Origin of the sequence: Rahnella sp. Larv3_ips (genome assembly GCF_003697865.1) — a bacterium.
In the GTDB taxonomy this organism is placed as follows: Bacteria; Pseudomonadota; Gammaproteobacteria; order Enterobacterales; family Enterobacteriaceae; genus Rahnella; species Rahnella rivi.
The window spans coordinates 401015-449638 of record NZ_MJIB01000014.1; the positions used below are offsets into that span (position 1 = coordinate 401015).

Sequence of the window (48624 nt, forward strand, 5' to 3'; positions counted from 1 at the left end):
GACAAAATCACCAAAGTGACCGCCGCTGGCGTGCAGATGTCCACACAGCAACTGCGCCACGACGGGCTTGGACGCGTGCGTGAACACGTTGATCCGCAGAATAATGTGACGCATTACACCTGGGATGTCTTTGGCCGCATGCTCACCCAAACATTGCCGGATGGCACCGTGGTGACAAAAACCTACGATCCGAACTCGACCGACAAACTGATCACCTCGGTGAGCGTCACACCGAAAGGTGGCAATGCCCTGCTGCTGGGCACCCAAACCTTTGATGGTCTGGGCCGTCTGACCACCAGCGTCAGCGGTGGCCGCACCCAGACTTACACCTACTCAGGGGCATGCGCCTCCCCTGCGACCGTGCGCGACAACATGAAAAATCAGCTCAATTATGCCTACATTTCCGAGCTTGACGATGCCGTGGCGTCGGTGAAAAGCAGCAGCGGCGATATCGATCAGCGCTTTATCTACGCCACGCAGACGGGAAAAATGCTCGAGGCGCATGAAGCCAATGGCCGCAGCAAAACCATGAGCTGGTGGCCAACCGGTGAATTGCAGCAGGAAACGTTCTTTATGCCGGGCAAACAGACCCGCACGGCAGGCTACGCCTGGACCCTGCAAGGTCAGCCGCTCAAATACATTGATGTGGCAGGCAACGAACAAACGCTGGATTACGACGATTATGGCCGGGTGATCACCATCAGCGATCCGCAAGTGACCGTGAGTATCGCTTATGACACCGCTGGCCGCGTCAGTTCGCAGAATGCACTCGCGAAAGACGGCACCCGTCTGCTGACCACACTGACCTGGGATGATTTTAACCGTGAAGTTAAACGGGTGATTTCGCCTTCCGGTGCCAGCGCGCTGAGCATCGTGCAAACCTTTACCGCCAGTGATCTGATCGCGACGCGTCAGGTTTCTGACGCCAGCACCGTCATCCGCTCGGAGACGTTCACTTATGATGCCCGTAACCGGTTGATTAAATACGAATGTAGTGGCAGTGAGCCGACGGTTGACGGCTATGGCCAGCCGGTAAAATCACAGACCTTCACCCTCGATGCACTGAGCAACATCACCCGGTGCGTGACGGTGATTGCGGGCGGCGGTACCGATACTGCCACCTTCCTCTTTACCAATTCTCAGGACCCTACCCAGCTGACAGAAGTGAAGCATTCACTGACGGCCTGTTATCCGGCGCACATTGTTCTGCAATACGACGCCAACGGCCGCATGACCCGCGACGAAGCGGGCCGGATGCTCAGTTACGACGCCCTTGGGCGTCTGACCCGCATCTGTGATGCCAGTAACAAGCCGCTCAGCACTTACCACTACGATGCGCTGAATAAGCTGGTCATGCAGTCGCTGACCGGTGATGACCGCCAGTTGTTCTATACCGGCGAACGTCTGGTCAATGAGGCATGCAGCAAAACCCAGAAAATCACCCGATTTATTCCGGGAAACAGTGGCAGCGCGGCAGTCAGCGAAGACGGCTTCGCCAGTTAAGAGCACGGCCAGCGGGGTTCCCGCAGGCTTTTCTGAGTGTTTCTCACGCACCCGGCACATGACGGGTGCGCCACACAGATTTTATTAAGGAAGAACACAATGTTGAAATTAACAGGTAATTTCCTCAGCGGTACGCCCTTATGCGCGTTACAGCAGGGGAAAACCACCCGCTTTAATTATTCACCCTGGGGCACGGCCAGCCAAAAAGACGCGGAGCTGCCGGGTTTTAACGGTCAGCGTCATGATCCTCTCACCGCCGTGAATCATCTGGGAAACGGCTACCGCGCGTACAGTCCTGCGCTGATGCGTTTTACCTGCCCGGACAGTCTGAGCCCCTTTGGGAAAGGCGGGATCAACCCTTATGTGTATTGCGGATCCGATCCCATTAACCACACTGACCCGTCAGGGCACTTTTTCCTGATCACCTTCTTCGCGTCTTTATTCTCCTCGCTTGCTGCCTCTGCCATTCAAACCGTAGGCGCTGCCATCACAGGCGCGGCAGCAGGATTGACGGCCGGTGCTGAAGCCGGTGCGGCGGCGGGTGCAGCCGTCGGGACAGGTGCGGCCATGACGACAGCAGAATTCGCAGCCGCCACGGCAACGGCCTCAACCTCAGCGGCTTTCGCGGGAGTGGGTACTGCCGTAGGAGCGGGTGCAGAAGTGGCCAGTGCCGTCGCCGTAGCCGGAAGCACCGCGGGATTATCAGGATTGCCGGGCGCGGCAACGCTGGGGGTTGTCAATGCCGCGATAGGTACGGCAATTCAAACATCGTCGGTTACGGTGGCCGAAGTGGCGATAGGGCTGGGTGTGGAATACGGAGGCATCGCCGCCTCTTTCTACACCAAACTAGGCAGAAAACTGGCCGAAAATGCCAAAACCGTCACGGCGGAAATGTCCGTCTCTACCCATTATGCGCTGGAACAGGCCATGGCTGCGCAGAATGCCTATTCGCCAGCCGTGGAGCCTTCCCTTTATCTCACGGACATGAATGTGAGTGGTTCACGACTGATGCTCAACACTAACCGGGCCTCCCGTTCAGTTCAGACACCCGATGTACGTAAATCGACCGGCATACAGGGCACGCCTGCGCGGAACACTTATCTTCAGTCCATGGGATACCACCCTTCCCGTTTGCAGACGAAGACTGACGCACAGGGAATTAATCAGACGGCATCATCTGAAAGTTCAGCCGAAAATGACAGCCAAAACGGGATGATTAAGGCGGCGGGAATTTTTGGCATGAATAACCGCGACCTGCATCAGAAATCCTACAAATCAGCTCACTTTAAAAATGCACCGCAGGCGCAATGATCCTGCGTCACCCCTGGGCTATGACCCCAGCCTGGTGGCAGGAGGAGTAGCCCGTACATTTTCTTTAAAGGAATATCGACATGTCATTAAAACTTACAGGCACCAGCCCGACCGGATGCACGTTATTAACGACTGACGGAAAAGCCCGACAGACTTTCCATTATGGCCCCTCAGGCAGCACCAATAATCTGCACGAGACTATTCCGGGCTTTAATGGTGAACGTCATGACCCGCTGACCGGCAGCAGTCATTTGGGGAATGGTTATCGTGCCTACAGCCCGGTATTAATGCGCTTTACCTGCCCCGACAGCCTCAGCCCCTTTGGTAAAGGCGGGATCAATGCCTATGTCTATTGCGAAGCGGATCCGGTCAATAACGTGGATCCGAGCGGGCATGCACTCTTCAGGAAAATACTCACGGCTGTGAATACGGTTCTCGATTCCGTAGAGGAACTCAACGCCGTCCCTAAAGTCGTCCGCCAGGAAGCCAGCATGAGTGCCCTGGAGGCGGAATCTGCCAGTACCAGTGCCACTCAGGTTTCGGAAAGTATACTCAAGAAAACCAAGTCCTCAGCCCTGCGGTCCTTCCAGGAAGCAGCACCGGAAGCGGGTTCTGCGCAAAGCATCGCACCGGCTGAAATTCAACTCCCCTCAGGCGCTCAGGAGATTATGCCTCTTCCTGATCCGGCGATGGCCGAAAATCCGGGCATGGTGCGCAGAAAGCTTTTAGGGTCACGTATCCCGAAAAACTATAGTGAGGATTCCATTTATCCTAAGGGCGTGGAATTCGTGAACACGTTCCTGCAAAACCACAATATCGGGCTGAGTGAACACTCACTGGAGAGTATTTCGGAGAATCTCGCACGCGTGCATGCGGGTGAAAGAACCCAGTCAGCGGCGTCGCTTCGTGAATTCAGAGGCTTTGCCAAAGACACAGTGGACTATCTCAGGGCAGGAGACGTCATGAATGCCAGCATCACGGCGGCCGGTTCGGCCATTAATCTGGCCGGCAGCACCCTATTCCTGCCCATTCTTGACCGCACAACATTCCCTGTATGGCAACGTGCCCTTTACGATGCCATGGATTTCGTTCAGTAATATTTTCGCATCGGCTTTCATTTATGAAAGCCGTCATCACTCATAAGGAAATGCAGTATGAGCGTAGCTGAAGGTGCTAATAATATATTGCAGATGAACCATGAAATCATATTCGCTATTCTGCTGATGTCTGGCTGTGGCGGTATTGTTCGGTACATCATGTTAAGGGTGAATCGTGGTTTAATGCAGGACATTATTAACTGTTTGTTGCAGATTATCGTTTCATGTTTTTGCGGGGCGATGCTGAGTATTATCCTGATTAACAAAAATATCAGCGATAACCGGGTATTAGTATTTGCCGGATTAGGCGGTGTGTTCTCTGGCCCTATTCTGAATATATTAGGAAAGAAAATTGCTGACTGGGTTGATCACTTCCCTCCAGGGTCAAAATAACCTCCTCAACAGATTAAATGACACGCTTGTGTCTTCATCGAACAATAGTCTTCATCGAACAATAAAGATATGACATATCAGAAGAACCGGAAATCCTGCTAGTATGTCATATTCAAAAAACCACAGATAGTCACGCACTCGGCAAGGCTAATGATGTCTTTTAAAAACGTTAACCATCGGGTTTACTTTAATAGCATCAGACAGGATATTTAATGAGTTCACTGATATCCACCCCCCTGTCTTCATCGAACAAATAGTTCACATAAAGAGGAGGGCAAATAATCTTTACTTCGTCTGGAAGATTAAATTCAACAAGAGGGCACTGGCGATCATGGATAAAATGACGTGCAATTTTCCGGGGCAAGACAGCCAGCATATTGCTGTGTTCCAGCGCATGAATGACCCCGCTAATAGAGGACGACATATAGGCTGTTCTGATGTTTCCGGAATAAGGTGCATCAATATACACTTTACCGCCAAACGGGGCTTTCTCAGGCCCCAGCAATCTGTGGCAATAACATACATGTGGCAGCGTATAATACTGTGTCAGGGTGAAATTATCCTGGCTGGCTAAAATACTGTTTGCGCTGCACACAATGACAAAATCATCGAACACAGCCAGTTTTCTCGTGATCACCCTTTCATGGTGTAAAACAATATTTCCCGCAAGGATATCGATATTTTTATGCAAGAAATGTTGAATCACATCATCATGATCGCTATAGCCATGATCTGCGAATTCAATGTTGTCATTTTTGTCAGCCCCAAAGTAATTTTCCAGTACATCCGGGCATATCACCTTCAACGTCGAATAGCCGGACTGTATCAATTCTTTATTCTTTACCGCACTTTCAATAATGAAAATCGCCTTCGAAAAGGAATCATTTATCTCCAGCGCTGCGCGGGTCGGTTTAAGGCCATTGACAGTGCGATAGAAGAGTTCTCCACCAAAATGCTGTCTGAGTTTTTTTAGCGATGAACTTACCGCAGACACCGAAAGATTCAGATTAGTCGCTGCCCTGGATAAATTTCCTGAGACAATCACTTCGTTCATTGTTTTGATCAGATTATAATCAAATTCATCTGTTTTACCGCTCACCATTTCTTACCTCATTATACAAATCAACCTCAGTATAATTAGAAAAAATGCATCATGATCCTCATAAATTCAATACCCTGTTTGTACGGAAATGCTTTAAGCAGCGTCATAACTTACACTATTACAAAACCCGTAGGTTAAATTACCCCTTCGGGAAAACCATTCAGGAAAAATTAAATGCAACAAGTGCCGAGATCATTAAAATACACGCAGAAACAAAAAGAAGAACACGTTTTTCTTTCACTACACTCATTTTCATTGAACCGTTCCCTAAATCTTCGATGATCAGCGTCTTGTTAAAGGCCACCCCTTTTTTTGGCACGGTAATAAATAAATCATCGATGCCGATAGTTTTAAGATCTCGCCTGATCAGATACAAGGCCTGGGTCAAACTGGCTTCACTGGTAAACTGACTTCTGTCTCCCCAAATCGCCTGAGACATTTCATTCTTAGTAATAACCTCATCATTAGCATGTAAGAGTATATAGGCGAGGCATTGTGAACGCATACACGTCAGTTTCAGTTTTTTATTGGTATATAATTTTCTTATTTCTTTTGCTGACTCATTGAAGATGTATTTATTATCGATCCTGTAATTTGCCATTGAGTTCCCATCCTTGTGTATTAATGCGTAGTGAATAACTCCCCTATACGCGATGCTATTACATTACCTGTTTTCATTACTATATAAATTTATTTATTATTATATAACATGTGAGCTACCCACTCTAAATACGAGGTATTTAAATCTGACAGGAAGTGATCTTCACTTTCATCTAAATAAGCATATCACTTAGAGATATTCACCTATACAAATAAAAGAACGATAAGTATATATATATTACAAATTTAAATATATCGCATATTTATAAATAAGACATTAATACATTACAGACTTAATATTAATTGCAGAAATAATCAACACGGCCCTTCATGAACAATACCCCGCATTCTTTACCTTCTCCCGGCAAACACTCAGCGCCAGCAGTCGCAGCCAGCGGTGTGCCGGATCCACTTCTGAACGCGGATGCCACATTTGGGAAATGGTGATTTCGCGGGTTTTCACCGGTAACTCAAAGGCATACAGCGGGTCAGATCCGGCGATCAGGAATGACGCGGGGATCAGCGCCACCAGGTCGGAGTGTTGGGCAATCGCCAGCGCGGCGGAAAAGCCTGGCACGACGGCTGCGATGTTCCGTTTCAGCCCGACTTCCGCCAGCGCGTCATCTACCGGGCCATAGGTGTTGTTACGACGTGAAACCACAACGTGCCCGAATGACACATAATCTTCCGCGCTGATCTGCCTGAGCGCCAGCGGATGATCTTTTCTCACCACTCCCATAAACCTGTCGCGGAACAAGGTCTGTAAGCGAATCTCCGGCCCCATATCGCCTGGCACACCAATCTCAAGATCAACCCGCCCTTCGCGCAACGCGCTTGAGGTTTTTTCCGGTTTTGGCATAAACCGCAAACACACGTCAGGCGCAGCGCTCGCCGCGGCGGCAATCATCGCGGCACCAAACGCCACCACAAAACCATCGTTGGAACGGATCAGAAACGTGCGTTCAAGTCTGGCGATGTTGAAATCTGCGGAGGAAGGTCGCAACAAGGCGCGTGCTTCAAAGCTGGCGTTTTGGGCACGCTGGCGTATCTCCTGGGCGTAGGGTGTCAGCACCATAATTCGCCCGGCGCGCACCAGCAGCGGATCGCCGGTGGTGGCGCGCAGCCGGCTGAGCGTGCGGCTCATCGCCGATGCACTTAATCCCAGACGTAGGGCAGCACCGGCTACACTTTCTTCAGCCAGAAGCACATCAAGCGCAATGAGTAAGTTCAGATCGGGTTCATTCATTCCGCCATACTAACGCAGCCGTAAAAAGGAGAGAAGGCGTTTGGTGCAGGTATTAAGTGCAGATGCTGCGTCTTCCGCACTCTGTCGCCGGTGGCTATAGTGACCCGACTACACATAACTGAGAGCACAAGCATGATGGAATTATTCTCCGACAAACCGGGCGACGAAGGATTACCGGGCCGCGAACGCGGGCTGGCGATGGCCGCCGTGATGACCATGGCGACCATGGCGGTGTTTGACGGCTCAATGGTGAATATCGCACTGCCGCAGATTGCCAGAGAGATGGGTATCTCAGCGGGGGCGGCGGTGTGGGTGTCGAACGGTTATCTGTTGTCGGCATCCATGACGCTGGCGATTTTCGCCGCGCTCGCCAGCCACATCGGGTACCGGTCGCTGTTTGCCGCGGGCCTGTGCGTGTTTACGCTGGCGTCGGCGGGCTGTGCGCTCTCCGGCTCTCTGGACATGCTGATTATCATGCGCGTGCTTCAGGGTATCGGCGCGGCAGCCACGCTGAGTATCGGCCCGGCGATTTTACGCTCTGTTTTTCCTAATCGCCTGCTCGGACGGGTTCTCGGGCTGAACGCCCTGATGATCGCCACCAGTACCGCCGTCGCACCGGTGCTTGGCGGCACTATTTTGTCTACCCTGAGCTGGCAATGGCTTTTCGCGATCAACATACCGCTGGGCATTATTGCGGTGATCCTGACCCTGCGCGTTGTCCCCTCTAACCCGGCGTTGACCCGTCAGCCTTTTGATGTGGCGGGCGCGATATTATCGGCCATTGCGCTGGGGTCGCTTATCATGGCTGCAGACGTCTTCTCGCGTCCGGATAAAGATGACCTGATCATTGCCCTTCTCTATGGCGCGACCGCCATCGTTTCCGGTGTGGCTTTTATCTGGCGTCAGCGCCGTGCGCCAAAACCGCTGCTGCCGCTTGGCATGTTTGCTTCCGGCCCGTTCACGCTGGCGGCCTTCACGTCGCTGGCCTCGTTCATCAGCCAGGGGATCACTTTTGTCGCGCTGCCGTTCCTGTTTCAGAGCGTTTACGGTTACAGCGCGTTTGTTTCAGCCTTACTTTTCACGCCGTGGCCGCTGGGGATTATTCTGGCCGCGCCGCACGCCGGACGCCTCGCCGACCGCTATCCGGCCGCGATTATTTCAACCGTCGGGCTGGCCATCTTTGCCGCGGGATTACTGTTACTGGCCCGGCTTCCTGCGCAACCAGAGGTCTGGGATATCGGCCTGCGCAGCTTCGTTTGCGGCATTGGTTTCGGCTGCTTCCAGAGCCCGAACAACCGTGAAATGCTCTCCAATGCCTCGCGGGAAAACAGCGGTTATGCCTCCGGCGTGCTGGCGATCATGCGGACCTTCGGTCAGTGTCTCGGTGCCGCCTGCGTCGGGGTCATTCTGTCAGTCTATGCCGCCACTAACCTGAGCCAGGAAGCCCATGCGGTACAGCTAAGTTTGTGGGTGGCGGTGATCGCCACGGTGCTGGCGATGGCGATTAGCGTAACTCGCTTGCGGAAAACCGCTTCTCACCTGCAAAATGGCTGAAAACCGCCACCCGTAAAAGGATAAATTCTATGCTGGAACTCAGACCTAACTGTGAATGCTGCAATACCGATCTGCCCCCTGCCGCTGACGCGAGAATTTGTTCGTTTGAATGCACGTTCTGCGTGCCCTGCGCCGGAGAGAAACTTCACGGGATCTGCCCTAACTGTGGCGGGGAGTTGGTGGCCCGCCCGCGCAGACCCGCCAATAAACTGGCAAATAATCCGGCGTCAACCACGCGGGTTTATAAACCGGCAGGGTGTGCTTCGTAAGAAGAGTAAGAATGAGGGGATGAGTGACGCCGGGCACGTGATGCCAGGCGTTGACTGAAGCGATCAGTATTCAATGTTTCGCTGCCTGAGCAAAAATTTCAATCTCTTCACTTCAGTTTCTAAATCAATAATGGCATCCAGCGCAACGTTAATCACCGAACTGATCGGTTTCCCTTTATAGAGGTCTGCTGAGCAAAGTTTTCCATGAGAAGCTTCCAGTAAAATCGAATATGCGTCTTTCTCTGCCATATCAACCTCCCTATTTGAGCAAGCATTAATATTAGCAAGCTAATGATAACCCTGAAATAGGAATGTTCGGAACGTTCGCAATCCCTGAGAAAGCATGTCATAAACGGTATTCTTACCTCGCGCCCGTCTGCCAAAGGGCGGCTGAGAAATCTATAACATGATAATTAAAAGGGATTTTTTATGCCTTGCCTCTCGTCTCTGCTTTTGCGATCAGCACTGGTCGGCTCGGTGTTTATGCTTACCGGCTGCCCGCCGCCACCGGATTTAACCCAGTGGCAGCGCCCCCACTCCACGATCGATGACGCGCGCGTGGCAATGGGGCAATGCGGGGTGCCGCTGCCGGGGCCGGAACCTGATTTTACCGATAACGAATCAGTGCTGTATTACCAGTGCATGGAAGCCAAAGGATTTACCTATAAACACGGTTTTCACATTTGTGATGTCTACCAGGACACACCCGCCTGCCGGGCCAAACAGCTGGGGCGTCCTTTGACGAACCAGGAAATCGAATCGCTGCCTTTTGTCGCAGACAGCGGATTACACCCGATCAAACCCGATTCAGGCACGCGGGAATACGAGCTCATCAGCTGGCGTAAAGCCGGTGCCTCGCTGCATTTTTCCCACTCATCGGAAAATGATGCAATTGCGTTACCGGTGATGTACCAGTGTGGCTATCCGAAACCGCTGGGTTCCCGGCTGGCGATGCCTAACATCGGACACACCAAACAACTGCAGGCATGCATGCTGAAAAATGGCTTCGAACCGAAAAAGAAACTCATGCTGGTGTGCCGCAATTACCCGCAACTGGACGGTTGCAGCAAATAACCGTTCGCAACACATAAAAAAGCCGGGGCATTCGCTCCCGGCTTTTTTTCTGCTCAGCGGTTTACCACTGGTATTTCACACCCACCATCCCCTGATAGCCCTGATAGTTGTTGTCGCCCCAGGTGCTGCTGACTTGTCCCCAGGTCTGCCATTTCTGGCTGATGGAACCGGTCACCCCGGCTTTTACTTCGTAGCGGTTAACCGACGTGGCATTTTCAAAGCGAACCTGATTGAAGTCCACGCTGTCTGATGCCGGTTTGCCGTTGTACCAGTTCACCTCGATGAACGGTTGTGCGCTGTTGAGTTTCACCGTGTTCTGGCGGCTCAGGCGCACACCCATACGGGTTCTGATGCCGTCGTCGCTGTTGGCGTTGATGCGGGTGCCGTTTTGTTCGGTATGCCCGTCAGTTTCGTAGTGGCTGTAGACCAGCTGCGCCTGAGGCGTGACCACCCAGCGGACTTCATCGGATTGTTTCAGCGCGAAGCCGTAACCGGTTTCGAGCGAGACATCCGTCCCCTGACTGTCGTAAGACTCCTGCGGCAGGCTGTCGCCGTTGACGTCATTTTTGTACCAGGCGTGCTGGATCCAGCTGTCTACATACGCGCCGCTGACGCGGTCGGCCTGCGCGTACCAGGTGCCGTAAGCGCCGATGCTGTAACCGTTAACCTGCCCTTTGGCCTCGTAGCTGCTGTTTTTCACGCTGGCGTTGCTGCTGGAATGCCCGTACCCCGCCATCAGACCGGCATTGATCTGATCGCCGTTGACGCCGTCGAGCTGATACAAATCGCTGCCGAGCTGCACCAGCGTGGTGTGGGTTTTCTCATCGTACAACCCGCCGTTGCTCTTCTGTTTGGTGTAATCGCCTCCCAGACGGACCCAGCCTTTGGCCGTGTCGGTATCCTGGCTGCTGCGCGCCGCGCCCGAACGGTCATAGAGCGTGTGCAGGAACATGTTCTGTGCCGCCCGCTGGTTAGCCAGATAGGCACCCGGCTCAGGACGATAGGTGTTGGAAGACGGTGTTGGCGTTGGCGGTTCCGGCGTCGGTGGCTCTGGCGGCTGCGGTCCGGTAGTCCCGGATTGCAGATACCAGTCGCCGTTGGCGCTGTTTTTCACCAGCTGATATTCATACGCACCCGCGACCGCACGGCCATTCAGGCTGAACACCCCGTTCGATTGCCCGCCGACATCCACCACCTGGATCCCGGTAGTGGTCTGCGCGCCGCTGCCTCCGGCATTTTTCACCGTCACCTGCGTGGTGCCGGACGTATCGCCCGCCACCACCAGTTTATCCGTCACCGAGTTATCGCCGCCGAGCACGGTTTGCAATGCCAGCACGCCGCCCCCGATGTAATTGCCGCCGACCGTTAAGGTATTGCCGACCGCGCCGCCTGCCAGTTGCAGCAGCCCGCTGTTGGTCAGATTACCGCTAAGGTTCAGCACGCTGGCTGCCGCCGAGCCGTAAGCCGAGAGGCTGTTAAGCGCGGCAACGGTTCCGCTGTTGGTGACATTGCCGCTCACGGTGCCGTCGCCGGAAAGCGTTGCGCCCGAAGCCACGCTGACCTCACCGGCCCCGTCCGCCCCCAGTTTTGCCCCGGCCTGCGTGCCGTTACCGACGATCAGCGCTCCGCTGTTGATCGCCGTGGTACCGGAATAGGCAGGCTGGTAAACCGTCAGAGCGCCTGCGCCCGTTTTCAGCAATCCGCCGCTGCCGGTCACGCTGTTGGCAAGCGTCATGTCGGCGGCATTGTCGATCTGCAACAAACCGTTGTCGGTGATGGCCGCCGTGCCGAGATTCGCCGCCTGCGAGGCGATCAGCGTGGCGTCATTGCCGACGGTGAAATTACCGTTAAAGGCGCTGTTATCCGCCCCGAGGCTGATCACTTCACTGCTGAGAAGCCGTACGGAACCCGCACCCGTCAGCACATTATCCAGCGAGCCGCTGGCGGTCTGGCCGTTGAAGGTGTCGAACGTCAGCAGGTCGTTGGCGGCATCCATGGTGATGCTGCCGGTGCCCAGACCCTGCACGTTGTTAAGGCGCACTTCCGAGCCGCCGGTGATAAGCGTGGCCGCCGACAGGTTCGGATTCGCGCCGTCAACGGTCAGCACGCTCGGGTCAACGATCAGCTGGCCGCTGCCGGTCAGACGCCCGGTGACGGTGCCGCCGTTGGTATCGCCCGCCGTACGCTGGCTGTCCGTGATGGTCAGGGTACCGCCGTTGAGATTCACCGTGGTACCGGCCGCGCTGTTCAGTGCGCCGATGCTCTGCGTTCTGCCGTTCAGATCCAGCTGACTGGTGCCCAGCAGATCCACCGCAGAGGTGTTGCCCAGCGTGTGATTAAAGCCCAGACGCAGGGTGCCGTTGGTGACCGTGGTCTTGCCGGTGTAATCGTTACGCGGGTTGTTGAGCGTGGCCGTTGTCACCACGTCTACGTTCAGCCCACCCGCGCCGGTGATCAGCGCGTGCATCTCGTTACCGCCCAGCGGCGCGCTGGCATCCTGCACCAGAGAAACCTGCTGGCCTGCCAGCAAATCGAGTTTCACCAGGCCGGAGTACAGGAACAGGCCGGTCTGCCCTTGCAGATTGCTGCCGGTGAGGCCGTAGTTATAGGTACCGATCCCCACCACGTTGCCGAACTGCGACACATCGGCGGTGGTCGGTGCCAGCACATTACCCAGGGCATCGGTCAGCGTCAGATTGGCAGAAGAGCCGGTATTGCCCTGCGAGAGGATCAGCGGATCGCCAATGATGTCATCTTGCTGAAGCAGAGGTTCGCCGATGGCGTTGGCCGGATCGGGCTGCGTTTCCAGCCCGGCAACGCGAATTTCACCGCCGTTCAGCGCCAGCTGGTTGGTGGTGATCAGCGTGCTGGTGAGCACGTCAAACGCAGCAGTACCGCCGTTCAGCGCCAGATTACCGATGGCCTGCGTCCCCGCGCCGACCACGATATTGGCCGACTGGTTTTGCAGCGTGGCGCTGGTCAGCGCCTGCGTGTCCGTGCCGGACAAGGTAAATGCGCCCTGCCCGAGATTCACCAGCCCGGCGAAGGCCGTGCCGCTGTCCGCGCCGAAGGAGAAGCGGTCAACCGCTGTCGCCATCGCCACGTTCATCGCGCCCTGCCCGGTCAGCGCATTATCAAATACAAAATCGCCGCTTGCCGGTGCCACGTTTAGCGTGCCGTTAAGCAGCACACTGCCCGCACCAAGATTTTGTTCAGCGGCGACGGTGGAAGTGCTGCCGGAGGCCAGATCCCACACGCCGGTAAATCCGCTGTTATCGCCGCTGATGACGAGATCGGTGGCTGAAATCTGGTTGGTGCCGCTGCCGGTGATCGCGCTGCTCAGGGTGTTACCTGCACCGCTGAGGGTCAGTAACCCACTGTTATCGATGGCATTGCTGAAATTACCGCCGGTCAGACTGACCGCCAGCGTACCCGGTGCAGCGATGGTCGCCGTGCCCGTGCCTGCACCCTGTACGTCGGTCAGCGTCAGTGTGCCCGCGCTGACGGTAGTGCCGCCGGTGTAGGTGTTGCTGCTGCCAATGGACAGGTTACCGGTGCCCGATTTCTCGAGCGTACCGCCGCCGCTGACCACGTTGTTGAATGTCCAGTCGGTGGCGGTGTCGAGCACCAGCGCGCCGTCGTTGCTGATGGCGGCGGTGCCCAGATGTTGCGCCGTGCCTGCCGTCAGGCTGCTGTTGATATCGGTCGTAAAGGTGCCGCCAAACCCGCTGTTATCGCCGGAAAGCGTCACCGCCGATGCGCCCTGAATCCCCACCACACCGTTACCGCTGAGCGAATTCGCCAGCGTACCGGTTGCGCCGTCAAGCTGAACGCCGGTGGTGGCGCCGTTGAGATTGATACTGCCGGTACCGAGCGCCGCCACGTCGCTGAGCAGCGCCTGTGCGGTATTATTGAGGATCACCGCCGCACTCAGGCCGCTGTTCGCGCCGTTCACGGTCAGGGTGCCGTCGTTGACCGTCAGATTACCGGCGCCGGACAGCGTGCCGTCACTCTGGCCGCCCTGGCTTAGGGTCAGGTTGCCGCCGTTAACGTTCAGCGTGGAGCCGCTCGCCCCGCTCAGGCTGCCGATTGTCTGGGTTTTGCCGTTGAGATCGAACCCGGTGGTGCCCTGCAATAACAGCTCAGAGGTCGCGCCGAGGGCATTATCACTGCCCGCCACCAGCGTACCGCCGCTGACCGTGGTGGTGCCGGTATAGCTGTTGCCGGCGTTGCTGAGGGTCAGCGTCTGGCCGGCAGAGGCGCTGCCGTTGACGTCGAGATTACCGCTGCCGGTCAGCTGTGCGTTGAGCACCGCGCCGGTAGACGCCGAGCCGCTGTCCGTTGCCAGATGCAACGTCTGGCCGCTCAGCAGATCCAGCCCTTTCAGGCCGTAACCGAGATACAGGCCGTCGTTGTTCGCCCCGGTAGAAAGCATGAAATCATAGCTGCCGTTGGCAACCGTGGTGCCGCCTTCGGTGATCGCCAGCGTCTGCGGATTATTCACCACCTGCCCGGCGCTGTCGGTCAGCGTCAGCGAGGAGGCATCGCCGGTCACGGTGCCACCGGCGGCGATCAGCTGAGACTGGATCTCACCGTCATCCTGCGCCAGCAGGTTGACGCCCGGCGAAGGCACCGGATTAGGCAGCCCGCTGGTCACCGGCACATCCACCTGCACGTTGCCGCTGGTGAGCGTCAGGTCGGTGACATTCACGATGCCGAGAGGCGATCCCGGCGGTGTCTGGCCGCTCCAGGCCAGGGTGCCGCCGTTAAGGGTTAAATTACCGATGGATTGATCTGTTGGGGCCACGGTGGTGACGTTGCCCGCATCAAGCTGCAATGTCGCCTGTGTCAGCGCCGTGGTGTTATCACCGGAGAGTGAGAACTGGCCCTGACCTAATTCGACCGTGCCGGTAAAGGCGCTGCCGGTCGCTGCGCCGAACGCGAAGGTGTCGGTGGCAGCAGCCAGATTTGCCAGCAGCGTACCGTTACCGGTCAGCGCCTGAGTGAAGGTGTAACTGCCGCCGTTCGGCGCATCAATATGTAAAGAGCCTGGCGAGGCGACAGACACCCCGCCGGTGCCGAGCGCGCCGTCACCGGTCAGACGCAGCGCACCAAACACGTTGGTGCCGCCGGTGTAGGTGTTCGCACCGGTTAAGGTCGCGGTGCCCGCGCCGAGCGCATCCACCCTGCCGCTGCCGCTGATCAGACCCGCGACGGTGAAATCATTGCTGCGGGTCAGTGCCAGGATGCCGTTGTTAGTGATATTCCCCACAATGCTGCCGGTGGTGGTGCCACGGCCCAGGGAGAGCGTTGACGCGTTGTTAATGGTGGTGCCGCCGGTATAAGTGTTCTCTGCGGTGACGTCGATGATGCCCTGCGTAGTCAGGTGGCCGGTGCCGTCAATCACACCGGCGAGATTCGCCCCTGCCGTAGCAATAATGGTGCCGCCATCGGTGCCCAGCGTGATGCTGTGGTCAAATTCCCCCGGTACAGCGATATCAAATATCGCGTTGTTGTTGATGGTCACACCGCCGGAAGACGCGCCAAGTGAGCCTTCGTTGAAGATACTGAGTCGCCCGGCATTGATCACCGTTCCGCCTTCATAGGTATTCACCCCGGCCAGCGTCAGCGTGCCGGTGCCTTCTTTCACCAGACCGCCGGTGCCGCTGATGACCCCGCTCAGCCCGAAATCGCTATTGTTCTGCATGGTGAGTGTGGCGCTGCCGAGCGTGATATCGCCGCTGCCGCCGATGTTCTGAACCTGTTGATCAAAATCATTGAGATCGAACGTCGTTCCGCTGCTGAGCGCTAACGCACTGCTGTCAGCCAGCGCGTTGGCGATGCCGGTTTGTAACGTGCCGCCGGTTAAATGCGTGGCACCGGTGTAGGTATTCACCGCCGAAAGTGTCAGCGTGCCGGTGCCCGCTTTGGTCAGCGATTTTCCGTCCCACAGCGTGCCATTCGCCGCCTGATCGGCCAGCACCACGTCAACGTCAAAGGTATTGGCGTCGGTCAGGGTAAAAGTCCCGGAGGAAAGCGGTGCGACAGCATTCCATGCCAGCGAGCTGCCGATGCTGTAATCCAGACCGTCGGTGGATTTTTTTGCGTCGTTGATGATGTAATCCGCGCTGCCCGCCCCCACGCCCACCACCGAACCGAAATCACCAGTGATGCCATCGGTGGTGTGAATGACCACGGTGCGAGCACCGTCCAGATCGCTGGCTTTCGCCACCGGACCGCTGGTGTAGCCGGAGATATTCAGCACCGAACTGGTGGCGTTGAGCGTGGCATCGGCGGCAGTCAGCAACGGTGCCGTGCCGCCCAGCGTCACATCCAGCGTGCCGTCGATGACCGCACTGCCGCTGGCCGTCGTCTGAGCATTCGCATCCAGCTGTAAGGTTGCGCCGCTGTCAATATTCAGACCTGCCGCGTTAAACATGCCGTTTTGGGTCAGATGCAGCGTGCCGGCGCTGACGCTGGTGTCCCCGACCGAGTTGGTCAGGCCGGACAGCGTCAATACGCCGGTACCGGTTTTGGTCAGCCCGCCGGTGCCGGTGATTTGCCCGTCAAACGTCGTATCGGTATTGTTTTGCGCCGAGAGCGTGCCGGTGCCCAGCGTGATAATCCCCGCGCCGCTCAGATCCTGAACCAGCTGATTGAAATTATTCAGTGCCAGCGTGGCACCGGAAGCAACGGTGACAGTGTCACTGGTGGCAATCGCGTTCTCAATGCCCGTGGTCAGCGTACCGGCCTGAACAGTCGTCCCGCCGGTGTATGTGTTGGCGGCAGACAGCGTGAGGTTGCCTGCACCGAGTTTGGTCAGCGATGTGCCGTCCCAGCCGGTGCTGCTGGCGCTCTGATCGGCCAGAACGACGTCTGCGTCAAAGGTGTCGCTGGCGTCTGTCAGCGTAAAATTGCCGGAAGCGAGCGTCGGCCCGGCATTCCAGGTCAGCTCGCTGCCCACACTGTAGCTGTTGCCGTCGGCGGATTTGCGCGCGCTGTTGATGATGTAGTCGACATCGCTCGCCGTGATACCGCTGACCGTGGCGAAATCACCGGTGATGCCGCTGGTGGTCTGAATGATCACCGTGCGCGCCCCGTTCAGATCACTGGCTTTGGTGGCCGCCACCGGCGTAAAGCCGGTGACCGTCAGCGCGGCGTTGCTGCCCAGAGTGGCGTCTGCGGCGGTGAGCATCGGTGCGCTGCCGCCGAGGGTGACATCCAGCGTCCCATTCACGGTCGAGGTGCCGGTGGTGGCGATAAGTGCATTGCTGTCGAGCTGCGCCGTGGCACCGGTATCGACCAGCAAACTGGCCGCACTGAACGTACCGGTTTGTGTCAGATGCAAAATACCGGCGGCGATGTCCGCCGCACCCACGCTGTTGCCGCTGTTGCTGAGCGTCAGCGTACCGGTGCCGGTTTTGGTGATGCCACCGGTGCCGGTGAGAGTGCCGTCAAACGTGGTGTCGTTATTGTTTTGCGCGGTCAGGGTGCCGGTGCCGAGCGTGACAGCGCCCGCGCCGGTCAGATCCTGTGCCGTCTGGTTAAAATTGTTGAGGGCCAGCGTGGCACCGGTGGCCACATTCACCGAACTGCTGGTGGCAAAAGCGTTGTCGATGCCGGTGGTCACCGTGCCCGCCTGAATGTCAGTGCTGCCGGTGTAGGTATTCGCCGCCGACAAGGTCAGGTTACCCGCCCCCAGTTTGGTGAGCGATTTGCCGTCCCAGGTTGCACCGTTGGCGGTTTCATCACCCAGCGCCACGTCAACGTTAAATGCGTCGCCCGCACCGGTCAGGGTGAAATTGCCGGTCGCCTGTGCGGTGCCGGAGGTCCAGGCCAGCTCGCTGCCCAGGCTGTAGGTTTTGCTGTCTGCAGAGAGTTTGGCGTCATTGAAGTAATAATCTACGCCGCTCGGCGTCAGGCCGGTGACCGTGGCGAAATCCCCGGTAATGCCGTTTGTGGTCTGGATGATCACGGTGCGCGCCGCGCTCAGATCGCTGGCTTTGGTGGCGGCGACCGGGTTAAAACCGGTGACACTGAGCGCCGAGCCGCTGCCCAGCGTGGCGGTATCCGAATTGATTTTGGCCGTTGAGCCACCGAGCGTCACATCCAGCGTGCCTTCAATATCTGTTGCGCCCGTGGAAACCACCTGCGCCGTGCTGGCAAGCTGCGCCGTCGCGCCGGTGTTCACCGTCAGGCCGGTCGTGGCGAAATCACCAATTTGGGCAAAATGCAGCGTGCCCGCGTTGACCGAGGTCGCGCCGACCGAGTTCGTCAGGCCGGACAGCGTCAGCACGCCGGTACCGGTTTTGATGAGATCGCCGGTGCCGCTGATTTTACCGGTGAACAGGGTGTCCGCCGTGTTTTGCGCCGTCAGGTCACCCGACCCCATGGTGATGGTGCCCGCCCCGGTCAGATCCTGTAAGACCTGATCGAAACTCTTCATGCCGAGCGTGGTATTCACGTCAACTTCAACCGATTTGCTGGCGGCAATGGCGTCAGCCACGCCCAGGTTGATCGTCCCGCCGGAGATTTTTGTACTGCCGAGGTATGTGTTTACGCCATCAAGCGCCAGAATGCCGGTACTGGTTTTCAGCAGGTTGCCCGAGCCGCCAATCGCGCCGTTGACCGTCCCCGCGCCCACTTGCAGCGTGGTGCCCGCGTCGGTGATATTGACGATACTGTTGGCGGCGGAGCTGAGCGCCGTGATCACATGGGTATTGGCACCGTTGAAATTGAGCGTTTGCGGCCCGGTCACCGACCAGGAGGCCTGCCCCAGTGGCGTATTGACGTCCACAATGTAAGCATCACCGTTGAGGCTCATCGTGCCGGTGTAATTATTTGCGGTGCCATTAAACGAGAGGCCGAGCGACTCCGGCGTGTTGTTCTCGGACATGTTGATACTGAAAGTACCTAAACCGGTCAGGTTGCCGTTCATCGCCAGCGTATGGGCACCATTATCCGCGACATAATTCAGCGAACTGGTGTTAGAGGCGTTGATGTCGCCGTCGAAAATAATGTTCGCCGCAGCAAATTGATCAAATTGCAACGTCGAGTTTGAAAGAGAGATGGGCGCGGTCAGGTTGCCGAAGAGATAACTCACCTCCGCTGGCAGCGCCGTGGCCTGCGAGCCGTACATGCGCAAGGTGGACGCTTCCAGCGACAGCCCGCTGGCGGAGAAATTGTAGTTGGTAAACGTCGAGGTATCGCCCAGCTGGAGGATCGCGCCGTTGGTGACGCTGATGGCGCCGCTGCCGAGCGCATCAGTAGCGCCCATACCGTTAAGCGTGCCGGAAGTGACCTGGGTACCGCCGCTCCAGGTGCCGATACTGGCAAGATTTGTTATGCCCGAGCCTGCCTGAACCACGCTACCGTTACCGTTGATATTTCCACTGAAGGTGCTGGCAATAGCGCGGTTAAACGTCAGGGTGCCGTCGTTGATGACGTCGTCGTCCAGGCTGCCCGTCAGACCACCGTTACCGATCTGCAGGGAGGCGCCGTTGGCAATGGTTGTTCCGCCGAGCCCCGTGTTGCTTAAGCTGCCGGTCACCACCACGTTGCCGCTTTGCAGCTGGATCGCACCGGCGACCGGTAAGGTGCCGGAGATATCCCAGGTTTTACCCGGCGCATTGATATTCAGTAAATTAACCGTATTGTTATTCACGTAATTACTGAAGGTACCGGTATCCTGGCTTCCGCCCAGCAGGTTGATGGAGTTATTGACCTGATTCACATCAAACTGAATATCACCGGTAATGGCCGAGCTGGTATTAAGATTAAGAATATTATTGCTGCCGTAGAGTTTTATCGCCACTCCACCGGTACCCAGAGAGGGGGTTATTGCCCCGGCATTATTGATGGTGACACCATTACCGGTGGCCGAACCCTGAATAACGGTATGATAGCCCGAAATCGTCGCACCTTCATTGTTGGTGAGGGTAAATCCGCTGCCGAAGTTTGTCAGAGCATAATCAGTGTTACTAATGCTGTTACTGGTAATCAGACCATTATTGATAACGGTGAAATTGCTCCCCTCGTTAAAATTAATACCAAAATCGCCCTGGATCGTCCCGTTGTTGGTCACCGTGTTGTTGTTGCTGCCGGTGGCAAAATTGAACCCGGCACCTCCTGCACCCCCGATCACACTGATGCCGTTATTGACGGTGAACGTACTGCCCGTCACCGTGGCATCAGCGTCAATCGCGTCACCTGTCGAGGTGATATCGCTGGTTACCGTAAAATCCGTCCCCACTGCGCTGGTCACCGTACAGGTGACTGTACCGGTGTCGCAGCCTGCATCCGCCGAAGGCAAATCGACAGCGTAGGCGTTTGGCATGCCTATCGTGGACGAGATGATGATGATCTTCAGGGCGATATAGAGTTTGTTTAAGGAATAATCTTTTAGCTCACGTTTTCTCTTATTGGATATAACGGCATGTTGTGTGCTTAGCATAATTCTCTCGCCCTGTTTAAGTTCAGTTGTTATCCATGAGGTTTTAATTTTTTCACGTAATAAAATATATCCCCGCACCCTGCACAGCCCGGCGCGGAATAGATCTGCAACAATTCAGATGCCTGAACGGCATGCGGACATGTCACTAAAAATGATGAGCATCTAAGAAGATTCTTAAGTAATTTGCCTTAAGAGTTATAGCTAAACCGTGAAAGATTGCCAGTCTAAAATACGCATACTGTTCAGTGGGCGTGAATAAATTGATATCAGGAAAATATAATTAGGCGGGAAATGATTTTTATAGATTAAATTTATTAATATCACCTTTATAAAAAACTTATATAAAACTGACACAAACCCGCATCCGCCGCCTCATGTTGCGCGGCAGTGCGCGCGCAGAGCGAAAATGTCTCCATGCAAAGGGCGACCGGGTGATTGTTAAGCGGTGTAACTCTTTCAGAAAGTCGGCGGTGCTGACGGGATTCACTCAGGAATACTCTGCGAATCATCCCTTATTTTATGCCTGACCGCCCATAAAAAAAGGCCGCTTTCGCGGCCTTTCACATTTCAAAGCGTATGACGGCTGATTATTTCGCGTCAGCGTCCGGCAGTGCGTAAGCGATGATGTAATCGCCCAGTTTGGTGCCGAACGAACCGTGACCGCCTGCGGCGATAACAACGTACTGTTTACCGTTCACAGAATATGTCATCGGCGTCGCCTGGCCGCCTGCTGGCAGACGGGCTTCCCACAGTTTGTCACCGTTGCTCATATCGAATGCGCGCAGGTAGTTATCTGCGGTCGCGGCGATGAAGAACACGTTACCGGCGGTAGAAATCGGTGCGCCAAGCATCGGCATACCCATTTTGAACGGCAGCGGTAACGGTGAGCTGTCGCGCACGGTACCGATACGTTTTTTCCACACGATTTCGTTGGTTTTCAGGTCAACGCCGGAGATGTAACCCCATGAAGGCTGTTTACAAGGGAAGCCCAGCGGAGACAGGAACGGGTTCAGCGTCACGCCAAACGGCACGCCGTACTGTGGCTGAATGCCCGTTTCAGTACCGGAACCGCCCTTATCGTTCGCATCTGGCTCGATAGGGTTGCCCGGACCGCGTGGGATCAGTTTAGACACGAAAGGCAGTGCAATCGGGTTAGCGATAGCCACCTGACGGTCAGTGTCCACAGAGATACCGCCCCACTCGAACATACCGAGGTTACCCGGGAACACCAGAGTGCCCTGCTCGGATGGCGGTGTGAAGGTGCCTTCATAACGCAGTTTGTGGAAGATCACACGACACATCAGCTGGTCGTAGATCGTTGCGCCCCACATGTCTTTACCGGTCAGTTTCGCTTCCGGACGGAAGGTCAGTTTGGAGAACGGCTGAGTCGGAGAAACGTGGTCACCTTTCGCTGCGCCTTGCGGAACAGGTTTTTCAGGGGCATCAACAATCAGCTTACCGTCACGGCGATCCAGCACGAAGATGTTACCGGTTTTGGTCGGTACATAAATCGCAGGAACTTTGTTGCCGCTCTTGTCAGTGATATCTGCCAGCGTTGGCTGGGCAGGCACGTCCATATCCCACAGATCATGGTGAACAGTCTGGTAGAACCACGCCAGTTTACCGGTGGTCGCATTCAGCGCCAGCAGGCCGCTCGCGTAACGTTCCATTTCCGGCGTACGGTTGCCGCCCCAGATGTCCGGTGTTGCCACGCCGATAGGCAGGTAAACCAGATCCAGTTTGTCATCATAAGACGCAGGCGCCCATGAGTTCGGGGAGTTCGGCGTGAAGTGCTGACCATCCGCAGGGATTTTGTTCGGTTCAGCCGCGCCCGGATCGAAGGCCCACAGCAGTTTGCCGGTTTCCACATCAAAGCCACGGATAACGCCTGAAGGCTCGCGATTTGAGTAGTTATCGGTAACCGCACCGGCCACGATGATCACAGATTTTGTGATGATTGGCGGTGAGGTTGGCTCGTAGTGACCTGGGGTTGCGTAAGGCATGTTGCCTTGCAGGTTCAGCTCACCGTTGTTACCGAATGCCGGGCAACGTGCGCCGGTTTCAGCGTCCAGCGCAAACAGACGGCCATCGTTGACCGGCAGAATGATACGACGTGAACAGACAGCAGGCGCTGCGCCATTCGCGGCGTTACCTTCCGCCGCTGGCGTCGTCTCATGATAAGACACACCACGGCAGGTCACGTGCTGGAACGTCGGGTTGGAGTTGAGCTGTGGATCGAATTTCCACTTCTCTTTACCGGTCGCGGCATCCAGAGCAAACAGCTTCTGGTGCGGCGTACACAGGTACAACATGTCGCCGATTTTGATTGGCGTGACTTCGTCGGTGATTTCGCCCGGATCGTTCGGGGTCTTCAGGTCACCGGTACGGAAAGTCCAGGCCACGTCGAGCTTGCTGACGTTTTTATCGTTGATCTGGCTCAGTGGCGAGTAACGGGTACCGCCCTGAGTACGGCCATAAGCAGGCCAGTCACCATCAGGAATGCCGGATTCAGATTTTGCCGGCGCAGAATCCGCCGCTTTAAGGGTGCCGTTGATCACCTGCGGGTCGTTGAAGATGGAGTAACCCAACACGATCACGGTGAACAGCAGGGATACCGCCAGCGCACCGCGTGCGAAAGCGTTTTTCGCCAGCATCTGGTTGTAAACCACCGGCAGCAGGATCCACAGACCTAAGAAGAAGGTGACGTCTAAACGCGGCGTCAGTGCCCAGAAGTCTGTGCCCACTTCCCATACGGCCCACACGGTGGTGCCGAACAGGAAAATCGCGTAGAGCAATAAGGCGGAAGAGCGGCGGCGGTACAACAGCCACGCTGTTACCAGCGAGATAACACCGGCAATAATGTAATAAAGAGAACCACCTAATTTTGCCAGCCAGATACCGCCGACAAGAAGATAAATCCCGCTTAACGCGGCGAACAAAGCGGTAATTATGACGACGATGCGTGATAACGAGGCTTTCGTTTCCATAGTTGATGACCTTACTGATTTTTTATAATCGTCGATTCAGGCGTAAGCCGAATCTTCAAGAACATCCGGTTCTCACCGGGTGTCATTCCTTGCGTGTGCTGCCCGACTTCAAAAAGTGCAGGTCACGGGCAGCACTGCGTGGTTCTACAAACTGAATTTATTCGAAACTGTAAGAAAGCGTCGCTCCGCCACCGTAATTACGGCCAGGTGCCGGTTCGAAGTAACGGCCATTGCCCTCGTTGACGATCACCGAACCGACATAGTTTCTGTCGAACAGGTTATCGACGCGGGTAAACAGGTCGAGGGTTACTTTGTCCCAGTTGAAGCGGTAACCCGCATTCACGCTGGCGACGGTGTAAGCCGGTGCCTGCTCGCTGTTTTCGTCATTCACTTCAATGTCACTCATGTAGCGCACATCGGCGCCGGCGTGCCAGCCATCAACCGGTGCCCACTCCAGTGAAGCGTAGCCCATGTTGCGGGCAATACCCGGAAGTCGGTTGCCCGCTGGCGTACAGTCACCGGATCCGCAGGTTTCATTACGGAAGGTGGCATCGAGCAGCGTCCAGGCCATCTTGACGCGCCAGTTTTCTTCAAACTGCTGATCTAAAGACAATTCCAGACCGCGACGACGGGTTTTACCGGCGTTGGTGTAACTTGAACGGCCCCCGACGCTTTGCGCCACGATCAGCTCATCATCAGTATCCGTCTGGAAGACTGCCGCGGTGACTAAACCGTTGCCCACGCGCCATTTGCTGCCCAGCTCCACGGTGTTGCTGGTGGAAGGTTCCAGCCCCAGGTTCAGGCCAGAGTTGCCGTCGGTGCGGTAGGAGAGTTCGTTGATGGTCGGCGTTTCAAAACCACGACCGGCTGAAATATAGGTGTTCAGCGCAGGGGTCACGGCATAGTTCAGGGACGCCATCGGCAGCAGTTTGTGATAACGGCGCGAACCGCTGTCATCCGGATTGCTGCCGGTAATGTAGTAATCCTGCGAATCAAAACTGACCGTGCTGTAACGCGCGCCGACGTCCAGCGTCCAGCGCGGCGTCAGGTTCCACGTCGTTTGCAGGTACGGGTCGAGGTTCCACATGACGTTCTTTTCATTACGGCGCTCGTTGCCCTTCACGCCCAGATCGCCCTGACTGTCGAAATTCTCATAACCGAAGCGACGCTCGGTCATGGTTTCATAATCCAGCCCGCCGGTGACCGAGAACGGCACCGAACCAATTTGATCGTCATGCTTCCAGCGGGTATCCACGCCGGAGTATTTACGTTCAAGAACAATCACCCCGCCCGCATTCAGCGGATTTTTCTGCGAGGCGGCCGGAATGGTCTGGTATTGCGTGGTGTGGCGCTCGCCGTGATAGGTCATCAGGCTGAATTCGTCGTTCTCACCCATCTGACGCTGATAGCGCAACCCGACCTGTGTCTGGTCCAGCGATTTACGTGCGTTGTACTGATCGGCACGTTTGGCCTGCTTCGGGTCATCATGCCATTCAGATTCTGTCAGGCCGCCCGGATCGTTGGCATCGACGGAGACGCTGTTAAACATCAGCGTCAGGGTGCTGTCATCATCAATGCGCACGCCCAGTTTGCCGTTGCCGAGATTTTTCTGTGTACCGCTGTGGTCACGGTAACCGTCAGTGGTGAAACGGGAGCCGGAGATCAGGTAATTCACATCGCCTGCGTGGGTGCCGTCGCCGGTCGCGCCGCTGGCTTTCACGCTGTTACGAAAAGATCCGTAACTGCCGAAATACGTGCCTGCTTCCAGTTTCGCGGGCTGTGAACCGGTCTGGGTATCCACGTTCACCACGCCGCCGGAGGCATTGCCGTACAGCGCCGAGAAAGGCCCGCGCAACACTTCAACGCGCTCAACGGAATTGAGATCGATATTCGACGTCTGACCCTGCCCGTCCGGCATGGTGGCCGGAATACCATCCACGTAAATCCGCACGCCGCGCACGCCGTACATGGAACGGCTGCCGAACCCGCGCACGGAAAGTTGCAGGTCCTGCGCATAGTTCTGGCGGTTCTGCACCTGTAAACCCGGCACGCTGCCGAGGCTTTCGGAGAGATTGACCTGCGCTTTGCTGTTTCTGAAATCGTCGCCGTCGATCACGCTGACCGCTGCCGGGGTGTCCAGCTCGGACAGGCCACCGGTGCCCTGTTTTTTGATGATCATCAGTGAAGATGAGTCGGAGGCGTCGTCAGTGTCACTTTTCGGTGTATCGGTAGCAGAGAGTGCGTAACTGACTGAAACCGGGCTACAAAATGACAAAAAGGTGATGATAAAAGCAGAGGTTTTGGCGTTCACTTTAGGCGTTCTTTTTCTGTTAGCTAAAAGTGCGAGCGGAGAGCCGCGTTAAAATACGATGCACATCTCACTTTTAGACTTTAGGAGTAGACAAAAAACCATCAATCTGATGGAGAATCAGGAAGGCGCTAACTATAGTTATTTTCTTCCTGTTAGTACATACGCAACTTTACAAATATAACTTTTTAACAAAATTCCGCACGCAAGGTACATGGCGGGCGATCTTTGCGCGCGCGGCAGCCTGTTATCTGCGCGGATGGAAACAACCGGCAATCAATGTCGTTTTTGTCATCCGCCCGTCACTCCCCTGACAGAGCCAGACGCCCACAGTGGCACCTCACCCCCCGGTTTCAGAAACTCCATGAGGTATTGCCATGCGTTTTCGTTTAGCTTCAACATTAATAGTAGCCGCTGCGGCGGCATTCGCTTCTCAGGCGGCGATGGCGGCTCCGGTAAAAAATATCGTGCTGGTGCACGGCGCATTTGTGGGCGGCTCGGGATGGCGTCCGGTGTATGACATCCTGACGCACGATGGCTATAACGTGACGCTGGTGCAGGAACCGCTGACTTCCTTCCCGGAAGACGTGGCGGCCACCAGACGCATTCTGGATCAGCAAAATGGCCCGGCGATCCTTGTGGGCCACAGCTACGGCGGCGCGATCATTACGGAAGCAGGAAATGACCCGCACGTGGCGGGGCTGGTGTATATCGCGGCACACGCGCTGGATAACGGTGAAACGGAAGCGACCAACGGTAAGAAATTCCCCAACTCGGCGCACCCGTTTGTCAAAACGCCGGACGGATTCCTCTACATCAACCCGGCGGTGTTCCCGTCCGACTTTGCGGCCGACCTGCCACGTAAACAAGCGGAATTCGAAGCTAAGGCGCAGATGCTGACCTCCGCCAGCGTCTTCACCGCCAACATTCCTGACCCGGCATGGAAAGTGAAACCCAGCTGGTACATGGTGGCCATGTCCGACAAAATCATTAACCCGGATTTAGAGCGGATGTACGCCAAACGCGCACACAGCCACACCGTCGAAATCGCCGGTGCCAGCCATTCAGTGTATGAATCACATCCGAAAGAAGTGGCCGCCCTGATTGAGCAGGCGGCAATGGGGGTGAAGTAAGGTTTCCCCCGCTCTACGCCCTGCGGGTGAAAGCAATCATGAGCGAAAGCGCATAGACCACGCACCCCAAAAATGCAGCCGGGGTGAGGCTGTCTGACAGATGCCCGGTGTGGTCATCGGTGTACATCACCAGGCCGACCACGGCGAGGCCCATGATGGCGCTGGGAATGTGGATCCAGCGGGTGAAACGTCCTTTTTGTGCTTTACAGGCGGCGAGCTCTTTTTGAGTTCGCCCGAGGGCGCTGTTCAGGCTTTCGCACTGCGCTTCATGATGCTGAGATTGCGCCGCTAAGCGGCTGTTTTCGCTGATCAGTTCGGCGATCTGCTTATTCAGTTTTGCCGCCTCGCTCTTCGCCGATTGCCCTTCGTACTCTTGCGATTTCAGATTCACCCGCAGTTGGGTGATTTTACGGTTAGCTTCGGCGGTCAGCTCTTTTTGCTGGCCCAGCAGTGCGTAATTGCCGTCTGCACGACGGTTGGCGGCATGGCGTTTATCTTCTTCGGCACGCAGGCGGCGTTCAGACTCCGTTTCCAGCGCGGTTAACCGCTGTTGCAGGCTGTCGCGTGCCGCCGCCATGGCGGACATCTGGCTGCCGGTATAGGCAATCAGGCTGTTGGCGGCGTCAAGTTCTGCCGAGGTGGAATTGCCCGCCGCGCGCTGGCGTGAGCGCATGAGCGCCAGTTCATCGGCGTGCTGTTTTTTCTGGCGTTCAGACTGGTTAAGAAGTTCACTGACCCGCGTGTTGAGGCGGTACAACTCCCCTTGCAGCCGGGCCAGCTCTTCAGGGTTGCCGCCGTCGGTTTTATTGCGCGCCACTGCCAGTTCATGCGTCAGGCTGCGCACCTGTTTTTCCAGCGCGGCGAGCCTTTCGACGGTGACAGCCGTATCTTTAAAAACGGTTTTGACTTTAGCTTTATCGGCCTCGGCACGGCTGAAACTGACGCCTCTGAGCGCGCTTTCCACTTCACGGGCGATGGATATTTTATCCATCGCCTTCATGCGGTTGCAGGCGCTGGCGAGGAAAGTGGCCGCTTCGTGACCGTTGCCGGTGCCAAAGGCTTGTTTGATAAGGCTTTGTATCACGCTCATGGTTGTCGCGCTCACTCACAGGAAATATTCAGGACATGCCCGATGTACATCGATTTACTGATTGTATCAGATAGGATTTCTTTTATTTAGGGGAGTTATTTTGAGCGGGGCAGTACAGGTGATGTTGCGGTTTTTTTTGAGGTCAGATCCCGATCACCCGCAGATTCGTCACCCCTTTTGCTCCCAGCATCAGCGCACTTTCACTGTCGGCTGTCGCGGCGGAGCCGGTGATCATAATGGCGTAGCGGGCATTAAAGGGCTGCGGCTGACGGTGGGCAAGGTGCAGATGCGCGACGATATGTTTGACGTCGAGCAGTACCACCAGGTTTTTCGCCATTGCGCTGAGGGTGTTTACGGCAAGCGCAGGGTCGCTGAGAAAAATCGCACCGGTGTCCGCGACGCCAAAACAGGCGCGCACCACGCCGACATCCGCGTCTTTCAACGAGGTCGCTGGGGTACGTGCGTCAAAATCAATGTCCGCGATAATCTCCGGTGTCGCGGAACAAAACAGAGAATCTGCCGGGTACAGTTCGCGCAGGTAAGCGTTCAGCGTGGTATAGCCCGTCAGCGGTGTCTGCAAAAAATGGTCATCCCAGATGCCGCCGCTCAGGGTCAACGCGCGCGCAAAAGCCTGCACAGGATCGGGCTGCGAATCTTCCGCCGGGAACAGCGCGTGAATGAATTTATGCTGGCGGATGGCGGTCAGAAAATCGCTGCGGCGCATGGCGTGTCCTTGTCTGGTAGAGGTCACCTCACGCCGGAAACAGGCGATCCTGTTCCGGCGGAGAGGGTTAAATGATCAATGGAATTGCAGATAGGCCACGTGGGTTTGCAGATATTCCTGCAAGCCGTGTTTACCGTCCGCGCCGCCGACACCCGATTTACGCCAGCCCGCATGGAAGCCCTGCATCGCTTCAAAGTTTTCACGGTTGATGTAAGTCTCACCGAATTTCAGCTGTTTCAGCGCTTTCATCGCCGTATTGATGTTGCTGGTGTAAATCGACGACGTCAGGCCGTATTCGCTGTCGTTCGCCATCGCGATGGCTTCTTCCAGCGTGTTGAACGTCGCGACCGGCAGCACCGGGCCGAACACTTCCTCGTGCATGATCGGCATCTCCTGCTTCACATCCACCAGCAACGTTGGCGGGTAGAAGAAGCCGGTGCCGCCCTCGCGCTTACCGCCCAGCAGCACTTTCGCGCCCTGTGAGACAGCTTTCGCCACTTTGTCTTCCACGCGCTGTAATGCTGCAGCGCTGATAAGCGGCCCCATATCCAGCTCTTTTTTCTCCGCCGTGTTGCCGAAGGTCACTTCTTTCATGGCAGCGCTGAGGCGCGAAATGAACTCGTCGTAAACGCCTTGCTGCACATAGACCCGTTCGGCGCAGTTACACACCTGCCCGGTATTGATGACGCGCGAGCTGACGATGGCTTTTACCGCCAGATCTAAATCGGCGTCGTTCATCACGATGGCGGGCGCTTTGCCGCCCAGCTCCAGCGAAACTTTGGTGACGTTCTGCGCCGCAGCGGTCATGGTGGCGATACCCGCCGCCACGCTGCCGGTCAGGCTGACCATACCAACTTTCGGGTTGGCCGCCAGTTCCTGTCCGATGGTCGGGCCGTAGCCGGTGACAATGTTCAGCACGCCTTTTGGCAGGCCGATGTGGTGAATGATTTCAGCAAAGATCACCGCATTGTTCGGGGTGATTTCACTCGGTTTAATCACGATGGTGTTACCGGTGATCAGCGCCGGTGCCGCTTTGCGGGCGATCAGGAAGAACGGGAAGTTCCACGGCAAAATACCGGTGGTCACACCGATGGCTTTGCGGAACACAAAGATGTTTTCGTTTGGCCGGTCGCTCTGAATGATTTCGCCTTCATAGCGGCGCGCCCATTCCGCCATGTAATCCAGGTAATCCGCCGTGAACAAGACTTCGGTTTGCGCCAGGCCGTAGGTTTTACCGCCTTCGGCAATGATGGTTTGCGTCAGTTCGGCTTCGCGTTCGCGGATACCGGCGGCGATTTTGTGCAGCCACACGCCGCGTTCCACCGCAGGCAGCGCTTCCCAGCCCGGCTGCGCCGCTTCGGCGGCATCAATGGCTCTTTTGGCATCTTCTGCCGAGCCTTCAGGGATTTGCGAAATCACCTGTTCTGTCGCCGGATTCACTACGTCAATCCACTTTCCGCCGGTGTTTTCAACAAATTCGCCATTGATGTACATACGTTTCTGAACTGTGCCCATAGCTGGAGTCTCCAAAGTACGGATAGAGGTGATGAACGAGTTGTTAAAAAATAAGTTCTTTTTTGTGAAGTTTTAACAGCCTGTTCTATCCGACCGGGTTTTACCTTTCCGTCACTGCCAGCCCGGCGTGGGAAATGGCAAAAATGTCATGGTCGGACTGCCCGACGTAACATTTTTGCAAATTGGAGATAACGAATGAGGATCACAAACGCGCGTTGCGGGGAGCGTAGCCGAATTCACGTTTGAAGAGAGTGGAGAAGTAGTTGCTGTCGCAGAAGCCGCACTGATGCGCAATGTCAGTGATCGAGCTGTCGGTGAATCGCAGCAGGTTGCGGGCATTGAGCAGGCGCAGACGGTTGAGATAGTTGAGCGGCGTGCAGCCGGTTTGCTGCTTCATCTGCCGGTGCAGGGTACGCAGCGACATCGAAAACTTTTCTGCCAGCACCGGCCAGTCGATCTCTTCGTCGTAATGCTCATTCATCCAGTCGAGTAAATTATTCAGGTCACCGCCCTGCCCGCTGTATCCCACCTCACGGCTGCCTTTTCGCAGCAGCAGTAAGAGTTGCATAAAATACAGTTCCTGCTGCGCCTGAGACTCCGGTGACGTTCGGACCGGTTTGCGCGCCAGCAGGTCGATCAGCGTTTTTGCCTGCGCTATCTGGCCGGGATTGATACGCCAGTGCGCCGGATAAATGCCATCGACTTCCTGCGGCAGCAGATCGCCAAGCCCATTCAGAAAGCGGAAAGCCTCCGGGCTGCGGTACAGCACGTTGGTCAGGTGCAGGTTGTCGGTGTCTTCGTAGAGATGATGATCGCGGTGGCGCACAAAACAGACGCTGCCCGCACTTAGCAGCAGCGGCTGATCGTTAAAAACGTGGGTGCCGGTGCCCTGTTCGACCAGCACTATTTCATTGAAATCCTGATGATGATGTTCAGGAAACGTCTCCTGCGGATAACGGGGTTCAATGGCGACCGGGAAATCTCCTGAGGCAAAATATTCGCTACTGCGTAACACGGTCATTTGCGACTCCTTATTAACATTATCGTAATATCTTAGTCGTCGCTGCCCCCTCGCATCAGGCTGAAACTGTGACCCATCAGCCGCTTTTGAACAAAACCTTTCTTTCTGCCTCTGATCCTGTGAAATCCGCTGTGTGACGCAGGTTTACGCCTGATTTTAGTGCGGGTTTTCTGCATCCAAAACCTGTGTTTTTCTGACCGTTTGCGTTGCCCGCCACAACATTGTTATCAATTTGTGAGGTTGTTCTCTTAAACCTTTGCACCTTTGCCATAGTTGGCTTAGAACTGGCACTCGCGGAAAGGTCAGTTTATCAGCAACCTCCTAGAGTCGTGATCATGCGCCTGGCGCGTCGGCAACTTTTGGTCGTTAAACTCTATGCGGAGTACAAACAATGAAATTAAAACACGTACTGAGCCTTACCCTGATGGCGAGCAGTATCCTGCTGGCAGGCGCGGCATCGGCAGAAGTGAAAATTGCACTGGTCGCGAAATCACTGGGCAACGGATTTTTTGAAGCGGCCAACGTGGGCGCACAGCAGGCCGCGAAAGAACTGGGCGACGTGAAAGTGATTTACACCGGCCCGACGACAACCACCGCCGAGGCGCAGATCGAAGTGCTGAACGGGTTGATCGCACAGGGCGTTGATGCCATCGCAGTTTCCGCCAATGACCCGGATGCGTTAGTGCCGGTGCTGAAAAAAGCCATGCAGCGCGGCATTAAAGTGGTGTCGTGGGATTCCGGTGTCGCCAAAGACGGCCGTCAGATCCACCTGAATCCGTCTAACAATGCGCTGATTGGCGAAACCAACGTCAAACTGGCCGCCGACGCGCTGAAAGCCCTGAACGTCGAAAAAGGCGACGTGGCGATCCTGAGCGCCACCCCAACCTCCACTAACCAGAATCTGTGGATTGCGGAGATGAAAAAGGTGCTGCCGAAATACCCTTCGGTGAATCTGGTGACCGTCGCGTATGGCGATGATCTGTCAGATAAAAGTTACCGTGAAACCATCGGCCTGCTGAAATCCTATCCGGATCTGAAAGTGATTATTTCTCCGTCTTCCGTGGGTATCGTGGCGGCGGCGCAGGCGGTGAAAGATCAGGGCAAAATCGGCAAGGTATACGTGACCGGCCTGGGGCTGCCGTCTGAAATGGCCGGTGCCGTGAAATCCGGCGCGACCAAAAGCTTCGCCATCTGGAATCCGATCGATCTGGGTTACGCCGCCACCTATCTGGCTGACGATTTAGTCAAAGGCACCGCCACCAAAACCGAAGCCAGCATGGGCCGTTTAGGCAAAGTCAAACTGGACGCTGACGGCAGCGGCGCAATGGCAGAACCGTTCGTTTACGACGCCAGCAACATCGACAAATTCTCTAAAATTTTCTGATCCTGAATGCGGCTGACCGGTCTGCGGTCAGCCGTTTTGTTGTGCTTCGTCAGGGGACATCTATGACCGATACCACACCGCTTTTATCACTAAAAGGCATCAGCAAAGTCTTTCCGGGCGTCAGGGCACTGAACAATGTGCATGTGGATTTATATCCGGGAAAAGTCACCGCCCTGATTGGCGAAAACGGCGCGGGGAAATCGACGCTGGTGAAAGTCATGACCGGGATTTATCAGCCGGAAGAGGGTGAACTGCGTTACAAAGCCATTCCGATCAAACTGCCGACGCCGGAATCCGCGCACAAAGTCGGGATTACCGCCATTCATCAGGAAACCGTGTTGTTTGACGAGCTTTCCGTTACCGAAAATATCTTCGTCGGCCACTACGTTTACGGCGGGCTGTTCAAACGCCTGAACTGGCCGGCGATGCATCAGCAGGCGCGCGACATTCTGACCCGCCTGGAAGTGAACATCGATCCGCACGCCACGCTGAAAGACCTGAGCATTGCGCAGCGCCATATGGTGGCGATCGCCCGCGCACTGTCGTTTGATGCGCAGGTGGTGATCCTCGATGAACCGACCGCCGCACTTTCTCAGCATGAAATCGTTGAGTTTTATCAGATTGTGGAACGCCTGAAACACGAAGGCAAAGCCATCCTGTTTATCTCGCACAAATTCGACGAGATCTTCTCTATTTCCGATTACTACACCGTATTACGCGATGGCAGCTATGTCGGTTCCGGCAAAATCAGCGACATCAGCGAACAGCAGATGGTCACCATGATGGTTGGCCGCGAAGTCAGTCAGGCTTACCCGAAAGTGAACTGCGCGCCGGGCGAAACAGTGCTTGAGGTGCAAAACCTCAGCCATCCGACCGAATTTTCAGGCATTAATTTCTCGCTGCGCAAAGGCGAAATCCTCGGCTTTTACGGGCTGGTGGGCGCCGGGCGCACCGAGCTGATGCAGGCGCTGTTTGGCGTTACACAGCCGGGCGGCGGCAAGATCCTGATCAACGGCAAAGAGCAGCATTTCTCCCGCCCTTCTCAGGCCATCCGGGCGGGGATTGTGTACGTGCCGGAAGAGCGCCAGAAACAGGGCGCGATCATTGATTTACCCATAAGCCAGAACATCAGCCTGCCGCAGCTCAGCCAGCTCAATCCGCGTGGCGTACTCAATGACAAAAAAGAGTGGGCGCTGGCAGATGATTACGCCCGGCGGTTGCAGGTCAAGGCATCGAGCTGGAAACAGGCGGTGGGCACGCTTTCTGGCGGGAATCAGCAAAAAGTGGTCATTGCCAAATGGCTGGCCACGAAACCGGACATCATCATTCTCGATGAGCCGACAAAGGGCATTGATATCGGCTCCAAAGCGGCGGTGCATCAGTTTATGTCTGAACTGGTCGGGCGCGGGCTGGCGGTGATTATGGTGTCATCCGAATTACCGGAAGTGATGGGCATGGCAGATCGCATCATCGTGATGCATGAAGGGCTGATGGTGGCGGAATTCAGGGCCGGTGAAGCCAGCGCAGAAATGATTGTCAGCGCCGCCAGTGGCGCGGGCGAGGAGGCAGCATGATCAGAAACCTGCTGAAATACCGCGAGCTGCTGCTGGCGGTGGTGATTGTCCTGATGGTGCTCGCCGTGGGCGCGCGTTCGCCGGAGTTTATCGGCATCGGTAATCTGCTGGAGATGTTTAACGATACCTCGATTCTGATCATCCTCGCCCTCGGGCAGATGATGGTTTTGCTGACCAAAGGCATCGATTTATCGATGGCGGCGAATCTGGCGCTGACCGGGATGATCGTCGCGCTGATTAACTTCCATCACCCGGATATTCCGGTGTGGTCGCTGGTGGTGCTGGCGACGCTGCTCGGGCTGGTGATGGGCGCGGTTAACGGCCTGCTGGTGTGGAAAGTCGGTATTCCGCCGATTGTGGTCACGCTCGGCACCATGAGCATTTATCGCGGCATCATTTTTCTGCTCTCCAACGGTGGCTGGATCAATGCCCATCAGATGAGCCCGGATTTTCTCAGCCTGCCACGTGCGACCTTTATCGGCCTGCCGCTGCTCGGCTGGTGCGCGATTGCCGCGCTGATTCTGGTGGCGTACTTCCTGCGTTACAGCCGCACCGGTCGCGCTTTATATACCGCTGGCGGCAACGCGACGGCGGCGTATTACACCGGCATCAATGCGGGCAAAATGCAGTTCGTCAGCTTCTGCCTTTCCGGCGCGCTGGCCGGATTCTGCGGCTATCTGTGGATTTCACGCTTCGCGGTGGCTTATGTCGATGTCGCCAACGGCTTTGAATTGCAGATTGTTGCGGCGTGCGTTATCGGCGGCATCAGCACCATGGGCGGCATCGGCTCAGTGGTCGGTTGTCTGCTCGGCGCGCTGTTCCTCGGCGTTATCAACAATGCCCTGCCGGTGATTGAAGTGTCGCCGTTCTGGCAGATGGCGATTTCCGGCGGCGTGATTGTGATCGCGGTGATCCTTAATGAACGCGCCAATAAACGTAAAGGACGGCTGATCCTGCGTCACTCTCCTGCTGTCCAGCCTGTGCGAACTGAAACCGGGGTAAGATCATGAACAAGACCTTAGCATCGCGCACCGCGCCGCATTCCGCCGCCGGAGAAAAAACCACCCTGGCCGCCACGCCGTTTTTCCGCCGCCTGATGTGCTGGGAAGGTTTTTTGCTGGTTGTCACGCTGCTGGTATTTGGCGTGAATGCCCTCGCTTCGCCCTACTTCCTCAATATCTGGAATCTGTCGGACGCGACCTTTAACTTCACCGAAAAAGCCATCATTGTGCTGCCGATGGCGATGCTGATCATCGCCCGCGAAATCGATTTGTCAGTCGCCTCAACCATGGCGCTGAGTTCAACGGTGATGGGGTTCTGCGCGCAGGCCGGTTTACCCACGCCGGCGCTGGTCGGCGTCGGGCTGAGCGTAGGATTGCTGTGCGGGCTGGTCAACGGGCTGCTGGTTACGCGGCTGAATCTGTCGTCTATCGTCATCACCATCGGCACCATGAGTCTGTTCCGTGGCATCACTTATGTACTGCTCGGTGACCAGTCGCTCAACCAGTATCCGGCCAGTTTTGCATGGTTTGGTCAGGGCTACGTCTGGGGGCCGCTGTCGTTTGAATTCGCGCTGTTCCTGGTGCTCGGCGCGGTATTTTATTTCCTGCTGCACAAAACGAATTTTGGCCGCCGCACTTACGCCATCGGCAACAATCCGGTCGCCGCGTGGTATTCAGGCATTAACGTCAAACGCCACAACCTGACGTTGTTCGTGCTGGTGGGTGTGATGTCCGGGCTGGCGTCGGTGCTGCTGACCTCACGCCTCGGCAGCACGCGTCCGACGCTGGCGCTCGGCTGGGAACTGAGCGTGATCACCATGGCGGTGCTCGGCGGTGTCAGCGTGCTCGGTGGCTCCGGCAGCATGACCGGCGTGATTATCGCCGCCTTCCTGATGGGCCTGCTGACCTTTGGCCTCAGCCTGCTGAATGTGCCGGGAATTGTGATGTCGGTGATTGTCGGCGCCATGCTGATCGTGGTGATTTCGCTGCCGGTGCTGTACCGCAAAGTTCTGGCGCGGGGGAAATAGCGCGAGGTGTGTTATCCCCGCCTGCGGGCGGGGAGTCTAGTTCGAGAGTTGTGTTTCAATCCCTTCGCGTAATGCGTCCACCAGTTTCTCCAGCATAAATGCGACAAATGCCGTGCAATCACTGGCACGGTCGCACTCGCCAAGCACGCGATAATAATCCTGTTGCTGATTGTGAATCAGCGTTTCCACTGGCAGCCAGGCGAGCTCAGGTCGCCACTGGCTGAGGATCAAGGTTTGCCACAAACGCCCCATTCGTCCGTTGCCATCGGCAAACGGGTGGATGAATTCAAATTCGTAATGGAAAATACAGCTGGCAATCAACGGATGAATATCGGTTTCCTTCAGCCAGTTCAGCAACTCCGCCATCAGGCGTGGGAGCTGACCGGCGGGCGGAGCCATATGAATCAGCTGATTATCACGATAGACCCCGACATCACCGCGACGCAGATAGCCCGGCGCATCCACAAGACCCGTCATCATCAGCTGGTGGGCTTTCAGGACATCTTCAATACGATAGCTTTTCCAGACGGAAAGCTGTTCGTAAGTCAGAATGGCGTTACGCACTTCCTGAATGTCTTTTTGCGGAGCAAGCACGCGCTTGCCGTCCATGATGGCCGTGACCTGCTGTGTAGACAGGCTGTTATGTTCAATCGCCAGGGAAGCCTGAATGGTCCGGATGCGGTTTTCTTTGCGCAGCAGGACTGATGACTGTTCCGCATGCGCGGCCCAGCGCCCGAGTAATTCGCCAACCTCAACGACCCGGTGCAAAATGGCCGGCGTGATACTGTACGGTGGCTGATAACCGGCCATTCAGTGCTCCTTGAAGAAAAAATGATGCTGAATAGTATCACGCGACAAAATCATCAAAAATTCTTCTTTACTGTCTCCCAGCCCTTTATTCCCTGACACTTGATTCAAAGGCACTGTCTGCCGTAGTTTACACCCTCGGGTTTGTTTCTGAATGTCTTGAACTATGAGGAATATATATGCGGATTCTCGTTGTGGGCGCGGGCGCGACCGGCGGATATTTCGGCGCGCGGTTGGCGCAGGCCGGGCAGGATGTGACGTTTCTTTTACGTGAAAAGCGCGCGCTTGCGGTTCAGCGCGACGGGCTGACCGTGCACAGCCCGCACGGTGATTTCCATTTCCAGCCGTCAGTATTACAGGCATCGCAACTCACCGGACCTTATGACCTGATCCTGCTGACAGTGAAAAGCTTCGGGCTGGAAGCGGCGATTAAGGACATCGCGCCGGTGGTAGGTGAAGATACGATGATCCTGCCGGTGCTGAACGGCATGAAGCATATAGAGACGCTGAGCCAGCGTTTTGGCGAACACGCCCTCCTCGGCGGTTTATGCAAAATCAATGCGACCCTGGATGCCGACGGCCATATCCACCAGATGACCCCGATGCACCAGATCTATTACGGTGAACTCTCCGGTGAAAAAACCGCGCGCATTCAGCGTGTCGATCAGGCGTTCAAAGAGGCGGGTTTCGAGGCATTCCTTTCTGAAACGATCATGACCGATCTGTGGGAGAAATGGCTTTTGCTTTGCAGTTTTGGCGCGATCACCTGCACCATGCACGGCAATATCGGTCAGGTAGCGTCTGCGCCGGGCGGCACGGAGTTTGCGACAGGCATCGTTAATGAAGCGCTGACCACCATGAAAGCGTTCGGTTATGCAGAACGCGCGGCGGCAGTGGCGAAAGTTAAAGAAGCCGTCACTGACAAACACTCTGAACAAACCTCCTCCATGTACCGCGATATGACGCAGGGTAACCCGGTAGAAGCAGACCAGATTGTCGGCGATCTGGTAGAGCGCGCAATTCGTGTGGGAATAAATGTTCCGCTTTTACAGGCGGCATATACCCATCTTTGTGTGTACCAGAACAACCGCCAGAACGCTTAATTCTTTCCTGATGCCCGTTCCCGTAGCGGGCTATTTTTTCGATCCTTATCTTATCCCCTAATAATATAAAGCACATTCTCTGAATAAACCCCACTGGCTACAGGGATGCAAAATTTCAGCCAGTTCGTCATCATTCACATATAACAATATCCGGCAAACGCAGAAGCGGCAGTGAAAAACTTACATTTACTTTACTGGTGAAGATGTGTTCAGAGACGGGAAAGGATCTTAAAAGATCGTAACGCGCAGAGGAAAAGTATTATCAGGTGACTCAATAGACTGGGATTTTTGAAAATAAAAACGGGTAAGGAAAGAGCAATATTGTTATCCGTGACTTCCTGTTTCGCGTTAACAAAACAGGAAATCCCAGAAACATCAGTAATACAGTCGTATCATTAACGCGCGATCAGGAAGCTTTCCAGCGTCGCACCGCCATCCAGAGCAATTTTAATTGCTGATGGCGTACGGCCCTGACCGGTCCAGGTTTTTTGCTCGCCGTTGGTATCTTTGTATTGATAAATGGCCGGGCGTGGCTGGCGTTTAGACTTGGTTTTGGTGGTTTCTTTCGTGCCCTGATGCGTGACCAGATCATCGATATCAATGCCGTCTTCTTCCAGCATTTTGCGATATTTAGATAATTTCTCGTTACGTTCTTGCTGTTGAGCGCTCACTGCTTTTACATTTTCGCGAGATTCTTCAACAATGGCCGTCAACTTCTCGAGGATTTCTTCCAGTGTTTCTAAAGGCATTTCACGTGCCTGTGCGCGAAGTGTACGGATATTATTCAAAACGTTTAATGCGTTGTCCATGATGTTCCTGCCAGTCTGAGAGTTTATTTTTTGAAAGTGCGTCTGATTCTACACAAACAAATAACTATATCAATTGCGCCAGCGTAATATTACAGCTTGTTACGCAATATTCTGTCTGTTTGTTTCTTTGTATTAACTGACATTTCCATTAAGTGAAATTTTTACTCTTAGTTTTAATAGTGTCGCAGAGTGAATGATGCGCCCGATATAATGTTGCTTATATCGCCATTCTCCGCAGAGAGTTTATCTTTTTAACCCTCCTTCCGGAAAAAGTCCCCTTTTCCAGATGTTAAACACAGAATTTGCGAAAAATCCGCTGGAAGAGTTCACATCTCCCGACTTAGAATGTGACGCAAATCACATAAGAGTCGTTCCTTTCACCATGTACAAAACCCTGTTTTACGTCTTTGCGGGCTGCCTGATGTTCAAACTCGCGCTGGACTGGCAAATTATTTTGCAGGTAGCAGAGGGCTGATCTCCGACGCCATGGTCACGAATTCCGAGAGATTTCGCGTCAGACTTGCCCGCCGCCATATCAGCCAGGTCGTCAGAAACCGGTAATTCTCCGCCAGCGGCCAGCAACTGACCGTGCTGCTGCCGGGCATACTTTCCAGCATACTGCGCGGCATCAGCGCCAGCCCGCCACCGGCAATAACGCACGCCAGCATCCCGTGGTAAGACTCCATTTCATAGATTTTGCCCGGCGCAGCGTCATCTTCCCTGAACCAGCTTTCAAAATGCCGCCGGTAGGAACAGTTGGCGCGAAAGGCATACACAATCTCGCCGTTCACTTCCTGACCGCGGGTCACTGGCGGATGGTCGTGTGGCGCGACGATCACCATCTCTTCCTGATAGACCGGCACACCATCGAGCACCGGATGCAGCACAGGGCCATCAACAAAGGTGGCTTCCAGCTCCCCTTCGAGCACTTTCTCCAGCAACTCTCCGGAAGGACCGGTGCTAAGCGCCAGCTCGACCTTACCGAATTTCTGGTGATAACGCGTCAGCAGCGGCGGAATGCGCACCGCTGCGGTACTTTCCAGCGCCCCGAGCGCGAATACGCCCTGCGGTTCACTGCCGGATACGGACATCCGCGCCTCTTCCACCAAATCCAAAATACGATTGTTGTAGCTGAGAAAATTCCGGCCAGCCGGTGACAGACGAAGCCGCTGGTTCTCGCGGATAAACAATTCCACGCCCAGTTCGGCTTCCAGTTGCCTGATACGGGTGGTGAGATTGGAGGGTACGCGGTGCACCAGCAGCGCGGCGGCGCTGATACTGCCGGTTTGGGCAACGGCGCGGAACATCTCCAGTTGTGACAGATTCATAGCCATTCTCAAAAAATGAAAGGAAAGTTCATTTTTATTCATTTTTAATGAAACGCGCAAGCCGTTATTCTCTCTCCATCACTCCTGATGAGGAAAAATCAATGACCCAGGCCACTCCCCAGACTCACGCTATTTCACTGAATCCGTTCAACGGCGAACGCCTTGCTGACTACGCCTATGATTCACCCCAGGCGCTGGAAGCCGCCGTTTCTCAGGGCAGCGACGCCTTTAAACACTGGCGTAATGTGGACATCAACGATCGCGCCACGCATCTGCTGCAACTGGCCGCTGAATTGCGAGATGACAGTGAAGACATCGCCCGCATGATCGCCCTTGAAATGGGTAAACCGGTAAAACAGGCGCGCGCGGAAGTCGAGAAGTCAGCCAGCCTGTGTGAATGGTATGCCAAACATGGCCCGGCCATGCTGGCACCGGAAACCACGCAGGTCGATAACGGTGAAGCGCACATCCATTACCGCCCGTCGGGGATGATTCTGGCGATCATGCCGTGGAATTTTCCGGTGTGGCAGATACTTCGCGGCGCCGTGCCGGCGCTGCTCGCCGGAAATACGTTTCTGCTAAAACCGGCACCGAACGTCATGGGCACTACCTATAGGTTGAAGCAGGCGGTGCTGAAAGCCGGTTTCCCTGCCGGTGCGTTTGGTGTCATTAATGTCGATACGCCCGCCGTGGCGGGGCTGATAGCCGATCGTCGCGTTACCGCCGTCACCGTGACCGGCAGCGTGCGCGCCGGGGCTGCCATTGCAGAACTGGCGGGTAAAGCGGTGAAGAAATGTGTGCTCGAACTCGGCGGTTCAGATCCGTTTATCGTGCTTAACGACGCAGATCTGGATGCGGCGGTGGCGGCTGCGGTCGCAGGCCGTTATCAAAATACCGGGCAGGTGTGTGCCGCCGCAAAACGCATGATTGTCGAAGCGGGCGTGCTCGATGCCTTTACGAAGAAATTTGTCGCCGCAACGCAGGCGCTGGTGACAGGTGATCCGCTGGACGAGGCCACCTACATCGGCCCGATGGCCCGTTACGATCTGCGCGATGAGCTGGATCAACAGGTACAGGACAGTCTGGCGCAGGGCGCAACCTTGCTGCTCGGCGGAGAGAAGATGGCCGGTAAAGGTAACTTCTATACGCCTACGGTTCTCGGCGACGTGACACCGGAGATGACGGCGTTCCGTCAGGAGCTGTTTGGTCCGGTCGCCGCAATTACCGTGGCGCGTGATGCGCGCCATGCCGTTGAGCTGGCAAACGACAGCGAGTTTGGTTTGAGTGCGACGATCTTCACGGCCAATCTGGATCTGGCAAATGAGATGACCGGCGAGCTGGAAACCGGCGGAGTCTTTATCAACGGTTACAGCGCATCGGATCCGCGCGTCGCGTTCGGCGGCGTGAAGAAAAGTGGTTATGGCCGCGAGCTTTCACACTTTGGTTTACGTGAATTCTGTAACGTGCAAACCGTCTGGACCGACCGCAAGTAATCGTCATCCCCCGCCCTGACCGATAATCACAGGATGGAAGCATCCTGTGATTATATCTTTTCGTTCTCTGCCGTTTCGCGAACATCAGTAGCCAATAACCGGTTTGAATGAAACAGATAAATCCCTGATCAGCGTGTCAGATATTTCACCACTCTGTTCTGATGATTTATCTAAAAAACGTTTTACCTCTGATGCCAGCCGTAGTGTTAATACGAATACAGGATCAAAGGAGAGAGCTTCATGTAAAGGTCATCGCCCAGGTAATTACACCCGCGACGACCGTAGTGAAGGTCAGCGCGACCAGAAAAAGAATGTCGATGACTTTTTCCAGCACCACATTACGACGCTGCCCGCGGGTTCTCAGCGCCCAGTAAGACATGATTGTGGTAGCCAGATACAAAATGGCGTTAATTGCCAGCAAATCATCGCCCAGCGTCCCTTCTCGTCTGAGAGTGGTAATAACCTGAAAAATCCCGATGACCGTAATGCATACGCCAACCATTCCCGCCGACGCGGTAAATATGTGCACCGAAATATCTTCGTCCAGCCTGGCATTGGTTTTTTTTCTGAGCATACCCTTTTCATCCTGTGTTTCCGCTTAAGCGTTATTCCTGCGGGACAGCGTAAAACTGATAACGAAACCTTAAACATAGGCGATTCTTTCTCAGGGTGCGCAGTGGTGACCAGGCAAAAGGCGAGGTATGAAGTCAAAAGAGGTGAGTAAGATGAGTAATTACAGATACCCCCTTTTCTTGTAAGGTTTATGGCGCAGTTTCATCTCTTGTTTTTCATCATGGATTAAGGAACCGACATTATTATGGAAACGTCTGTATGGATAGTTGGAGCGGTGATTCTGATTTCATTCATTATCGCGGCGTTAAAACCCAGACGGTGCGATGTGTGCAATATCGCGTTTAAACGCAAATATTACACATGGGAATTAGAAGGGAAAAAGCAGCATTTATGTCCAGGCTGTAATGGCAAAATGGAGAGAAAAATCAGCAAGGAAAGGTTTAAAAAGAGATTCGGATAACTGAGTGGCACGGCGGGGGCGTTAGCCCTGTGTCTAAGATATTGACTTTACGCGGCATAAACAGACAATGTCTCCTTTCGAGCGACTACCTTACAGAATCGGAGTCTACCATCGTCTGCTCTCTCAGCGCTCTACCACTCAAAAAAGTGAAGCATGGCATTGCACTGGTGGCTGCCATGCTTTTGCTGGCCAGTTGTTCTTCCAAACCGCCGAAGTCTCTGGTTACGCCACTTCCGCCGGTCAGTACCAAGCCCCTGCCGGGTAAAACCGCCCACGACAAGGAACCGGTACGCGGCGTCTGGCTGACCACGGTTTCTCGCCTGGACTGGCCACCGATGGCCTCCGTCAATGTCAGCAGCCCTGCCCTGCGCATCAGCCTGCAGAAAAAAGCGCTGATGGATAAGCTTGATAAACTGAAAACGCTGGGTATCAACACCGTATTTTTCCAGGTAAAACCTGATGGCACCGCGCTGTGGGCGTCCAGAATTTTGCCGTGGTCAGACATGATGACCGGTAAAATTGGTCAGGATCCTGGCTATGATCCGTTGCAGTTCATGCTTGATGAAGCGCACAAGCGTGGCATGAAAGTCCACGCCTGGTTTAATCCGTATCGGGTTTCTGTTAACACCAAACCTTCCACCGTGGCGGAACTCAATAATACCCTGACCCTGAACCCGGCCAGTGTCTTTGTCCTGCATCGCGACTGGATCCGCACCGCCAGCGATCGCTTTGTGCTCGACCCGGGTATCCCTGATGCACGTGACTGGATCACCAGCATTGTCGCTGAAGTGGTGTCCCGTTATCCTGTCGATGGTGTGCAGTTTGATGATTATTTCTATACGGAATCCCCCGGCTCCAGCCTCAACGACAACCTGACGTTCCAAAAATATGGAAAAGGGTTTGCCTCTAAAGCGGACTGGCGGCGACACAATACCCAGCAGCTGATCGAGCAGGTTTCCCGCACCATTAAACAGCTCAAACCGGACGTCGAGTTTGGCGTCAGCCCGGCTGGCGTATGGCGCAATCAGTCGCACGATCCGGCCGGTTCCCGCACGCAAGGCGCAGCGGCCTATGACGAAGCTTATGCCGATACCCGTCTTTGGGTTCAGCAGGGATTGCTCGATTACATTGCCCCGCAGCTGTACTGGCCTTTCTCGCGCAAAGCTGCGCGTTATGACGTACTGGCAAGCTGGTGGGCAGAGGTGGTCAAACCGACACACACGCGCCTGTATATTGGCATCGCGCTGTACAAAATCGGGGAACCTTCAAAAAATGAACCCGACTGGATGGTTAACGGCGGCGTGCCGGAACTGAAAAAACAGCTGGATTTAAACGACGCAGTACCCCAAATTCAGGGCACCATTCTCTTCAGAGAGAACTATCTCAACCAGCCTCAGACGCAGGAAGCCGTTCGTTATCTGAAAAGCCGCTGGGGGAGCTGACCGGCTAATTCGTCAGCGCCTCATTGCTTTCCCGCATAGCAAAAAAGCCGCCTTCAGTGCCTGAGGCGGCTTTTTCTTTACATCCTGTTATTTAAACAGACGCAGCAGATGATCTAACAGCAGGGAAGACAGGGTGAAATCCGGGTCCGCAAAAGTGACACCCTGAGCGCCGAGATGAGCAAACAGCGGCAGGGTCAGCGCAGGGAGAACACACAACAACAGCCCGTTTATGCCGCTGGCGATGACCGCGCCGCGGAACCCGCCGGTCGCGTTACCGAAGATGGCCGCAGCGCCGCCGGTAATAAAGCTCGCCATGATGCCGGGGACAATAATCGGCAATCCGATAAACGGAAAAATCAGGATACACACCAGTTCCACTGAGAAACTCACCAGAAAACCAATCAGCGTGGCATTCGGCGCTTTGGTAAACAGCACCATCACATCAACGGCCGGCACAGCGCCGGGCGCGAAGACTCGGGAAAATCCTTTAAAGGCCGGTACGATTTCCGCCGTAAATAAGTTAACGCCCGCCTTCGCTAAATAAAGCCCGCAGGCAAACACGGCTGACTGTTCAAGAATGAAAATAACCATATTCTTATCTGCCGCGCCCGCCCCGTACACCAGCGTCATGGCAGTTTTGATCTGCGGTTGCGTGGCGAAAACGCAGGAGATCAACAGCAGAACTAACATCGTCAGCAGTGTGGCGATATTGGGTTCACGAAGGAAGTCGAATTTATTACTGATTTTGAGATGTTCTGTGTCGGTTTTCTTATTGCCGAACCATTTCCCCATATAAGAACCAATAATGTAAGAAGAAATCGCGGCATGGGAAATAGCATATTCATCTGAGCCGATGATTTCACGGCTAAATTTATTAAGAAAGAACGGTGAGGCTGCCATATAGAAGCCGATAAATATCGACGAGATGATAATGATTGGATAATGGCTGTAGCCCAACTGCATCAGTACAGCGGTTAATGCAAAGGACATAAACAGCACCAGATGCAGCGAAAGATAGATAAATTTCAGGCGGGTAAATCTGGCCAGAAGAATATTTATCACCATGGAGAAAAGCAAAATAATCGCTGCGGTGGAACCAATCTGATCGATGGTTGCGGCCATGATCGCTTCGTTGCTGGGCACCACGCCGACAATGTCAAAAGCGCTGGAAAACAACGTACTAAACGCCGTTAACACTTTCATCAGGATTGAACCACCGACTTTGATCATGGTGAATCCGATGAAAGAAAGCGCCGTACCCGTGATTATTCTGGATACGGATGCCCTCTGAAATAGCAACCCCAGAAAAGCAATAATCGCAATTATCACCGCGGGCGTTCTAACCAAACTCAGAAATATATCCATCTTCCCCTCTTGTATTGAATTTTATTGTTTGAAAATTGCGGCACTTGTTATTTTTAAAAAACTTTAAATTCACATAAAATCAACATTCGCACTCATCACCGCTCATGTATAATGTGAAGATAAATTAATGAACCGCTGTTTCTTTTTATTTGGACTGATGTTTTATATAGATCACTAACAAGAGATGATGTGAACTGAGTCGCAATTAGTACAGGAGGGAATATATTTGAATCCGTTTTGGAAGGCAGTTAACAGGGTTTTGCTGAAAGCTAACTGACCACATGTCCCTTTATGGCCATCGTTAGCGGATGTCGTCAAATTACCTGTCGTTTTGCTTCAAGCTGTCTGAGGCGACGGCGGATGTAATCCGCTGCAACCCCCAAAATTTCTCTGGAAAGCATCTCTTACTTCCATCATTTGCCAGTTGGTTTAGCGACTGAAGCTGAGCTACAGTCCGCCCGCAATATCCAACAAGAACAAAATTGAATCGCATTCGGTTTACATATTATAAAATTTACGGCAATAATCGCCGTGAATTGTGGATTTCATAAACAAAAGGGGTTGTATGCTTAATACCGATGCGAGACAACGACTCAAAACGTTATTGCCCTCAGGCTTGGTGGCTACAAAAGCATGGCTTCAACAGCAAGGATTAGACCTGCATTTTATCGATAATGCGGTTAAAAGCAGGACATTGCGGATGCTCGTTCCGGGTGTGTATGTTTGTGATGAAACACCCTTAAGCTGGCAAGGCATCGTATCTTCTCTCCAGCGTATGCAACCTGCGTTCATCACTGTGGGGGGGATTACGGCGTTGAATCTGGAAGGTTTAGCACACTATCAGATTAAAAATCAGATCGTACCTGTCAGCCTTTATTCTGCAGGTTCGCCACCGGCATGGTTAAACAAAATTACTGCCTGCGCGAATTTTGAATGGCGCGGCACACGCCGTTTATGGCCCGACAGCATCATTGAAAATGCAGCATATCTCCGCGAAAACCAATGGCGACAATCACTGCCGCCGCTGCACTATTCCGGGCCAGAAAGAGCCATAATTGAACTTCTCGCAGATGTACCGAAAAACATCAGTTTTGAACATGTGGACCAAATCATGCAGGGGCTTTTCACCCTCTCTCCCCGCAAACTTGAACCGCTGTTACTGGCAAACTGCAGTATCAAATCAAAACGTCTCTTCCTTTGGCTGGCAGAGCGCCATAACCACGCCTGGTTAAAATACCTTAAGCCTGAGCAGTATGAGCTAGGCAGCGGAAAGCGGGTGATTGCTCATTCCGGCAGACTGGACACCACCTGGAATATCACCGTACCCAAGGATATGTAATCAAGAATGGACAGGGAAAGTATTTACTACAAACAGGTGCAGTTGCTGTTACAGCTGCTTCCTCTTATTGCCAAACACGATTGTTTTGCACTTAAGGGGGGGACGGCAATCAATCTTTTTATACGTGATTTTCCCCGCTTATCTGTTGATATCGATCTCGTGTATTTGCCCGTACTGGAGCGGGATGCTTCCCTCAGGGGTATCAAATCCGCATTAGATAATATTGCTCATTCTATAATCGTTACCCTTCCGGGCAGCAAAGTCCGTAAGTCCTACGAAGATAAAGATGATGCATTGCGGCTGACGGTTATACGTGACGGGGTCATGATAAAGATTGAACTCTCACCGGTATTAAGAGGAACCGTATATGAACCGGCCCTTCTCCCTGTCTGTGAGACGGTGGAAAATGAGTTTGGCTTTGCTGAGGTTTCAGTGGTGTCATTTGCTGATCTCTATGCCGGAAAAATTTGCGCGGCGCTCGACCGTCAACATCCAAGAGATTTGTTTGACATCAAATTCTTACTCGACAATGAAGGCCTCACTCCGTTACTGCGTAAAGCTTTGATGGTTTATATCATCAGTCATTCACGCCCTATCGCCGAGTTACTGCGGCCACATTTAAAAGACATCGCCGGGATCTATGAGGGTGAATTTCGCAGCATGGCAGATAAAGATGTTCCGCTGGATGAATTGCTCGCCGTGCGCAAACAATTGATTAAGCAAATCCATGCTGAAATGACTACAGATGAAAGAACATTTTTACTGTCATTCAAAAACAGAGATCCTGACTGGAATTTGCTGGGCCTGGATAACATAGATAAGTTGCCCGCAGTACGCTGGAAGCAACAAAATCTGTCGAATATGCCAGCAAATAAACACGCAGAAGCACTGAGTCAACTGAGGACAGTTCTTGAAAAAATCATTTAACCCTCGATATGAACTGAATTATCTTCGGACAAAAATCTGTCCATGTTTTCAAGCGAACGGAAACTGTCTGGTTATTATCATTCCGGCCACCGTAATCGCCTTTTGCAGTGCTCATGTCAAAAGTACCGAACCTGTAACTAAGTGAAAGCATCCTCTTTAGACATCGCGTTAATTGTGACGGAAGTTTACTTAACAACTAATTAGCAATTAAAGCTAAACGTCGTTACATGAAAAGGTGTTTCTTAGGGTTGTGCCCGCTCGAATTCTTATTCCCGCAAGTCACAAAATGTATGAGTAGCACGGCTATACGCCCGAACCTGAAGATGAACTAATGAGGAATAAAATCATGAAAGGCTTAGTAAATGATGTCTTGTCTATATTCTTTCCCAAGGATGTCAAACCTGTCTTAATCCGCTCAGGATTATCGCATCGTGAAATTTCCTCACTGCAGGCTGTAGGGGTGACAACAGTTTCATGGGCAACGTCCATGGAAGAACTCAACAACGCGTTTGTTAAAAAAGCGTTAGCGGCGGGTGCGGTCGGCTATCACATTACCAATGTGGAATCGCACAAACCGGGTAAAGATCAGCAACACGTCATGGCGGCAACCG

At 54.6% G+C, this 48624-nt stretch carries 33 protein-coding genes and 2 pseudogenes (1 of these 35 running past the window's edge); 19 read left to right on the forward strand and 16 right to left on the reverse strand.

Annotated elements, in window-relative coordinates:
* The 4 genes and pseudogenes from ED901_RS18460 to ED901_RS18475 all read left to right on the forward strand — a co-directional run.
* On the forward strand, nt 1-1503 hold the 3' portion of the coding sequence (locus ED901_RS18460; protein WP_122096811.1) for an RHS repeat protein. The gene continues 2283 nt to the left of window position 1, outside the view; 1503 of the gene's 3786 nt are visible here — the last part of the coding sequence; the start codon falls outside the window, past its left edge; the stop codon is at nt 1501-1503.
* Between the two features lie 99 nt (nt 1504-1602).
* Nucleotides 1603-2814, forward strand: a complete 1212-nt coding sequence (locus tag ED901_RS18465; RefSeq protein ID WP_122096812.1) for an RHS repeat-associated core domain-containing protein — start codon at nt 1603-1605, stop codon at nt 2812-2814.
* A 200-nt stretch (nt 2815-3014) separates the two neighbouring features.
* Nucleotides 3015-3213, forward strand: a pseudogene (locus ED901_RS25650) (RHS repeat-associated core domain-containing protein); the annotation flags it as partial.
* Nucleotides 3214-3968: 755 nt separating this feature from the next.
* Complete coding sequence (locus tag ED901_RS18475) at nt 3969-4304, forward strand: phage holin family protein (RefSeq protein ID WP_122096814.1); 336 nt, start codon at nt 3969-3971, stop codon at nt 4302-4304.
* 196 nt (nt 4305-4500) lie between these two features.
* Here ED901_RS18475 and ED901_RS18480 read toward each other — a convergent pair whose 3' ends face one another.
* The 3 genes from ED901_RS18480 to ED901_RS18490 all read right to left on the reverse strand — a co-directional run bounded on the left by ED901_RS18480 (nt 4501) and on the right by ED901_RS18490 (nt 7252).
* The gene (locus ED901_RS18480) at nt 4501-5406 is read right to left on the reverse strand and encodes a LysR family transcriptional regulator (RefSeq protein ID WP_122096815.1); all 906 of its coding nucleotides are present in this window, start codon (nt 5404-5406) and stop codon (nt 4501-4503) included.
* Between the two features lie 160 nt (nt 5407-5566).
* A complete protein-coding gene (locus tag ED901_RS18485; protein WP_122096816.1) occupies nt 5567-6007 on the reverse strand; it encodes a winged helix-turn-helix domain-containing protein in 441 nt (146 codons plus the stop codon).
* A 327-nt stretch (nt 6008-6334) separates the two neighbouring features.
* Nucleotides 6335-7252 carry a LysR family transcriptional regulator gene (locus ED901_RS18490; protein ID WP_122096817.1) on the reverse strand — a complete coding sequence of 306 codons (918 nt, stop codon included), beginning with the start codon at nt 7250-7252 and terminating at the stop codon, nt 6335-6337.
* A 132-nt stretch (nt 7253-7384) separates the two neighbouring features.
* On the opposite strand from ED901_RS18490, the gene ED901_RS18495 reads away from it, so the two are divergent.
* Both ED901_RS18495 and ED901_RS18500 read left to right on the forward strand, forming a co-directional pair.
* Nucleotides 7385-8806 (forward strand): MFS transporter, encoded by a 1422-nt coding sequence (locus tag ED901_RS18495; protein WP_205965122.1) that lies wholly within the window; start codon nt 7385-7387, stop codon nt 8804-8806.
* Nucleotides 8807-8835: 29 nt separating this feature from the next.
* Nucleotides 8836-9075 (forward strand): DUF1272 domain-containing protein, encoded by a 240-nt coding sequence (locus tag ED901_RS18500; protein WP_122096818.1) that lies wholly within the window; start codon nt 8836-8838, stop codon nt 9073-9075.
* A gap of 63 nt (nt 9076-9138) precedes the next feature.
* Here the strand turns inward: ED901_RS18500 and ED901_RS18505 are convergent, their stop codons facing one another.
* On the reverse strand, nt 9139-9324 hold the full coding sequence (locus tag ED901_RS18505; protein ID WP_056779822.1) for a hypothetical protein: 186 nt from the start codon (nt 9322-9324) through the stop codon (nt 9139-9141).
* A gap of 180 nt (nt 9325-9504) precedes the next feature.
* Here ED901_RS18505 and ED901_RS18510 point away from each other — a divergent pair, with 180 nt between their 5' ends.
* Entirely contained in the window at nt 9505-10149 is a 645-nt protein-coding gene (locus ED901_RS18510) for a hypothetical protein (RefSeq protein ID WP_122096819.1), read from the forward strand.
* Between the two features lie 61 nt (nt 10150-10210).
* Here the strand turns inward: ED901_RS18510 and ED901_RS18515 are convergent, their stop codons facing one another.
* From ED901_RS18515 to pqqU, 3 genes are all read right to left on the reverse strand, one after another.
* Nucleotides 10211-20602 (reverse strand): autotransporter outer membrane beta-barrel domain-containing protein, encoded by a 10392-nt coding sequence (locus tag ED901_RS18515; protein ID WP_122096820.1) that lies wholly within the window; start codon nt 20600-20602, stop codon nt 10211-10213.
* A 587-nt stretch (nt 20603-21189) separates the two neighbouring features.
* On the reverse strand, nt 21190-23589 hold the full coding sequence (locus tag ED901_RS18520; protein ID WP_122096821.1) for a glucose/quinate/shikimate family membrane-bound PQQ-dependent dehydrogenase: 2400 nt from the start codon (nt 23587-23589) through the stop codon (nt 21190-21192).
* Nucleotides 23590-23746: 157 nt separating this feature from the next.
* A complete protein-coding gene (gene pqqU, locus ED901_RS18525; RefSeq protein WP_122096822.1) occupies nt 23747-25900 on the reverse strand; it encodes a TonB-dependent receptor PqqU in 2154 nt (717 codons plus the stop codon).
* 374 nt (nt 25901-26274) lie between these two features.
* Here pqqU and ED901_RS18530 point away from each other — a divergent pair, with 374 nt between their 5' ends.
* Nucleotides 26275-27030 carry an alpha/beta hydrolase gene (locus tag ED901_RS18530; protein WP_122096823.1) on the forward strand — a complete coding sequence of 252 codons (756 nt, stop codon included), beginning with the start codon at nt 26275-26277 and terminating at the stop codon, nt 27028-27030.
* Nucleotides 27031-27043: 13 nt separating this feature from the next.
* Here ED901_RS18530 and ED901_RS18535 read toward each other — a convergent pair whose 3' ends face one another.
* The 4 genes from ED901_RS18535 to rhaS (ED901_RS18550) form a co-directional block, all read right to left on the reverse strand.
* On the reverse strand, nt 27044-28120 hold the full coding sequence (locus tag ED901_RS18535; protein WP_122096824.1) for a hypothetical protein: 1077 nt from the start codon (nt 28118-28120) through the stop codon (nt 27044-27046).
* Nucleotides 28121-28262: 142 nt separating this feature from the next.
* Nucleotides 28263-28844: an LUD domain-containing protein gene (locus ED901_RS18540; RefSeq protein WP_122096825.1), complete on the reverse strand. Its 582-nt coding sequence runs from the start codon at nt 28842-28844 to the stop codon at nt 28263-28265.
* 75 nt (nt 28845-28919) lie between these two features.
* Nucleotides 28920-30359, reverse strand: a complete 1440-nt coding sequence (gene aldA / locus ED901_RS18545) for an aldehyde dehydrogenase (protein ID WP_122096826.1) — start codon at nt 30357-30359, stop codon at nt 28920-28922.
* A gap of 202 nt (nt 30360-30561) precedes the next feature.
* Nucleotides 30562-31380, reverse strand: coding sequence for an HTH-type transcriptional activator RhaS (gene rhaS, locus ED901_RS18550; protein ID WP_056779799.1), 819 nt, complete (start codon nt 31378-31380; stop codon nt 30562-30564).
* Between the two features lie 391 nt (nt 31381-31771).
* Here rhaS (ED901_RS18550) and rhaS (ED901_RS18555) point away from each other — a divergent pair, with 391 nt between their 5' ends.
* From rhaS (ED901_RS18555) to ED901_RS18570, 4 genes are all read left to right on the forward strand, one after another.
* Nucleotides 31772-32764, forward strand: coding sequence for a rhamnose ABC transporter substrate-binding protein (gene rhaS / locus ED901_RS18555; RefSeq protein ID WP_056779797.1), 993 nt, complete (start codon nt 31772-31774; stop codon nt 32762-32764).
* A 62-nt stretch (nt 32765-32826) separates the two neighbouring features.
* Nucleotides 32827-34338 carry a sugar ABC transporter ATP-binding protein gene (locus ED901_RS18560; protein ID WP_056779794.1) on the forward strand — a complete coding sequence of 504 codons (1512 nt, stop codon included), beginning with the start codon at nt 32827-32829 and terminating at the stop codon, nt 34336-34338.
* Nucleotides 34335-35348 carry an ABC transporter permease gene (locus tag ED901_RS18565; RefSeq protein ID WP_122096827.1) on the forward strand — a complete coding sequence of 338 codons (1014 nt, stop codon included), beginning with the start codon at nt 34335-34337 and terminating at the stop codon, nt 35346-35348. The genes ED901_RS18560 and ED901_RS18565 overlap by 4 nt, the downstream gene beginning before the upstream one ends.
* The gene (locus ED901_RS18570; protein ID WP_371414328.1) at nt 35345-36367 is read left to right on the forward strand and encodes an ABC transporter permease; all 1023 of its coding nucleotides are present in this window, start codon (nt 35345-35347) and stop codon (nt 36365-36367) included. The genes ED901_RS18565 and ED901_RS18570 overlap by 4 nt, the downstream gene beginning before the upstream one ends.
* 48 nt (nt 36368-36415) lie before the next feature.
* On the opposite strand, the pseudogene ED901_RS18575 reads toward ED901_RS18570, so the two are convergent.
* A pseudogene (locus ED901_RS18575) lies at nt 36416-37177 on the reverse strand (Fic family protein); the annotation flags it as partial.
* Between the two features lie 176 nt (nt 37178-37353).
* Here ED901_RS18575 and panE point away from each other — a divergent pair.
* Nucleotides 37354-38277, forward strand: coding sequence for a 2-dehydropantoate 2-reductase (gene panE, locus ED901_RS18580; protein ID WP_122096829.1), 924 nt, complete (start codon nt 37354-37356; stop codon nt 38275-38277).
* Between the two features lie 395 nt (nt 38278-38672).
* Here panE and ED901_RS18585 read toward each other — a convergent pair whose 3' ends face one another.
* The gene (locus tag ED901_RS18585) at nt 38673-39086 is read right to left on the reverse strand and encodes an H-NS family nucleoid-associated regulatory protein (RefSeq protein WP_122096830.1); all 414 of its coding nucleotides are present in this window, start codon (nt 39084-39086) and stop codon (nt 38673-38675) included.
* A 449-nt stretch (nt 39087-39535) separates the two neighbouring features.
* On the reverse strand, nt 39536-40414 hold the full coding sequence (locus ED901_RS18595; RefSeq protein ID WP_122096954.1) for a LysR family transcriptional regulator: 879 nt from the start codon (nt 40412-40414) through the stop codon (nt 39536-39538).
* A gap of 101 nt (nt 40415-40515) precedes the next feature.
* On the opposite strand from ED901_RS18595, the gene ED901_RS18600 reads away from it, so the two are divergent.
* Nucleotides 40516-41907, forward strand: a complete 1392-nt coding sequence (locus tag ED901_RS18600; protein ID WP_122096955.1) for an aldehyde dehydrogenase family protein — start codon at nt 40516-40518, stop codon at nt 41905-41907.
* Nucleotides 41908-42145: 238 nt separating this feature from the next.
* Here the strand turns inward: ED901_RS18600 and ED901_RS18605 are convergent, their stop codons facing one another.
* The gene (locus tag ED901_RS18605; protein ID WP_056779774.1) at nt 42146-42481 is read right to left on the reverse strand and encodes a hypothetical protein; all 336 of its coding nucleotides are present in this window, start codon (nt 42479-42481) and stop codon (nt 42146-42148) included.
* 243 nt (nt 42482-42724) lie between these two features.
* Here ED901_RS18605 and ED901_RS18610 point away from each other — a divergent pair, with 243 nt between their 5' ends.
* Both ED901_RS18610 and ED901_RS18615 read left to right on the forward strand, forming a co-directional pair.
* Nucleotides 42725-42940 carry a hypothetical protein gene (locus tag ED901_RS18610; RefSeq protein ID WP_056779771.1) on the forward strand — a complete coding sequence of 72 codons (216 nt, stop codon included), beginning with the start codon at nt 42725-42727 and terminating at the stop codon, nt 42938-42940.
* A 176-nt stretch (nt 42941-43116) separates the two neighbouring features.
* On the forward strand, nt 43117-44382 hold the full coding sequence (locus ED901_RS18615; protein WP_122096832.1) for a glycoside hydrolase family 10 protein: 1266 nt from the start codon (nt 43117-43119) through the stop codon (nt 44380-44382).
* An 87-nt stretch (nt 44383-44469) separates the two neighbouring features.
* Here the strand turns inward: ED901_RS18615 and ED901_RS18620 are convergent, their stop codons facing one another.
* On the reverse strand, nt 44470-45747 hold the full coding sequence (locus tag ED901_RS18620) for a PTS ascorbate transporter subunit IIC (RefSeq protein WP_056779768.1): 1278 nt from the start codon (nt 45745-45747) through the stop codon (nt 44470-44472).
* Between the two features lie 565 nt (nt 45748-46312).
* On the opposite strand from ED901_RS18620, the gene ED901_RS18625 reads away from it, so the two are divergent.
* The 3 genes from ED901_RS18625 to ED901_RS18635 form a co-directional block, all read left to right on the forward strand.
* The gene (locus ED901_RS18625) at nt 46313-47086 is read left to right on the forward strand and encodes a type IV toxin-antitoxin system AbiEi family antitoxin domain-containing protein (protein WP_122096833.1); all 774 of its coding nucleotides are present in this window, start codon (nt 46313-46315) and stop codon (nt 47084-47086) included.
* A 6-nt stretch (nt 47087-47092) separates the two neighbouring features.
* Nucleotides 47093-48013 carry a nucleotidyl transferase AbiEii/AbiGii toxin family protein gene (locus ED901_RS18630; RefSeq protein WP_122096834.1) on the forward strand — a complete coding sequence of 307 codons (921 nt, stop codon included), beginning with the start codon at nt 47093-47095 and terminating at the stop codon, nt 48011-48013.
* A gap of 346 nt (nt 48014-48359) precedes the next feature.
* On the forward strand, nt 48360-48624 hold a 265-nt coding region (locus tag ED901_RS18635), incomplete at its 3' end, for a DUF1471 domain-containing protein (RefSeq protein ID WP_162997900.1).

Excerpts from the sequence above, each read along its gene's own strand:
- aldA (WP_122096826.1), bottom strand. The coding sequence starts at position 30,359 with ATGGGCACAGTTCAGAAACGTATGTACATCAATGGCGAATTTGTTGAA.
- ED901_RS18560 (WP_056779794.1), top strand. The coding sequence starts at position 32,827 with ATGACCGATACCACACCGCTTTTATCACTAAAAGGCATCAGCAAAGTC.
- ED901_RS18480 (WP_122096815.1), bottom strand. The coding sequence starts at position 5,406 with ATGGTGAGCGGTAAAACAGATGAATTTGATTATAATCTGATCAAAACA.
- ED901_RS18610 (WP_056779771.1), top strand. The coding sequence starts at position 42,725 with ATGGAAACGTCTGTATGGATAGTTGGAGCGGTGATTCTGATTTCATTC.
- ED901_RS18605 (WP_056779774.1), bottom strand. The coding sequence starts at position 42,481 with ATGCTCAGAAAAAAAACCAATGCCAGGCTGGACGAAGATATTTCGGTG.
- ED901_RS18585 (WP_122096830.1), bottom strand. The coding sequence starts at position 39,086 with ATGGACAACGCATTAAACGTTTTGAATAATATCCGTACACTTCGCGCA.
- ED901_RS18565 (WP_122096827.1), top strand. The coding sequence starts at position 34,335 with ATGATCAGAAACCTGCTGAAATACCGCGAGCTGCTGCTGGCGGTGGTG.
- ED901_RS18495 (WP_205965122.1), top strand. The coding sequence starts at position 7,385 with ATGATGGAATTATTCTCCGACAAACCGGGCGACGAAGGATTACCGGGC.
- rhaS (WP_056779797.1), top strand. The coding sequence starts at position 31,772 with ATGAAATTAAAACACGTACTGAGCCTTACCCTGATGGCGAGCAGTATC.
- ED901_RS18535 (WP_122096824.1), bottom strand. The coding sequence starts at position 28,120 with ATGAGCGTGATACAAAGCCTTATCAAACAAGCCTTTGGCACCGGCAAC.
- ED901_RS18540 (WP_122096825.1), bottom strand. The coding sequence starts at position 28,844 with ATGCGCCGCAGCGATTTTCTGACCGCCATCCGCCAGCATAAATTCATT.
- ED901_RS18510 (WP_122096819.1), top strand. The coding sequence starts at position 9,505 with ATGCCTTGCCTCTCGTCTCTGCTTTTGCGATCAGCACTGGTCGGCTCG.
- ED901_RS18570 (WP_371414328.1), top strand. The coding sequence starts at position 35,345 with ATGAACAAGACCTTAGCATCGCGCACCGCGCCGCATTCCGCCGCCGGA.
- ED901_RS18475 (WP_122096814.1), top strand. The coding sequence starts at position 3,969 with ATGAGCGTAGCTGAAGGTGCTAATAATATATTGCAGATGAACCATGAA.
- ED901_RS18465 (WP_122096812.1), top strand. The coding sequence starts at position 1,603 with ATGTTGAAATTAACAGGTAATTTCCTCAGCGGTACGCCCTTATGCGCG.
- rhaS (WP_056779799.1), bottom strand. The coding sequence starts at position 31,380 with ATGACCGTGTTACGCAGTAGCGAATATTTTGCCTCAGGAGATTTCCCG.
- ED901_RS18515 (WP_122096820.1), bottom strand. The coding sequence starts at position 20,602 with ATGCTAAGCACACAACATGCCGTTATATCCAATAAGAGAAAACGTGAG.
- ED901_RS18615 (WP_122096832.1), top strand. The coding sequence starts at position 43,117 with ATGCTTTTGCTGGCCAGTTGTTCTTCCAAACCGCCGAAGTCTCTGGTT.
- ED901_RS18630 (WP_122096834.1), top strand. The coding sequence starts at position 47,093 with ATGGACAGGGAAAGTATTTACTACAAACAGGTGCAGTTGCTGTTACAG.
- ED901_RS18505 (WP_056779822.1), bottom strand. The coding sequence starts at position 9,324 with ATGGCAGAGAAAGACGCATATTCGATTTTACTGGAAGCTTCTCATGGA.
- ED901_RS18500 (WP_122096818.1), top strand. The coding sequence starts at position 8,836 with ATGCTGGAACTCAGACCTAACTGTGAATGCTGCAATACCGATCTGCCC.
- panE (WP_122096829.1), top strand. The coding sequence starts at position 37,354 with ATGCGGATTCTCGTTGTGGGCGCGGGCGCGACCGGCGGATATTTCGGC.
- ED901_RS18620 (WP_056779768.1), bottom strand. The coding sequence starts at position 45,747 with ATGGATATATTTCTGAGTTTGGTTAGAACGCCCGCGGTGATAATTGCG.
- ED901_RS18600 (WP_122096955.1), top strand. The coding sequence starts at position 40,516 with ATGACCCAGGCCACTCCCCAGACTCACGCTATTTCACTGAATCCGTTC.
- ED901_RS18490 (WP_122096817.1), bottom strand. The coding sequence starts at position 7,252 with ATGAATGAACCCGATCTGAACTTACTCATTGCGCTTGATGTGCTTCTG.
- ED901_RS18485 (WP_122096816.1), bottom strand. The coding sequence starts at position 6,007 with ATGGCAAATTACAGGATCGATAATAAATACATCTTCAATGAGTCAGCA.
- ED901_RS18530 (WP_122096823.1), top strand. The coding sequence starts at position 26,275 with ATGCGTTTTCGTTTAGCTTCAACATTAATAGTAGCCGCTGCGGCGGCA.
- ED901_RS18595 (WP_122096954.1), bottom strand. The coding sequence starts at position 40,414 with ATGAATCTGTCACAACTGGAGATGTTCCGCGCCGTTGCCCAAACCGGC.
- ED901_RS18520 (WP_122096821.1), bottom strand. The coding sequence starts at position 23,589 with ATGGAAACGAAAGCCTCGTTATCACGCATCGTCGTCATAATTACCGCT.
- ED901_RS18625 (WP_122096833.1), top strand. The coding sequence starts at position 46,313 with ATGCTTAATACCGATGCGAGACAACGACTCAAAACGTTATTGCCCTCA.